Annotated in this window: 61 protein-coding genes, 3 pseudogenes and 4 riboswitches (1 of these 68 only partly in view); of the genes and pseudogenes, 40 read left to right on the top strand and 24 right to left on the bottom strand. The window is 40.5% G+C overall.

Going from position 1 to position 56,625, the window contains the following annotated elements:
- Positions 1–411: the 5' portion of a CAP domain-containing protein gene (locus tag IQ19_RS23195; protein ID WP_242021104.1), read on the bottom strand. It extends 732 nt beyond the left edge of the window; the window shows 411 of its 1,143 coding nt (coding positions 1–411); it begins with the start codon at positions 409–411; its stop codon lies off the left edge, out of view.
- Positions 412–654: 243 nt separating this feature from the next.
- Between IQ19_RS23195 and speD the strand changes: the two genes are divergently transcribed.
- The 4 genes and pseudogenes from speD to IQ19_RS29340 all read left to right on the top strand — a co-directional run bounded on the left by speD (position 655) and on the right by IQ19_RS29340 (position 2,594).
- A complete protein-coding gene (gene speD, locus IQ19_RS23190) occupies positions 655–1,479 on the top strand; it encodes an adenosylmethionine decarboxylase (RefSeq protein WP_144545530.1) in 825 nt (274 codons plus the stop codon).
- Between the two features lie 104 nt (positions 1,480–1,583).
- Entirely contained in the window at positions 1,584–1,898 is a 315-nt protein-coding gene (locus IQ19_RS29170) for a DUF3231 family protein (RefSeq protein WP_338422701.1), read from the top strand.
- Between the two features lie 143 nt (positions 1,899–2,041).
- Positions 2,042–2,209, top strand: a complete 168-nt coding sequence (locus tag IQ19_RS29165; protein ID WP_338422700.1) for a hypothetical protein — start codon at positions 2,042–2,044, stop codon at positions 2,207–2,209.
- Positions 2,188–2,594, top strand: a pseudogene (locus IQ19_RS29340) (DUF3231 family protein). Before IQ19_RS29165 ends, IQ19_RS29340 begins: the two are co-directional and overlap by 22 nt.
- A gap of 370 nt (positions 2,595–2,964) precedes the next feature.
- On the opposite strand, the gene IQ19_RS23180 reads toward IQ19_RS29340, so the two are convergent.
- Entirely contained in the window at positions 2,965–3,900 is a 936-nt protein-coding gene (locus IQ19_RS23180; protein WP_144545528.1) for a MerR family transcriptional regulator, read from the bottom strand.
- A gap of 308 nt (positions 3,901–4,208) precedes the next feature.
- On the opposite strand from IQ19_RS23180, the gene IQ19_RS23175 reads away from it, so the two are divergent.
- Positions 4,209–4,958, top strand: coding sequence for a C39 family peptidase (locus tag IQ19_RS23175; protein WP_144545526.1), 750 nt, complete (start codon positions 4,209–4,211; stop codon positions 4,956–4,958).
- 70 nt (positions 4,959–5,028) lie between these two features.
- Here IQ19_RS23175 and IQ19_RS23170 read toward each other — a convergent pair whose 3' ends face one another.
- Positions 5,029–6,096: an AbrB family transcriptional regulator gene (locus tag IQ19_RS23170; RefSeq protein ID WP_144545524.1), complete on the bottom strand. Its 1,068-nt coding sequence runs from the start codon at positions 6,094–6,096 to the stop codon at positions 5,029–5,031.
- A 153-nt stretch (positions 6,097–6,249) separates the two neighbouring features.
- Here IQ19_RS23170 and IQ19_RS23165 point away from each other — a divergent pair, with 153 nt between their 5' ends.
- Positions 6,250–6,540, top strand: a complete 291-nt coding sequence (locus tag IQ19_RS23165) for a hypothetical protein (RefSeq protein ID WP_144545522.1) — start codon at positions 6,250–6,252, stop codon at positions 6,538–6,540.
- 38 nt (positions 6,541–6,578) lie between these two features.
- Here IQ19_RS23165 and IQ19_RS23160 read toward each other — a convergent pair whose 3' ends face one another.
- Together IQ19_RS23160 and IQ19_RS23155 are read right to left on the bottom strand one after the other, a co-directional pair.
- Positions 6,579–6,959 (bottom strand): hypothetical protein, encoded by a 381-nt coding sequence (locus IQ19_RS23160; protein WP_144545520.1) that lies wholly within the window; start codon positions 6,957–6,959, stop codon positions 6,579–6,581.
- Positions 6,943–7,329 (bottom strand): hypothetical protein, encoded by a 387-nt coding sequence (locus IQ19_RS23155; RefSeq protein WP_144545518.1) that lies wholly within the window; start codon positions 7,327–7,329, stop codon positions 6,943–6,945. The genes IQ19_RS23160 and IQ19_RS23155 overlap by 17 nt, the downstream gene beginning before the upstream one ends.
- Before the next feature lie 218 nt (positions 7,330–7,547).
- Here IQ19_RS23155 and IQ19_RS23150 point away from each other — a divergent pair, with 218 nt between their 5' ends.
- Positions 7,548–8,297 (top strand): Cof-type HAD-IIB family hydrolase, encoded by a 750-nt coding sequence (locus IQ19_RS23150; RefSeq protein WP_144545516.1) that lies wholly within the window; start codon positions 7,548–7,550, stop codon positions 8,295–8,297.
- A 105-nt stretch (positions 8,298–8,402) separates the two neighbouring features.
- Here IQ19_RS23150 and IQ19_RS23145 read toward each other — a convergent pair whose 3' ends face one another.
- A complete protein-coding gene (locus IQ19_RS23145; RefSeq protein ID WP_144545514.1) occupies positions 8,403–8,855 on the bottom strand; it encodes an OsmC family protein in 453 nt (150 codons plus the stop codon).
- A gap of 107 nt (positions 8,856–8,962) precedes the next feature.
- Positions 8,963–9,073, top strand: a riboswitch (TPP riboswitch).
- Between the two features lie 103 nt (positions 9,074–9,176).
- Here IQ19_RS23145 and IQ19_RS23140 point away from each other — a divergent pair.
- The 11 genes and pseudogenes from IQ19_RS23140 to IQ19_RS23085 form a co-directional block, all read left to right on the top strand.
- Positions 9,177–9,374: pseudogene (locus tag IQ19_RS23140) on the top strand (SDR family oxidoreductase); the annotation flags it as partial.
- 18 nt (positions 9,375–9,392) lie between these two features.
- A complete protein-coding gene (gene thiM, locus IQ19_RS23135) occupies positions 9,393–10,205 on the top strand; it encodes a hydroxyethylthiazole kinase (RefSeq protein ID WP_144545593.1) in 813 nt (270 codons plus the stop codon).
- A 13-nt stretch (positions 10,206–10,218) separates the two neighbouring features.
- The gene (gene thiD, locus IQ19_RS23130) at positions 10,219–11,043 is read left to right on the top strand and encodes a bifunctional hydroxymethylpyrimidine kinase/phosphomethylpyrimidine kinase (RefSeq protein WP_144545512.1); all 825 of its coding nucleotides are present in this window, start codon (positions 10,219–10,221) and stop codon (positions 11,041–11,043) included.
- Positions 11,033–11,710 carry a thiamine phosphate synthase gene (gene thiE, locus IQ19_RS23125; protein ID WP_144545510.1) on the top strand — a complete coding sequence of 226 codons (678 nt, stop codon included), beginning with the start codon at positions 11,033–11,035 and terminating at the stop codon, positions 11,708–11,710. The genes thiD and thiE overlap by 11 nt, the downstream gene beginning before the upstream one ends.
- Before the next feature lie 143 nt (positions 11,711–11,853).
- Positions 11,854–12,168 (top strand): hypothetical protein, encoded by a 315-nt coding sequence (locus IQ19_RS23120; RefSeq protein WP_144545508.1) that lies wholly within the window; start codon positions 11,854–11,856, stop codon positions 12,166–12,168.
- 469 nt (positions 12,169–12,637) lie between these two features.
- A complete protein-coding gene (locus IQ19_RS23115; RefSeq protein WP_144545506.1) occupies positions 12,638–13,393 on the top strand; it encodes an exodeoxyribonuclease III in 756 nt (251 codons plus the stop codon).
- 453 nt (positions 13,394–13,846) lie between these two features.
- Positions 13,847–14,146: a DUF3817 domain-containing protein gene (locus tag IQ19_RS23105; RefSeq protein WP_144545590.1), complete on the top strand. Its 300-nt coding sequence runs from the start codon at positions 13,847–13,849 to the stop codon at positions 14,144–14,146.
- Between the two features lie 113 nt (positions 14,147–14,259).
- Complete coding sequence (locus IQ19_RS23100; RefSeq protein WP_144545502.1) at positions 14,260–14,898, top strand: hypothetical protein; 639 nt, start codon at positions 14,260–14,262, stop codon at positions 14,896–14,898.
- A 143-nt stretch (positions 14,899–15,041) separates the two neighbouring features.
- On the top strand, positions 15,042–16,274 hold the full coding sequence (locus tag IQ19_RS23095) for a dicarboxylate/amino acid:cation symporter (RefSeq protein ID WP_144545500.1): 1,233 nt from the start codon (positions 15,042–15,044) through the stop codon (positions 16,272–16,274).
- 48 nt (positions 16,275–16,322) lie between these two features.
- Positions 16,323–16,421, top strand: a riboswitch (guanidine-I (ykkC/yxkD leader).
- Positions 16,422–16,488: 67 nt separating this feature from the next.
- Entirely contained in the window at positions 16,489–16,827 is a 339-nt protein-coding gene (locus tag IQ19_RS23090; RefSeq protein ID WP_144545498.1) for a DMT family transporter, read from the top strand.
- Entirely contained in the window at positions 16,824–17,138 is a 315-nt protein-coding gene (locus IQ19_RS23085; RefSeq protein WP_144545496.1) for a DMT family transporter, read from the top strand. Before IQ19_RS23090 ends, IQ19_RS23085 begins: the two co-directional genes overlap by 4 nt.
- A 17-nt stretch (positions 17,139–17,155) precedes the next feature.
- Here the strand turns inward: IQ19_RS23085 and IQ19_RS23080 are convergent, their stop codons facing one another.
- Positions 17,156–17,542: a hypothetical protein gene (locus IQ19_RS23080; RefSeq protein ID WP_144545494.1), complete on the bottom strand. Its 387-nt coding sequence runs from the start codon at positions 17,540–17,542 to the stop codon at positions 17,156–17,158.
- Positions 17,543–17,651: 109 nt separating this feature from the next.
- Here IQ19_RS23080 and IQ19_RS23075 point away from each other — a divergent pair, with 109 nt between their 5' ends.
- The 4 genes from IQ19_RS23075 to IQ19_RS23060 all read left to right on the top strand — a co-directional run bounded on the left by IQ19_RS23075 (position 17,652) and on the right by IQ19_RS23060 (position 20,863).
- Positions 17,652–18,716: an undecaprenyldiphospho-muramoylpentapeptide beta-N-acetylglucosaminyltransferase gene (locus IQ19_RS23075; protein WP_144545492.1), complete on the top strand. Its 1,065-nt coding sequence runs from the start codon at positions 17,652–17,654 to the stop codon at positions 18,714–18,716.
- Between the two features lie 286 nt (positions 18,717–19,002).
- On the top strand, positions 19,003–19,389 hold the full coding sequence (locus IQ19_RS23070; RefSeq protein ID WP_144545490.1) for a DUF302 domain-containing protein: 387 nt from the start codon (positions 19,003–19,005) through the stop codon (positions 19,387–19,389).
- 217 nt (positions 19,390–19,606) lie between these two features.
- Positions 19,607–20,455, top strand: a complete 849-nt coding sequence (locus tag IQ19_RS23065; RefSeq protein ID WP_144545488.1) for a P-loop NTPase family protein — start codon at positions 19,607–19,609, stop codon at positions 20,453–20,455.
- On the top strand, positions 20,456–20,863 hold the full coding sequence (locus IQ19_RS23060) for an HIT family protein (protein WP_144545486.1): 408 nt from the start codon (positions 20,456–20,458) through the stop codon (positions 20,861–20,863).
- Positions 20,864–20,912: 49 nt separating this feature from the next.
- Here IQ19_RS23060 and IQ19_RS23055 read toward each other — a convergent pair whose 3' ends face one another.
- Positions 20,913–21,938 (bottom strand): AI-2E family transporter, encoded by a 1,026-nt coding sequence (locus IQ19_RS23055; RefSeq protein WP_144545484.1) that lies wholly within the window; start codon positions 21,936–21,938, stop codon positions 20,913–20,915.
- A gap of 28 nt (positions 21,939–21,966) precedes the next feature.
- Positions 21,967–22,302 (bottom strand): hypothetical protein, encoded by a 336-nt coding sequence (locus IQ19_RS23050; RefSeq protein ID WP_144545482.1) that lies wholly within the window; start codon positions 22,300–22,302, stop codon positions 21,967–21,969.
- Between the two features lie 120 nt (positions 22,303–22,422).
- Here IQ19_RS23050 and IQ19_RS23045 point away from each other — a divergent pair, with 120 nt between their 5' ends.
- Entirely contained in the window at positions 22,423–23,268 is an 846-nt protein-coding gene (locus IQ19_RS23045; protein ID WP_144545480.1) for an SDR family oxidoreductase, read from the top strand.
- A gap of 228 nt (positions 23,269–23,496) precedes the next feature.
- Positions 23,497–24,639 (top strand): metallophosphoesterase, encoded by a 1,143-nt coding sequence (locus IQ19_RS23040; RefSeq protein WP_144545478.1) that lies wholly within the window; start codon positions 23,497–23,499, stop codon positions 24,637–24,639.
- Positions 24,640–24,920: 281 nt separating this feature from the next.
- Here the strand turns inward: IQ19_RS23040 and IQ19_RS23035 are convergent, their stop codons facing one another.
- The 6 genes from IQ19_RS23035 to pxpB all read right to left on the bottom strand — a co-directional run bounded on the left by IQ19_RS23035 (position 24,921) and on the right by pxpB (position 31,516).
- Positions 24,921–26,243: a M14 family zinc carboxypeptidase gene (locus tag IQ19_RS23035; RefSeq protein ID WP_144545476.1), complete on the bottom strand. Its 1,323-nt coding sequence runs from the start codon at positions 26,241–26,243 to the stop codon at positions 24,921–24,923.
- 532 nt (positions 26,244–26,775) lie between these two features.
- Positions 26,776–27,567, bottom strand: a complete 792-nt coding sequence (locus IQ19_RS23030; RefSeq protein WP_144545474.1) for a putative hydro-lyase — start codon at positions 27,565–27,567, stop codon at positions 26,776–26,778.
- Positions 27,568–27,587: 20 nt separating this feature from the next.
- Entirely contained in the window at positions 27,588–28,778 is a 1,191-nt protein-coding gene (locus tag IQ19_RS23025; protein WP_144545472.1) for an NRAMP family divalent metal transporter, read from the bottom strand.
- Between the two features lie 246 nt (positions 28,779–29,024).
- Positions 29,025–29,795: a LamB/YcsF family protein gene (locus IQ19_RS23020; protein WP_144545470.1), complete on the bottom strand. Its 771-nt coding sequence runs from the start codon at positions 29,793–29,795 to the stop codon at positions 29,025–29,027.
- Between the two features lie 12 nt (positions 29,796–29,807).
- Positions 29,808–30,809, bottom strand: a complete 1,002-nt coding sequence (locus tag IQ19_RS23015; protein ID WP_144545468.1) for a 5-oxoprolinase subunit C family protein — start codon at positions 30,807–30,809, stop codon at positions 29,808–29,810.
- Entirely contained in the window at positions 30,809–31,516 is a 708-nt protein-coding gene (gene pxpB / locus IQ19_RS23010; RefSeq protein WP_144545466.1) for a 5-oxoprolinase subunit PxpB, read from the bottom strand. Before pxpB ends, IQ19_RS23015 begins: the two co-directional genes overlap by 1 nt.
- A gap of 448 nt (positions 31,517–31,964) precedes the next feature.
- Here pxpB and IQ19_RS23005 point away from each other — a divergent pair, with 448 nt between their 5' ends.
- Positions 31,965–32,687, top strand: coding sequence for a CBS domain-containing protein (locus tag IQ19_RS23005; RefSeq protein WP_242021103.1), 723 nt, complete (start codon positions 31,965–31,967; stop codon positions 32,685–32,687).
- Between the two features lie 70 nt (positions 32,688–32,757).
- Here IQ19_RS23005 and IQ19_RS29060 read toward each other — a convergent pair whose 3' ends face one another.
- Entirely contained in the window at positions 32,758–32,886 is a 129-nt protein-coding gene (locus tag IQ19_RS29060) for a hypothetical protein (RefSeq protein WP_277875358.1), read from the bottom strand.
- A 153-nt stretch (positions 32,887–33,039) separates the two neighbouring features.
- Positions 33,040–33,082, top strand: a riboswitch (PreQ1 riboswitch).
- A gap of 50 nt (positions 33,083–33,132) precedes the next feature.
- Between IQ19_RS29060 and queC the strand changes: the two genes are divergently transcribed.
- The 4 genes from queC (at position 33,133) to IQ19_RS22985 (ending at position 36,015) form a co-directional block, all read left to right on the top strand.
- Complete coding sequence (queC, locus tag IQ19_RS23000) at positions 33,133–33,792, top strand: 7-cyano-7-deazaguanine synthase QueC (protein WP_144545464.1); 660 nt, start codon at positions 33,133–33,135, stop codon at positions 33,790–33,792.
- Between the two features lie 3 nt (positions 33,793–33,795).
- Positions 33,796–34,272 carry a 6-carboxytetrahydropterin synthase QueD gene (gene queD / locus IQ19_RS22995; RefSeq protein WP_144545462.1) on the top strand — a complete coding sequence of 159 codons (477 nt, stop codon included), beginning with the start codon at positions 33,796–33,798 and terminating at the stop codon, positions 34,270–34,272.
- The gene (gene queE, locus IQ19_RS22990; RefSeq protein WP_144545460.1) at positions 34,265–34,996 is read left to right on the top strand and encodes a 7-carboxy-7-deazaguanine synthase QueE; all 732 of its coding nucleotides are present in this window, start codon (positions 34,265–34,267) and stop codon (positions 34,994–34,996) included. The genes queD and queE overlap by 8 nt, the downstream gene beginning before the upstream one ends.
- A 245-nt stretch (positions 34,997–35,241) precedes the next feature.
- A complete protein-coding gene (locus tag IQ19_RS22985) occupies positions 35,242–36,015 on the top strand; it encodes a divergent polysaccharide deacetylase family protein (protein WP_144545458.1) in 774 nt (257 codons plus the stop codon).
- Positions 36,016–36,248: 233 nt separating this feature from the next.
- Here IQ19_RS22985 and IQ19_RS22980 read toward each other — a convergent pair whose 3' ends face one another.
- The gene (locus IQ19_RS22980; RefSeq protein WP_144545456.1) at positions 36,249–39,311 is read right to left on the bottom strand and encodes an efflux RND transporter permease subunit; all 3,063 of its coding nucleotides are present in this window, start codon (positions 39,309–39,311) and stop codon (positions 36,249–36,251) included.
- A 128-nt stretch (positions 39,312–39,439) separates the two neighbouring features.
- Between IQ19_RS22980 and IQ19_RS22975 the strand changes: the two genes are divergently transcribed.
- Both IQ19_RS22975 and IQ19_RS22970 read left to right on the top strand, forming a co-directional pair.
- Entirely contained in the window at positions 39,440–40,369 is a 930-nt protein-coding gene (locus tag IQ19_RS22975; protein ID WP_242021102.1) for a TetR/AcrR family transcriptional regulator, read from the top strand.
- A gap of 157 nt (positions 40,370–40,526) precedes the next feature.
- Positions 40,527–40,679: a lmo0937 family membrane protein gene (locus IQ19_RS22970; RefSeq protein WP_110062821.1), complete on the top strand. Its 153-nt coding sequence runs from the start codon at positions 40,527–40,529 to the stop codon at positions 40,677–40,679.
- A gap of 215 nt (positions 40,680–40,894) precedes the next feature.
- Here the strand turns inward: IQ19_RS22970 and IQ19_RS22965 are convergent, their stop codons facing one another.
- Both IQ19_RS22965 and IQ19_RS22960 read right to left on the bottom strand, forming a co-directional pair.
- Positions 40,895–42,208, bottom strand: a complete 1,314-nt coding sequence (locus IQ19_RS22965; protein ID WP_422386971.1) for an ATP-binding protein — start codon at positions 42,206–42,208, stop codon at positions 40,895–40,897.
- Between the two features lie 851 nt (positions 42,209–43,059).
- The gene (locus IQ19_RS22960; protein WP_144545451.1) at positions 43,060–44,790 is read right to left on the bottom strand and encodes an AAA family ATPase; all 1,731 of its coding nucleotides are present in this window, start codon (positions 44,788–44,790) and stop codon (positions 43,060–43,062) included.
- A 598-nt stretch (positions 44,791–45,388) separates the two neighbouring features.
- On the opposite strand from IQ19_RS22960, the gene IQ19_RS22955 reads away from it, so the two are divergent.
- The 4 genes from IQ19_RS22955 to IQ19_RS22940 all read left to right on the top strand — a co-directional run bounded on the left by IQ19_RS22955 (position 45,389) and on the right by IQ19_RS22940 (position 48,286).
- Positions 45,389–46,729 (top strand): MATE family efflux transporter, encoded by a 1,341-nt coding sequence (locus IQ19_RS22955; protein ID WP_144545449.1) that lies wholly within the window; start codon positions 45,389–45,391, stop codon positions 46,727–46,729.
- Positions 46,730–46,782: 53 nt separating this feature from the next.
- Positions 46,783–46,885: riboswitch (TPP riboswitch) on the top strand.
- Positions 46,886–46,950: 65 nt separating this feature from the next.
- A complete protein-coding gene (thiT, locus tag IQ19_RS22950; RefSeq protein ID WP_144545447.1) occupies positions 46,951–47,556 on the top strand; it encodes an energy-coupled thiamine transporter ThiT in 606 nt (201 codons plus the stop codon).
- 101 nt (positions 47,557–47,657) lie between these two features.
- Positions 47,658–47,927, top strand: a complete 270-nt coding sequence (locus IQ19_RS22945) for a hypothetical protein (RefSeq protein ID WP_144545445.1) — start codon at positions 47,658–47,660, stop codon at positions 47,925–47,927.
- Positions 47,928–48,055: 128 nt separating this feature from the next.
- Positions 48,056–48,286, top strand: a complete 231-nt coding sequence (locus IQ19_RS22940; protein ID WP_144545443.1) for a hypothetical protein — start codon at positions 48,056–48,058, stop codon at positions 48,284–48,286.
- A 92-nt stretch (positions 48,287–48,378) separates the two neighbouring features.
- Here the strand turns inward: IQ19_RS22940 and qoxD are convergent, their stop codons facing one another.
- The 4 genes from qoxD to qoxA are packed head-to-tail and all read right to left on the bottom strand — an operon-like array spanning position 48,379 to position 52,229.
- On the bottom strand, positions 48,379–48,678 hold the full coding sequence (gene qoxD, locus IQ19_RS22935; protein WP_144545441.1) for a cytochrome aa3 quinol oxidase subunit IV: 300 nt from the start codon (positions 48,676–48,678) through the stop codon (positions 48,379–48,381).
- Positions 48,679–49,284 (bottom strand): cytochrome aa3 quinol oxidase subunit III, encoded by a 606-nt coding sequence (gene qoxC, locus IQ19_RS22930; protein WP_144545438.1) that lies wholly within the window; start codon positions 49,282–49,284, stop codon positions 48,679–48,681.
- The gene (gene qoxB, locus IQ19_RS22925; protein ID WP_144545584.1) at positions 49,274–51,250 is read right to left on the bottom strand and encodes a cytochrome aa3 quinol oxidase subunit I; all 1,977 of its coding nucleotides are present in this window, start codon (positions 51,248–51,250) and stop codon (positions 49,274–49,276) included. The genes qoxC and qoxB overlap by 11 nt, the downstream gene beginning before the upstream one ends.
- Positions 51,240–52,229, bottom strand: a complete 990-nt coding sequence (qoxA, locus tag IQ19_RS22920) for a cytochrome aa3 quinol oxidase subunit II (RefSeq protein ID WP_144545436.1) — start codon at positions 52,227–52,229, stop codon at positions 51,240–51,242. The genes qoxB and qoxA overlap by 11 nt, the downstream gene beginning before the upstream one ends.
- A 401-nt stretch (positions 52,230–52,630) precedes the next feature.
- Between qoxA and IQ19_RS22915 the strand changes: the two genes are divergently transcribed.
- The 4 genes and pseudogenes from IQ19_RS22915 to IQ19_RS29335 all read left to right on the top strand — a co-directional run.
- Positions 52,631–53,071, top strand: coding sequence for a ferritin-like domain-containing protein (locus IQ19_RS22915; protein WP_144545434.1), 441 nt, complete (start codon positions 52,631–52,633; stop codon positions 53,069–53,071).
- Positions 53,072–53,405: 334 nt separating this feature from the next.
- Positions 53,406–54,428 (top strand): low-specificity L-threonine aldolase, encoded by a 1,023-nt coding sequence (gene ltaE, locus IQ19_RS22910; RefSeq protein ID WP_144545432.1) that lies wholly within the window; start codon positions 53,406–53,408, stop codon positions 54,426–54,428.
- Positions 54,429–54,503: 75 nt separating this feature from the next.
- Positions 54,504–54,650, top strand: a complete 147-nt coding sequence (locus IQ19_RS27870) for a hypothetical protein (protein ID WP_158638891.1) — start codon at positions 54,504–54,506, stop codon at positions 54,648–54,650.
- 875 nt (positions 54,651–55,525) lie between these two features.
- Positions 55,526–55,894 (top strand): annotated as a pseudogene (locus IQ19_RS29335) (CAP domain-containing protein); the annotation flags it as partial.
- A gap of 15 nt (positions 55,895–55,909) precedes the next feature.
- Here IQ19_RS29335 and IQ19_RS28205 read toward each other — a convergent pair.
- Positions 55,910–56,056, bottom strand: coding sequence for a YwzD family small protein (locus IQ19_RS28205; RefSeq protein WP_199749535.1), 147 nt, complete (start codon positions 56,054–56,056; stop codon positions 55,910–55,912).
- 321 nt (positions 56,057–56,377) lie between these two features.
- On the opposite strand from IQ19_RS28205, the gene IQ19_RS29055 reads away from it, so the two are divergent.
- The gene (locus IQ19_RS29055) at positions 56,378–56,506 is read left to right on the top strand and encodes a hypothetical protein (RefSeq protein ID WP_258309119.1); all 129 of its coding nucleotides are present in this window, start codon (positions 56,378–56,380) and stop codon (positions 56,504–56,506) included.
- The last annotated feature ends 119 nt before the right edge of the window (positions 56,507–56,625 follow it).

Raw genomic sequence — 56,625 nt, 5'->3', positions numbered from 1 at the left:
ATGGTAAGCGTGCCATTCAGTTCCATATTCATTTAGTGAAGAACGTTTGGGTGATCCAAGCTGACTTTCAACTTCCGTTTTGTCATCTCCCATTTCAATATTATGAATGGAGAAAATCTGTTTATCAGGGGTTTTTAAAACTGGCTTTTCAGCTTCTGCCTCCGGAGTTTTACTTGATTCACCTGTAAATTGCTCTATTTTTTGAGTAAGCTCATTTGCCCAAATCGTTACTTCATTAATAAATTCATTTAACGCCGCAGAGACTTCAGGGTCATCCTTAAAGATCTGAATCTCTGTCTTTAGGTTATTAATGACATGATTGGTTTTTGAATCATCAGCCATTTTCTCTTCAGGCTGTGAAAAAGCGAACCCTAGAAATAACAGGATAAAAATAAAAAAGAATTTCCTCAATTCGTCACCATCCTTCCAGGTGTACCATGTATCTTATCTATCAAAAGGTATACCCAATCATTATAAGTTTTAAAATTCCCCCTAAGCAAAAGATGTGTACTTTCCTTTTTTTACTACCCTAATAATAAAGAGTATTAACCGAATTTAATACCTAGAATTCGACAAATCCCGTTTTTAAAAGAAAAGATTGGGTAACATAATATAAAAACGAAGAGACTGAGAAGAAACAAAGGGGGAAGACAATTGAAACTAACACCGGAACAAAGAATTGAGCTTCATGGCTTTAATAATTTGACCAAATCATTAAGCTTTAATATGTATGATATTTGTTATACAAAAACGAGGGAAGAGCGTGAAGCATACATCGAATACATCGATGAAGAATATAGTGCGGAAAGATTGACGAAAATATTAAGCAACGTTTCAGATATAATAGGTGCACATGTATTAAATGTAGCGCAGCAGGACTATGTCCCCCAGGGTGCAAGTGTAACGGTGCTCGTGTCAGAAGGGCCTGTAGTCGAGGTGCCGGATGAATCCTACGATGAATCACCGGGTCCTCTGCCGGACAACGTTGTCATGCAGCTTGATAAAAGCCATATTACTGTGCATACATATCCGGAGTACCACCCGGATGAAGGAATCAGCACTTTCAGGGCAGATATCGATGTGTCAACATGCGGAGAAATTTCCCCGCTGAAGGCTCTTAATTATCTAATCCACTCATTTGACACAGACATAATGACCATCGATTATCGCGTTCGAGGATTTACAAGAGATAAAGATGGAAAAAAGCTTTACATTGACCATGATATTAATTCCATACAAAACTATATACCTGATGATGCCAAAGAAGAATTCGATATGATTGATGTGAATATTTATCAGGCACACACCTTCCATACGAAATGTAAAATCCGTGACTTTGATTTAGATAATTATTTATTTGGCTACACCAAAGATAAACTTGCCCCGGAAGAAGCCGAGGAAATTACAGAACGGCTTACCACAGAAATGGACGAAATATTCTATGGGAAGAATATTAAACCAGGTTCACTTGCAGATTAAGTAGGCAGCTCCTTGCCGGGGCTGCTTTTATTATGAAAGCAAATTACATAATATTTCCCTAAAATGGAAATCATAATAAATAATTATTTTTAGGGGGAACTTTAATGCCAGAAAACCATGTGAAAATGACATCAGGTGAGATAGGAGTTCTTTGGACGGGGTATCAAAACGACAGTATGTCTTTGCAATTGCTTAGTTACTTTCTAGCCACTTCAGAGGACTCTGAAATTAGACCGATTATTGAGTTCGCACGCCATTTATCTGAAGAGCATCTCAAGTTTCTCATGGACTTATTTCAAAAAGAGGATTTCCCTGTACCGGTTGGTTTCACCAGTAAGGATGCTAATTTGAAAGCACCTAAACTCTATACGGACGCTTTTATGCTGGAGTTTATTCTGCAAATGGCAAAATCAGGATAGTAGCTTATGGGGGTACACTTTCCATGTGTGCGCGCTAAGATATAAGAGGATATTTTATTAAATGCATCAATCAAACAATAGAATTATTTGAGAAAGCAACAGATATTTCTCTTGAAAAAGGGCTCTATTTGAGATGGCCTTTTATGGAGCCTCCGACAGAAACAGATATGATTGATAATAAAAGCTATTTAAGCGGTTTGATTCCTTTAAAAAAGCCTCGGCCTTTAAATGCCATTGAAATAGCGCATCTATCGTTTAATGTTGAAACCAATATGGTGGGAACGCTGTTATCTCTAAGCTTTGGACAGTAGCTAGATCAAAGGAAATCATTAATTATATGGAACGCGGGAAGGAAATTTCCAAAAAGCATGTGAAGATACTGAGTGCAACTTTACAGGATAACGATATTCAAGCCCCAAATGCGCCCGATATGCCGTTAGCTCCAGCACCGAATCACCTTTTTCTGAGCGATTGATGATGCAGATAATGGCTTTTCTCAGTACACTCGGAACGGGGAATTACGCCACTGCAGCATCAGCAAGCCAAAGAAGCGACCTGATTATGAACTATGAAAGACTGTCGCTCGAAATTACCCAATTTGCCAAAGACGGGGCAGACATCATGATCAAAAACAAATGGCTGGAGCAGCCGCCCGGATCACCAAACAGAGACGACCTTGCGGACAAGCAAAATTAAAAACACGTAAAAACCAGGACAATCTCTCCTGGTTTTATAGATTTAGTGAAAGAGGGAAGGGGAGACGGAGAGGCTTAAGTTCTATGGCGACAATTCCCTCTGAGCTTATATCAATTTCATCTTCATAGGAGCTCCATGGTGACCTTATTCACGGCGCTTGCCTCAATATCGTCTTCGTAAGAGCTCCATGGCTACCTTATTTGCTGCGCTTGCCCCCATAACGCCTTCATAACAGCTTCATGGCGACCTTATTCCCTGGAACACAGATACTTTTTTAGCTGAAAACTCTTTTCAAAAACCCAATGAAGTACTGCTCCTAAATTTCCTCACACCTTAATCTCTTCATTTCTCATTTACAATACCGCTTTCCTTACTTCCAAAACTCCCACCATTTTTTCGTCTGTTCCTGTGCCGCAGCAGCGTTTCGGAAGGAGACGATCATATCCTGGAAGACTTCTTCTCTTTGTTTGACTTCATGCCAGTATTGTTCGCGTTCTTTGTTGATGGTTTCGATGTAGATTTCCCTGTCTGTGTTCAAGGTTTCGATCAGCGAGCTGATTTCGGTGCTGGTTACCTCGGCAGAAGAGGAGATGTAATGGATCATGGTTTTGAATTCTTCGGAAGAAGCCTCCGAGGATTCAGCCAGCTTGTTTGTTAATTGATGGATTTGGTCGGAAGTGCGTTTTGAACTCTTCGCAACCCTCTTGGAAAGGGTTCCGACCACTTCGGAAGTATCTTCCGAAGCCTGCTGGACCCGGGTGGAAAGGTCTTCAATTTCTGCCTTTGTTTTTTCTCCCGACTTATAAATAGAGTCTGAAAGGCTTTTAACGGTATGCAATGATCCTTTGGAAATCTCTTTTTTCACTTCTTCTAAAACTTCCTTTCGGATGCCGTTGCGGATTTCATTTCTAAAATCGGTGATCAAACTATCTTTAAAGTTTTCCATCAAAGCCATGAACTGCTCTGCATCCATGGCTGAATGCTTATCAGTATGTAATCCGGTTTCCTGCTGTACTGGCGCCAAAAAGGTTTCGGATGTTTCAGAACCAGCTTCCGAAGTTAGGTCCATATGTTTCTGCATTAAATCGCGAATCATTTCCTTGCTCAAATTTTTATCACGCATTTGCTTCACTTTTTCAAGCAAGGCTATTTCATGCTCTGTATAAAACCTGGCACCTTGTTTTGACCTTGGTATTAAAAGAATGCCATTTAAATCCTTTTCCCATTGTCTTAAAGTCCCAGGCGGAACATTCAGCAATTTCGAAACCTCTTTAATTGTGTATGCTTTCATGTATTGCGTATCCATTTAACTCAGCCCTTTCATCTATTAGTTTTATTCTGAATGCTTCGGAAGGTTGTTCCGAAAAGTAGCTTGTAAACGTATTCAGCACGGGATCCCCTTTTTTCCTGCCACATGACAAAAGCTCTCAAAAGAAGACGTTATTCATCAGATAAAAGCAAAATAGCGCATTTCTGACAAAAATAATGAAGATTTTGAAAAAGAGTCAGCTAAATTGTCATAATTTCCAGAGTATGGCACAATGTTTCTTGTAGTTTAGTAAACTAGTAAAGCACTAAAATCAAACAGCATTGTTGGAAAAGGGAGTAAGTAAATTGGGTAATAGGATTATTGCTGTATCTGTCGCTGCAGGGATTGGTTTGTCGTTGACTTTAGGAAGTGTTCAGCTGGGGAAGGGCGAAGAATCAAGAGAAAATGAGATATACTATACAGCAGTTCCTCATGCTGAAGCAAAACATCTGCCCCACAGAAAAGAAGAATGGAAACAATCTGTTCTTCTTGATGTACCCTTGTTCAAACAAATGGATAGTCCGCGTTTATATAATGGGTGTGAAGTGACAAGTCTCGCCATGGTTATGAAATATGAGGGTATTGATGTTACAAAAAATGATTTGGCAAATGAAATTAACCGGGTACCGCTTCGGTACAATAACGGAAGGTATGGCGACCCTAATCAGGGCTTTGTCGGAAACATGGAGGATGGACCAGGATTAGGTGTGTATCAAGGGCCAATATTTGAACTCGCCAAGAAATATTTCCCTGACCGTGCGGAAAACCTGACTGGCAAGCCATTTAACGTGCTTCTACAGAAGGTGGCAGACGGATCTCCTGTTTGGATCATTACAACCGCGAGCCTATCGCCAGCGGCTTCATTTGAGACCTGGAGCACGCCAAACGGACCGGTTGATATCACGTTTCAGATGCATAGTGTTGCGATCACTGGCTATGATGAAAATTATATTTATGTAAATGATCCGTATGGTACAAAAAACAAAAAGGTTCCTAAAGAGGCTTTTATTAAGGCTTGGGAGCTAATGGGTTCACAGGCAGTTGTGATAAACTAGTATACTAGCAAAACTGAAAATTTTTTCTTAATGCGAAAGGGACTGCCATTTATATAGGCAGTCCCTCTTTTTAAACAGTAGTTTTCTGCTTCTTATTCCTAAACTTGTAAAATATCCATTTTAAAAAGGGCGGAACCGCAAAAAAGATAAAAAACAATCGAAAAAGCTGGTAACCGGTTACGATTGCTAAATCGGCATGAATTTCATGGGCGATAATCGCCATTTGGTCCATTCCGCCTGGTGCGAGACTTAAAAAACTGGTGGCAGGGGAGAAGCGGAAAATCCCCATAATCAGCATACTGAACAAAAGGGAACCGCCTATGAGAAGGAGGCCGCTTAAAGCTGACAGCGAAATGGTTCTTGCTTTGTGCGGAAGTTTTTCAAGCTTCATCATCAGGCCGATATGGGCACCTATTAGCAATTGTGAAAGGTCCAGTAACTCAGGCGGCAGTTCCGGCCCCTTTATACCTGAGATAACAAGAGCCGCTGTTCCCATAATGGGTCCCAATAAGTAAGGGGTAGGCAGGCGCAGGCGCTTACTCAATATTATGCCAATAATAGAAACAAAGACAAACAGCAAAATATTCGGAAATAAATCAGTCCACAAAGGATCAGCTGCCTGCATAACCGTACCAGGCGATGCATGAAACCATGGCCCAAATATCAGGAAAGGCACGATAAAAATAATCATCGTCAACCTCGCAACCTGCATAAACGTTACAACCGTTATATCAATTTCTTTTATCTCTTCAGCCAGCAAAATCATCTGCGAAAGCCCTCCGGGAATGCTTCCGATCAAAACAGTTGGATAATTGATGCCCGATAATTTAGCGATCAAGAGAGCAGATAACGCACTGAAGAGAACCATGGAAACGGTAATGAGCAGGATAAATGGAAGCTTTTGCAGGATTAATAGCACAGCTTCTTTTGTGAAAGCAAGGCCAATACTATACCCAACAATTATGATGCCCGCATCACGCAGCTTTACAGGCCAATAAAAGGGAATGCTGCTTATGCGGCTGCCGATCATGACGGAAATCATTGCTCCAAGCAGAAAAGCGACGGGAATATGCAGCAGGGAAAATATGAATGCTCCAATAAAAGCTGTTAAAAAGGTGATAATCAAATTTTTCTTCACTAAAAAACCTTCTTTTATTTCGGTAATAGCTAAACATAGTTTTACCATATATAAACATTCAAAGAATTACAAGTTTTATACTGAAAGATTTATTCATACATATTATCAAGAGGGATTCTTTTAAAGTCAGATTAAAAGAAAGGGGGACTAATTATGCCGGAAAAATTAAGCCATCTTTTATTTATCCTTTCTTTTATTTGTTTGGGATTATTTTTACTGCTCGGATTTTCGCCTTTATATGATATTTACTTAGATAAAATAGGACAGCGTCCTTTTTCAGTACTCCTCGTTCTGACAGTAAGCGTCTTTTTCCTCAGTGTATTCGTTCTTAAAAAAGTTCAAAATTGGCAGTCAGGCTTCCATGTTCTTTTTTCGATTGTCATCACTTTATTTCTTTCAGCAGTATTGGCTATTATAATATTCTTTGGGAGGCTGTTTAGCTGATAGAAAAAGCTTGCACCAATTAAGGTACAAGCTCCTGATTATTGAGTTGGCATCCAGTTTACTTTCCATATTCCATCACTATTTTTGCTTAGACCAAATCCAAGGCCTTCTTCTTTTAAGATCGAAATATAAGCAGATGAGTCATTGATTATGACCTCTTCCAATGATGCGTTTTTCACTTTATATAATAAGGTCTGTTCTTCCGCTAAAGAAGGGGATTCGTTGATCGCATGCAGATAATCGTTCAGGGTTTTGAAGGTTTTTTCAACCTCAGGGTCATGATTAAATAGGGCATACTGGGTAAAATAGTCTTCTACTTCCTCTGCAAATAAATAAAGCTGAAATACTTCCGCCGGCGATAAACCTCTTAAAATTTCATCTTCTTTCCTTATAGAAAACTCTTTATATACGTGATTCAATGGCCCTGTAAGAACAAGTTCCTTGCCATCTTGCAAGAACAGGTGAAAAGGGAGTGGACGTTCTTTCTGGCTCTTTTGGTATTACTGCCTCTAAAATCTTTGCCTGATCATCTAAAGTATTGTATGCTCTATATTCATTAATAATAAGCGAAACTTCTTCCACTTCAACAGCAGAAGCAATGCCGAAAACCTTTTTTAGCATCTGCTGGTCTTTCTCACTAAAAGAAATTCTTGGATCCTTCCCTTCCATAAGCGGCAATTGCTCCAAAGAAGCTTGATCTGGCAGCAGAAAGACATTATCTTTTTGAAAATCAAGGGTACCTGCCACTTCAGCTTTCCCTGCAAAAACAGCAATAGAATTGCCATTCATACCCATTGATCCACTCAGCGGTAATGCCCCAGAATGCCCAAAGTGTATGGTTATAATAAAGCATGTTGCAGGTAAGATTAATAACAATAAATACAACACCGTTGGGTACTGCTTCTTCCATTGTGACCAATCTTTAAAGTCAACTTTAAAGGCTTTCCTTTGAATGGAATCATATTTCTTTATATAATGTCTTTATTGTTTAGGAAAGGGAGTTAATAATGCCAGAAAAAATGAATGCTCCGGAGATAAAATTAATCGCTCTTGATATGGATGGAACTTTGTTGAATTCGAATGACGAAATTCCAGAGGAAAACCGCGAGGCAATTCGCGAAGCAAAGGAAAAAGGAATTGAGGTTATTCTAAGTACCGGCCGTTCCAGGCTTACAGCCCGTGACCATGCGGACTCGCTTGAATTAAACTCCTATTTAATTACGGTCAATGGAAGTGAAATTTTTGGTCCGGAAGGGAATTTGATTTCGAGAACTCCAGTTAATTCTAAGGTAATGGAATGGATGTGGAATTTATCCCAAACACATAAAACCCATTTCTGGGCTACCAGCTGCGACCAGGTCTGGACCAATGAAATGCCTGAAAATATCCACGACCATGAATGGCTGAAATTTGGATTTGATATCACTGATGATGAAGTAAGGGAAATCATCCATAAAGAACTCCAATCAAAGGGTGATCTTGAAATTACCAATTCAAGCTTAACCAATATTGAAGTCAATGCACTTGGCATCAATAAAGCAAAAGGGATCCAACAGGTTACCGAAATTCTTGGCATTACCATGGGAAATGTCATGGCAATGGGTGACAGCTTAAATGATATTGCAATGATTAAGGAGTCAGGCTGGGGCGTGGCGATGGGCAATGCTCAAGAAATTGTCAAAGAAACAGCAAATGCTGTGACTGCTTCAAATGATGAAGCTGGCGTTGCCAAAGCGATTCGGAAATGGGCTTTATAAGTTTTGCAGCCGGCGTCATGCAGAAATTAGGATACATGCCTATCGCGAAATTCCTGAAGCCAGCAGCGAAAAAATAGATGATAAAGTAAACCCGCTTAAATAAATTTAAGCGGGTTTACTCATAATTTTTGCTTCCAATTCAACCTCAACATTTCCTTTAATTGCTCTGGAGATCATGCACGACGCTTCAGCTTTATGTGCCAGTTTATGTGCAAGGGAGCGGTCTTTATCGGACGCGTCTGATTTTAGAATGATCAGGGGACGATGGATGATTTTTTTGTATGTAATAATTCCATTAGTTACATCAACAATTCCGATGGATTCCATGGTAAGGTCTTCTTTTTCGAGTTTGCTTCGTTCCATCATAGCTGCAAGAGTAATAATATAACAGGTCGCAGCAGCCCCTAAAAGCATTTCATCCGGATTTGTGCCGATTCCCGGACCATCCATCTCAGGCGGAATCGATACCTTCGTTTTTAGTTGACCGGCTTCTATGCCTCCAACATCATTGCGCAATCCTGGCCAGTGTGCTTTTAAGTAAAATTGATGTTCTGCCATAAAGATACCTCCAACTTGATTAATATTACTATATAGAGGCAGCGTTTGAATTGCAATACTTTACAGAATTCATTTTTAGAGCTAAGATAAAATAGCCAACTTAATAGTTTTACTGCTAGGGGTGCCCGATGCGCGGGCTGAGAAAGAAACCAATCTGTTTTTTACCCTTCGGACCTGATCTGGATTATGCCAGCGTAGGAAAGTAGTGATAGCGGGAACGATTGTTCTTACTCTTATATTATTCAACCAGGTCCATTAAAGGATCTGGTTTTTATTTTGCCTGAAAAAAGCAGATAACTAGGTTGAACACATCATTGTTTAGGGGGATTATTAAAAACCACAGACGCTAGCGCAGCAACTTAAAAAGAAGTCTTCGAAATGATCGAAAACTCGACGCCATTGAAAAAGATTACCGATCCGGCAGAGGTAGCTGATGCAATTGTATTTTTCGCATCGCCATGGGCAAGGGCGGTTACAGGCCAGAACCTTGTCGTTGACGTCGGACTTGTCATGAACTAAATGTAAGGGGGAATAATGATGAATAATTACGAAATTAGCAGTCTTTTAGAAAAAGTAAGAGCAATTAATCCGCTGGTACATAATATTACAAATGTTGTGGTGACTAATTTTACCGCAAATGGACTCTTGGCAATCGGTGCTTCACCTGTTATGGCTTATGCACATGAAGAGGTAGCGGATATGGCGAAAATAGCGGGAGCATTGGTTCTGAACATGGGCACCCTTACCCAAAAAGAGGTGAAAAGTATGCTTATCGCAGGAAGCTCAGCGAACGAGCATGGGGTTCCTGTTATCTTTGACCCAGTGGGTGTTGGGGCAACTCCTTACCGGACAGAAACCGCAAAAAGAATATTAGGAGAATTAAATATTTCGATAATAAGAGGGAATGCTGCTGAAATAGCCAATGCCGCCGGCCATCAATGGGAAATAAAAGGGGTAGACGCTGGGGAAGCCCAAGGGAACACGATTGAACTTGCAGGAACGGTGGCAAAAGAGCTAGGATCCGTTGCCGTCATAACTGGGAAACAGGATGTTGTTTCAGATGGAACTTTAACATACACCATAAACAACGGCCATCCCTATCTTACGAAGGTAACTGGTGCGGGGTGCCTGTTGACCTCAGTAATAGGTGCATTTTCTGCTGTAGATAAGGACCCAGTTAAAGCGTCCGTTGCTGCATTGGTTGTATACGGTGCTGCAGCTGAGATGGCAGCAGAAGCTGCGAATGATAAAGGCCCCGGTACTTTCCAAATTGAGTTTTTAAATAGCTTATATAACATTACAGCTTCAGATATTGAAGCTCGCGGTTCTTTTGAAAAAATCAGCAAGTAGGGAGGCAGTTAAAATGAAGGTGAACAAAGCATTGACAATTGCTGGATCGGATAGCGGAGGCGGTGCCGGAATTCAGGCTGACTTAAAAACATTCCAGGAACTTGGGGTTTTTGGCATGTCAGCATTGACAGCAGTTACTGCACAAAATACGAAAGGCGTTCAAGATGTTTATCCGATGTCTGCGGAAGCGGTCGTTGCTCAAATCACTTCCATCGGAGAAGATCTTGCACCAGACGCAGTCAAAACGGGAATGCTTTTTAACGCAGAAATCATAGAGGGAGTATCCCGTGAGATTGCCCGGTATAAATGGAGAAATGTTGTCATTGATCCAGTGATGATAGCAAAAGGCGGAGCAAGCCTGCTGCAGAAAGAGGCCATATCTTCCATGAAGGAATACCTGATCCCTCTTTCGATGGTCATCACGCCAAATATCCCGGAGGCAGAGGTACTAACGGGGCTTACGATTAAAACAGATCAGGATAAAAAAGATGCAGCAAGGAAGCTGCATGATATCGGCGCTAGAAATGTTATGATAAAAGGCGGCCATGATGAGTCCGGAAACGATGCAACGGACCTTTTATTTAATGGGCAGAACTTTTATGAGTTTAGGAGTAAGAGGATACAAACGGTTAATACACATGGAACCGGCTGCACTTTTTCGGCAGCTATAACTGCAGGACTTGCGGAAGGATTGACTGTTTTAAATGCTGTGGAGTGCGCCAAGAAGTTTATCCAAGCTGCTATTGAAGATGACCTGCAGCTGGGCAGCGGGCATGGACCTACGAATCATTGGGCCTATAACCGGCGGAAAAAGGAGACTCTTGTTCATGGCAGTTAAATCGGCAAAAATGAGAGAATTACTAAGACTCTATTTTATTATGGGCAGTGCAAACTGCTCCGATAATCCGGAAGAAGTTCTGCGATCTGCAATTAAGGGGGGTATTACTCTCTTTCAATTCCGCGAAAAAGGAAAAGGGTGTTTTCAAGGTGAAGAAAAGCTTCACCTGGCAAAAAGGCTACAATCGATCTGCCGGGAAAACCATATTCCTTTTATTGTAAACGATGATATTGAGCTTGCACTTGAAATCGATGCAGATGGCGTCCATATCGGCCAGGAAGACGAACCGGCTAGTGTGGTTCGTAAAAAAATAGGCAATAAAATTCTTGGTGTGTCTGCCCATAATTTGGGTGAAGCAAAGAAAGCAATCGATGAAGGAGCAGACTATCTTGGAATCGGCCCGATCTATCCGACTTCCACAAAGGAAGACGCGAAAGCCGTTCAGGGCCTGAGTTTTATTAGAGAATTGAAAAACGCGAATATTAATATTCCGATTGTTGGAATAGGCGGCATTACAGCAGAGAATGCAGCTCCGATTATCGGTACGAGGGCAGACGGTGTTTCGGTGATCACGGCAATTAGCCAAGCCGATTCTCCGGAAGCATCTGCACGAATGCTATATAAAGCGGTTCATATTGAAGGAAATAAGCAAAAAAATGCCCATTGAGTTGGGCATTTTTGTATTTTTGCAAATTTACTCAAGAGCTCAAAATCCTCCATTATTTTCGATTAAAAACGTTTGAGGCCATCCCGTTTAACCCATTCTAATGAGGGTAGCTTTTTAACAAACAAGAAATAGAGGGATGGATTTTGACAAAATGGATGCTAGTCGGTCTCTATATCCAAGGATCAATTTTAATGCTTATTGTGTACTATGGTTTTTTCACCGGTCTGGTTGCTGCGGAAACCAAAATTACAGAAATTGAAGGGAAAGTGGAAGAAAAATATCTCCAAGCTTCAATCGATAATTACTTGAGCAATTATGATGTGCACCAGGAATACTGGATTCGTCTGGAAAGTGGAGATTCCGTTAAGCTAACGGCCTCTTTGTACCAAGGAATTCAGCCGGGAGAAAACATCAAATTGGTGCAGCTGAATGCCGGAACCATGATTTTTAAGAAATAGGTACTGCTTCATAGCAGGCCTATTTTTTATGCCATGCTTACCTTATCTGAATATTTTTTATATTTCACAATAGTATTATTGCTGTTTGGTCAACCAGGGGCGGGGGTGAGTTATTGAACGTTTTAAAATGGGTCTTTACGAACAAACAGACACTTTCCGAATTTCTAGCGGTGAGTGTGCTTTATTTTTTTGTATTGCTATTTCTGGATTCTTTAAAATGAAATCTCCTGTTTGCACTTGTTTTCATCATTTCAGTCCTGTTTCTAGCTAGATTGCTTGAATCGGGAATTTCGTGGGCGATTGGCGATCGTAACCAGGAGGTCCCCAAAAAATATTATATCGCTATGTTTTGAATTGTACCGGTATTGTCGATCATGGTGCGGGCAATAATGCTTTAAGTGTGCAGTGGAGCTTTATCCATGGTAATCTGATAGTCTGGTAGATTTTCAACGTAAGGAGATTTAATGTAATGAAACTTGTTTCCTGGAATGTGAATGGAATTAGAGCCTGCGTGAAAAAAGGCTTTATAGATTACTTTAATGATGTGGATGCAGATATTTTTTGCATCCAGGAATCCAAATTGCAGGAGGGTCAGATTGACCTCATTCTCGAAGGTTACCATCAGTATTGGAATTATGCGATTAAGAAGGGATACTCGGGTACTGCCGTCTTCACAAAAAAAGAACCGCTTTCGGTCCGGTATGGCTTAGGCGACAGTGAAACAGAGCCGGAAGGCAGAATACTAACTCTTGAGTATGAAGAGTTTTATCTTGTGAATGTGTATACACCTAACTCTCAGCGGGATTTGGCCCGGCTTCCTTACCGTCTTGAGTGGGAAGAACGGATCCGTGAATATCTGCTTGAGCTTGATCAGGTAAGGCCTGTCATTCTCTGTGGAGATTTAAATGTTGCCCATCAGGATATTGATTTAAAAAATGCAAAGTCTAATCGCGGCAATTCAGGTTTTACAGATGAAGAACGAGGAAAAATGACAGGTTTGCTGCATTCAGGTTTTGTTGATTCATTCCGTTACAAGTATCCGGAGGCAGAGGGCGCTTATACCTGGTGGTCATACATGGCGAAGGTGCGCGAACGGAATATCGGATGGCGGATCGATTATTTCATTGTTTCCGAGAGACTCCAAGAGATGATTAATGATGCTCAAATTCACTGTGATATAATGGGCAGCGACCATTGCCCGATTGCGCTTGAACTAGATCTTTAAGATGCAACCCCCCCGCATAAAAGCAGGGGGTTTTTATTTTTGAAAATCAGGCAATACTTTTATTACTATTTCAAAAAGGGCTGGTAAGATGAACAAAACAGAAATGCTGAAGCTTTTTGTTCTTATAGAAAGGGTATATCCGGGCTTTCGGATTAAAAATGATATCGTCCACTATTATTTTGGACTATGCCAGGACATGGACTTCAAACTAGCAATGGATTGCATTAAAGAACATATTAGAAGAAGTCCATATCCACCGTCAATCCACTATATAGCGGCTAATAGCTTGGGGAATAAATATACGCCAATAAGTTTTGAAGCTTGCACTTGGCACGAAGAGTACATCCTGACTAATGATATTTCTTAAAATAATCCTGCTCTGGTATCCGCCTAAAATACAATGCTATAATACACGGGTATGGATAAAAAGAAATGAAGGTTGAGGTCGCTTTTATGCTGAAAACACCGATCGGAAAATTCAGATTCATGGGCTTTCTTGAAGGAGGATCTTTGCTGCTCCTCTTATTTATAGCCATGCCGCTTAAATATGCTGCAGGTATTCCGGAGGCTGTCAGAGTTGTCGGCTCTCTGCACGGGTTCCTGTTCATCACTTATCTTTTGGTCATTGCCTACACGACTTTTAAAACAAGGTGGTCGCTAAAATGGGCTGCCAGTGCAGTAGCAGTGGCATTTATACCATTTGGCAATTTTATTTTGGACATCTTTTTGAAAAAATCATCGTTAACAGATTAATAGAAATAGAGGCGGCCTGCGAAATGCAGGCTTTTTCAATTTCCAAATTATTTACAAACTATTCCAAATGATATGTTAAGGTAAAAGGAAGAAAACTGACAAGGAGTTATTGGATGGAAGATGAATTGCTATTCTATTATTTATTTATGATTTCAGGTATTTTTATATTTTTAGGGGCTGTGTACGATGGATTTAGAATTCAGCGCCAAAGGGGAATTATGTCAGAATCATGGGTGCTTCCGCTTATTCTCTTTATGGTTGGGCTCGCCCAGCCTTTTTTAGGGATTAAAATTTTTTCATTAAATCCTTCGATATTTTTTCTTATAATTGTGCTTTCCGCTATCATATACCTTTTCATCCAAATATCCATGAAAGGCCAGGTTTTTGTCATCCATGAGACGGACAGGGAGACCTTGGTGAAAAGAATCCGTCGTGAATTAGACCTCTTTTCGATTCATTATGAAGAAGAAGAAAAGCTGAATAATAAAGAGTATGTTTTTACGCTTACTGAGGAAGATGCAGCCCTAAAAGTTAGCTGGCGTGGTGAAGAAAAGCAAAAGCATATTTATAAATTAAGCTTTAAAAAATGGTGGCGTATTTATCATTACATAGAAATTAGAGAGAATATAATTGAATTTTATAAGGAGGAAAGAGACGGACAGATATTCTGGAAGCAAATACTGGGGAATGCAGGCAACGGGGCACTTATTTTAGGGATAATGATCTTTATGTTTTTCACAATTAAACCGTGATAATAATAAACCCTTGCAGACAAATGCTGCGGGGGTTTTAGTTTCCAAGCTTGCCAGCTTAATAAACTGCATAATCTAGTCAAGTCTTGAATAACCATTTTAATGTAAGCGCTTTCTAATACTTTTGTAAAGGGAGGTTGATTATGTCTTTGACCAGGAAGATTCTTATCGGTATGGGCTTGGGTATTGTAGTTGGCTTGATTTTGAACTTGGCATTGCCTGGGTGGTATGACGCCGCTTCCACGTATGTACTGGTACCTTTAGGGAAAATATTCGTCAACCTGATTAAAATGCTTGTCGTTCCGATTGTCATTGTATCTTTAATTTTGGGAACTGCCGGAATTAGCGATCCGAAAAAGCTTAGCCAGATTGGCGGAAAAACGATCTTATTCTTTCTTATTACAACGGCAATTGCCCTCATTTTGGCTTTGGGAGCCGGAATGTTGTTCCAGCCAGGAGCTGGCGATTTCCAGCTTGATGGAGCGAATTTCGAGGAAAAGGAAGCTCCAGCTGTTATTGAAACGCTCGTTAATATTATTCCTGCAAATCCGTTTGGTGCCATGGTACAGGAATCCATGCTTCAAATTATTGCTTTCTCTATTTTTATCGGGTACGGACTATCCAGACTGGGAGACAAAGTATCAGGTGTACTCCGTCTTATTGAACAAGCGAATGAGGTATTAATGTATCTTGTCCAGGCTATTATGAAATTTGCCCCGTATGGCGCTTTTGGCTTGATTGCTGTTGCCATTGGCGGACAGGGCATGGATGCGATTATGGCAATGGGCAAATATATGTTTGCCGTCCTTTTTGTGCTATTGCTTCATTTAGTTATCACATATGGTTCTGCGATATCCTTCCTTGGAAAAATGAATCCTATCCATTTCATAAAAGAATTCTCTCCGGCAATGGTTGTAGCTTTTAGTACTTCGAGCAGCTCAGCCACACTGCCCATTTCCATGAAAACAGCCCAAAATAATCTCGGCGTTTCAAAAACCGTCAGCAGCTTTGTTCAGCCTCTCGGTGCAACGATTAATATGGACGGAACCGCGATCATGCAAGGAGTCGCAACCATTTTCATTGCCCAGGTATACGGCGTAGAATTAGGGTTAGGGCAATTGCTCACCGTCATTTTAACAGCTACGCTGGCAAGTATTGGAACTGCGGGTGTGCCTGGCGTCGGGTTAATCATGCTTTCAATGGTCCTTACATCTGTTGGACTTCCTGTTGAAGCGATTGCTCTTGTATTAGGAGTCGACCGTCTTCTTGATATGTGCAGAACAGCTGTTAACATTACTGGAGATGCAGCATGTGCTGTCATCATTGAGAGAGGAGAAGAGTCAGGAGCATCAGATTCAAATGAAGTAACCGCATAGTTTCTTGAGAAGACATCTGATTTTTGTTATAATACTAACAAATTTAATAAAAAGGTTTTCTAGGGTTCCGCAGCAACTGCTGGCCTGGTCCGAGAGAAAACTCACAGCTGTGAAGCTGTGCCACGGAAGGATAAAAGCCTGGGAGATACTGTTTAACAGATATCTTCCGGGCTTTTTGTTTTGAGAGATAATAGGTTGGAAGGGAGTTACTAAAATGCATTGGTTAAAAGTCTTTATCGCCGCATTCTTTGAAGTGTTTTGGGTCATCGGTTTAAAGCATGCGGATGATCCTTTAACATGGACAGGTACGATATTTAGTATTGCGGTAAGTTTTTATTTAATGATTATGGCAGGCAAGGTGCTGCCGGTTGGCACGGTTTATGCTGTTTTTGTGGGATTAGGTACAGCAGGTACTGTTCTATCCGAAATTATTTTTTTCGAAGAGCCTTTGAAATTATCCAAAATGATTCTTGTACTGATTTTATTGATTGGTGTACTTGGATTAAAGCTGGTGACAGGTGATGAAGAATCGGAAGGAGCTGAAACATCATGAGCTGGGTTTATCTTATCCTTGCAGGTTTATTTGAAATGACTGGAGTAGCTATGATCAACAGCTTGCATAAGAACCGGAATTGGCAGTCTCTTATCCTTCTTTTTGGCGGTTTCGGCGCCAGCTTTCTTTTCCTCGCTCTTGCTATGAAAGAACTGCCAATGGGAACTGCCTATGCTGTTTGGACAGGCATTGGTGCTTCCGGTGGGGCCATCCTTGGCATGATTTTTTACGGAGAGCCAAAGGATGCCAAAAGAATATTCTTTATTGCATTAGTGCTTGGTTCTGCTATCGGATTGAAGTTAATTTCCTAAAAAAGTGGCCGGTATAATCATCGGCCTCTTTCATTTGGCAAACTGAATAGAACATATTTGCCAGTCCACATTTGGCTGTTTACAATAAGCGTCTCTCCGCCTTTTTCAAAAAAGAAACCTGCTCCGTTTTGCTCAATAAAGCTCCAGCCGCTTTCCGCCATCTTTTCTTTCATTAGGTCATACCCTTTTCCTTGTTCCATTTGTGCCACATACCAAACTGTGTTGTTTTCCTCTGCAAGCTTCGTAACTTTGCGGACGCTTTTTTCTCCTTTCGCTGCTGCTTCACGCTTCGTAATCGATTCGATCGGAAGGTCGGGGTAATAAATTTTTGAGTAAAATAAGGATCCTGCTAAGGCTGCAAACAAAACGATGAACGAGATAATCCATTTCTTTAAAAGTCTCACTCCTTCAAAACAATAACCTTTTAATTCAACAGGAACCCAGTTTTTACCTTCTCTTGCAACTCAGCATAAATTATAATAGTGATATTAAATCTTTATAGGCAGGTATAAAATGAACAAACAATCAATCGTTTTTACAGGCGGCGGTTCTGCAGGTCATGTGACCCCAAATATCGCCATAATAAATGAACTATCAAAAAATGAATGGAAGGTCCATTATATAGGCTCGAAAAAAGGCATAGAAAAAGAGTTGATTACAAAAATGGGGCTTCCTTATTACGGGATAAGCAGCGGAAAACTTCGAAGATATATGGATGCAGAAAATGTGAAGGATGTTTTTCGTGTTTTAAAAGGGATTATGGAAGCAAGAAGCTTACTGAAAAAAATAAACCCAAAGCTTGTTTTTTCAAAGGGCGGCTTTGTTTCTGTTCCCGTTATCATTGCCGCCAGCTCTTTAAAAATCCCTATTTATATTCATGAAAGCGATTTGACTCCAGGGTTGGCCAATAAAATTTCCCAGCGTTTTTCCACAAAAATCTTCACCTCTTTTGAAGAGGCAGCAAAGCATTTTCCAGCTAATAAAACGGTCGTAATCGGATCTCCTATCAGGAAAGAGATTTTTTCTGGTGATAAGGAAAGAGGAAAAAAGTATCTTGGTTTTACAAAAGAACGGCCAATTTTGACGGTAATGGGGGGAAGCTTGGGAGCTAAAAAAATAAATGAAACAGTAAGGGATTCACTTCAGGAGCTCACCGCCAAATACCAAATCGTCCACCTATGCGGAAAAGGGCAAAAAGATGACAGTTTAGATAACACCACAAGCTATCGGCAATTCGAGTATGTAAACGAAGAGCTGTCTGATATCCTGGCAGCTACCGACACAATCGTTACAAGGGGAGGGTCAAATGCCATTTTTGAATTTCTGGCTTTGAAAATCCCCATGCTTATAATACCTCTGACAAAAAAACAAAGCAGAGGCGACCAGATTTTAAATGCGGAAGCTTTTACAAAAAAAGGCTACTCATTGACATTGGACGAAGAGAAATTAACTAAAAACAGTCTTATTGAATCATTGGAAAACCTCGAAAAAAACCGGGAAAAAATCATTAGCATGCAAACCTCCCCAATGGGAGATGCACTATCTGTCCTAATTAAAGAAATACAAAGTAATCGTTAAACTTGATATATATTTCAACAAGAATACAGTCGTCATAGACGGCCAAGGCGACGACACCAAAAAGACTTCCACAAGAACAGTCTCCTAAACCAAAATAACCGTACATTAAAGCAGCTTTCGAAACCCGTGATTTTTCCCCTGCGTCCCTTAGCTAAATAACATCGTCCTATATCTTCCTTCGTAAAAATGGACACCGGTGTTTATATTAAAAACGATGGGGTAGAGGGTAATACCCTATTTAGTATGTGGGTTAATTAAAACAAATATGTTAATAAAGGTGGTTGCTATGAACTTTGCTTATACGGTAGAAACAAACAAATCCATTGAGGAAGCAATTTCGGAACTGGAAAAGCAGCTGAAGGAAGAAAAGTTTGGCGTATTATGGATGTTTGATATTAAAGAAAAGCTTGGAGAAAAGGGCTTCGAGCTGGATGAGGAGTATAAGGTACTTGAGGTCTGCAATCCCAAGGAAGCTGAGCGCGTTCTGAAAGAAGAAAAAATGGCTGGCTATTTCCTTCCTTGTAAAATCGTTGTTTACAAAGAAGGCGGCCAAACGAAAATTGGCTTGCCAAAGCCGACTGCGCTTATCAGCATGATTGATAATCAAAATTTAAAAGAGATGGCAGCTGACATCGAGAACCGCCTGATTGGCTGCCTGGATAAATCAATCTAAGTACTGGTCAATCTGGGAGTTTCTTCCCTGTATTCTTTATTACGTTTTTAAAAATAGTTAAAAATAGGTGTCCATTCCATTGAAGAGCTTGTTAGTACGGTATGCGGTAAGATAAAAAAACATATTATACAACAGACAAACAGCCTTTAAGTGCTGTTTGTTTTTTTATTTATGTATTACAATATAGGAAGAATTTAGAACATTTTGAAGGTGATTTATGAATACAAAATTAATTTTAATTGAAGGGCTTCCCGGTTCTGGTAAATCGACAACCGCCTTAATGGCAGCTGAAATTTTGAAACAAAAAGGGATTGAAACAAATCTATTTTTAGAGGGAAATCTCGACCACCCTGCCGATTTTGATGGGGTCGCTTATTTTTCAAAAAGAGAGTGGCATAGCCTGTTAGCAGATTTTCCATCCATAAAAGTCCTTCTTAATGAAAAAGGATTTCAAAAGGATGATGGATATTTCTTGCCATATCAAAAGTTGGGAAGCAGCACTCCGGATGGTTTTTTTGAAAGAGTCTTTAAACATGACATCTATGAACTTCCACTGGATTTGAACATTAAGCTTATTACGGAAAATTGGAAACGGTTTGGAGAGCTTGCCACGAAGGAAAACAAGGTTTATATTTTTGAGTGCTGTTTTATCCAAAATCCGGTTACGGTTGGGATGGTTAAATACGGTGCGTCAAATAAAATGGTCAAAGATTATGTTTTGAAACTCCAAAAATCAATAAGAGAACTTAATCCAGTTTTAATTTATATCAATCAAATGGACCTAGGTTATTCCTTCAAAAAAGCCATCAAAGAACGGCCGCAAAGCTGGTCGGAAGATTTTATCAACTATTATATAAATCAAGGCCATGGCAAGTTGAACCATTTAGCAGGAGTGGAAGGCACTATAAAAGTACTGGAAGCGAGAAGAGAACTAGAATCGGAAATACTTAATGAGTTATCTATAAGAAAATCAATAGTTGATAACTCTTCTTTCGATAAGATCCTACATAAAAGCAAAATTGAAGCTTTGTTGACCAACCATCTTAATCGGAAAGGAAATGATTAGATGACCAATCAGGAGAATTGCCCATTTTGCTCCCCTCATAGAGATCCAGATCAGCATATTATTTTTGAAAACAATACATGTTATTTCCTTCAGCATAATAAGGAGCAGGATGTATTAGAGGGAAGCGGAGTCATTGTGCCTAAAGCCCACCATAAAGATGCCTTTCACTTAACTGCTGAAGAGTGGAACGATACAAATGAATTATTGCAAAAAGCAAAGGAATACGTTGATAAAAAATTCTCACCGGATGGCTACACTCTTGGCTGGAATGTTGGTCAGGCATCTAACCAAACCATCTTGCACAGTCATCTTCACGTTATCCCAAGATATAATGATGAGCCGCATGCGGGTAAAGGGTTAAGGCATTGGCTTAAGAAACCGGATAATAAAAGAGCAGCAGTGAAATAAGATCTAAAAAAAACACACAGCTTCTTTTAACTGTGTGTTTTTTACTAGATCAGGCTGCTTTTACAGGTGTTTTCGGTGGGTTGTTTTTAACACCAAGCACATCAAGAAGAAAGACGAATACTGGAATGCCAACAATCAGTCCCCAAACGCCGAAGAAATGCTCCGAAAAAATCAGGACGATAAAAGTATAAAATACAGGCAAATCCGTTTTTGACGACATTAGCTTAGGATTTAGGATATACGCTTCAATCGCATGTATGACCATTATGACAATAAGTATATAAAATACTTGGATGAAACCACCAAGTGAATAGGCGATTGTACTAAGCGGAATAAGAGAAATGATCACACCGGCTACAGGAATAAGACCTAGCAGAAATATGAGAATCGATAGCCCCATAAGGTGAGGGAAACCCATAATCCATAGTGCAAGTGTCGTTAATGTGCAATTGACAAGCGCAATGACAAACTGCGCCTCTATAACCTTTCCAAACGTTTGCACGAATTTTTTGCCAAAGTATTCGATTTCATTATAAAAGTCTGAAATTTTGCTATACTTAAATTTTATTGTAAACTCAACGAGCTTTGGTTTTTCAAGCAGGAAAAACAAACTCAGGATCAAGGAGAGCATAACCTGGACAGCAATATGGCTAACATCTGAAAAGTATTGCAGCAAAAACGCAAACCCTTGCTCCAAATATTTCGAAATCTCATTTGTTTCGAGCATTTGAACCATATAAGTGATAACAATATTGTCATGCTTCTGCGTGTAAAAGCTTTCAACCTGCGTGAAAAGCTGTGATATTTCCGATACAATAAGGGGCAGGTATTTTGTAATCCCTATTGACAACATGCCAATAATCGCTAGGTATAGACTTACTACCGTCAGCTTCCTATTTAGTTTAAATCTTGATAAAACCAGCTTCACAAGCCTGTCCATCAGGAATGAAAAAATAAAGGTAATCAGGATCAAGTTGATCATGCTTCTTAGCAAATAAAGCACCAGAACAATAATCCCAAAGATGATAAAACGTTTTAAACCATTATGGTTAATAAATGATTTCAAGCTTTCCATTGTCAATCCTCCACACTTCTCTTCTTTTTCATATAGAAATCCCTCTGCCTATGTGGAGGTAGTTGCTCTGAAACTTATGGGGAGTCATGTAATTATGGCTTTTAGGAACAAGAACAAAACCAGCTAATTCAAGCTTGTTTCGTTTCATATCATTAAGAGTAAAAACTTTCGCGGCAAGTTTCATAAAAGCAGCCACGGAAGCATTTTTCGACGCAGCATTTTTTAGAACAGCTGCATCATTTACGATGGAATCTCCAATGATTTGTTCATCGGAATCAATCCATTTGCACAATTCCGACGTTTGCTGCAAAGATGAAGACAAACCAGATACTAGGAACAATATGCTAAATAATATGTGTGCCAACTTGTTCATCCTCTTAAAATTTCATTTTATTTATTATTTTATAATACTTTCTATTTTAATTATATAACTAATTGCAGCATTAAAATAAAAACTTCAGCACATGGACAAAGGATGATGGGTTTGAATAAGAAATATGCAGTTATAACCGGCTGTTCCAGTGGTTTTGGAATCTTAATGGCCATTGAATTAGCTAAAAATAACTTTCATGTCATTGCGACAATGAGGAACATGGAAAAAAGAAATTTATTAATGGAAAAAGCAAATATGGAAAGAGTACAGGGGCAAATCTCCATCCACAAATTGGATGTTACCTCAGCAGAGTCGATAGAGGATCTAAAAGCTTTACTAAACAATCTCCCATCAGTGGATGTCCTTATTAATAACGCAGGCTATGCCGGTGCAGGCTTTGTAGAGGAGATTCCGCTTGACGAATATAGAAGCCAATTTGAAACAAATGTTTTTGGAACAATAGCTGTTACACAAGCGGTTCTTCCGTTTATGCGTAAACAAAGAAAGGGGACGATCATCAATATAAGTTCCATTAGCGGAAGAGTAGGATTTCCCGGTTTATCTCCATATGCCGCCTCAAAGTATGCGATCGAAGGCTGGGGCGAATCTTTAAGGCTTGAAATGAAGCCTTTTGGCGTAAATATCGTTCTAATTGAACCAGGCTCTTTTAGAACAGGCATTTGGACAACAGGAAAAAAAGTAACGGAGCAATCAATGAAAAAAGACTCGCCATATTATGCTTATATGAGAAAAATTCAAGATTATCTTGATAAAAGCGAGCCTTTCTATGAAGATCCAATCATAGTAGCAAAAAAGGCGGCCAGTATTGTTTTGGAAGAAAATCCAGCTTTAAGATACCCAGTTGGAAAAGGTGTTCGAACAAGAATTAATTTAAAAAATATGCTCAGCTGGAAGAGTTGGGAAAAAGTAATGATGAAAACTTTATACAAAAATTAACTAATGAACAAATACTCCTTAATCAGCAAACCAATAACAAAAAAGGCAAACATGCCGGCAAGAAGAGTATGATATGAATAATGAAATTTAACCTTTTCGCTTGGCAATGAAAAAGCTTAAAAAATTTCCTTTTTTATTCTTTTTTCTGAAGTTCCCAATCCCTGATTAATTTTCTAATATCAAGAGAAAATAAAAAAACTAGTCCATTAATCATCTGGGGGGGATGGAATGAAAAAGGGAATGAAAAAAACTTTAATTATAGTACTGTCATTCATGACCCTGCTGATGGTCTGGAATCAAACACTAGCGCAAGTATCCGGGCCTCCAACCATTCAATTGCGCCTTATGGAAACGACTGATCTGCATGGGAACATGATAGGATATAATTACGAAAATAGAAAAAAGACGGTAGAGTTTGGGCTATCCAGAACGGCGAACTTGATCAAACAAGCCAGGAAGGAAGTGCCAAACTCCCTTCTTTTTGATAATGGAGACATATTGGAAGGCAACGCACTTGATGAATATGCCTATAGGAGCCATCCGTTGGACCTGGCAAATGTCCATCCGGTTTTTAAAGCCATGAACACATTGTTATACGATGCTGCTACAGTGGGGAACCATGAATTTAACTATGGAATTGATTTTATGGAAGAAAGTTTAAGGGGAGCAAATTTTCCTTATATAAATGCCAATATATATGTAGAAGACCGAAACCATTTTGAAAATGATGATCTTAATTATTTCAATCCCTATACCATTCTTGAAAAAGAGGTGACAGATACAGCAGGGGAGAAGCATAAGCTTAACATTGGCGTAATTGGCTTTATCACTCCAATTGTCGCTGAATGGAATAAAGAATATTTTCGAGGCAATCTGAAGGTGAAAAATATTAAGGAAACGGCCGAACATTTTATCCCGATCATGAAAAGCAAGGGGGCAGATATCATTGTGGCTCTTGCCCACACTGGACTGCAATCAGATAAAGGATTGGATGAGAAAAAAGGCAACTCTGTCTATGCTCTAAGCAAGGTAAAAGGCATTGATGCCATTCTATTTGGCCATAGCCATTCTGTCTTCCCTGTAAGGGATGAACTGCAAAAGCTGCCAGGGATTGATTTGAAATCGGGGACCATAAATGGGATTGCTGCCGTCCAGGCAGGGTATTGGGGCAACCACCTGGGACTCATTGATTTAAAAATTGTCCAACAGGAAGGCAGCTGGAAAGTTAAAAGCAGCTTATCCTCGATTAGGCCCGTTTATCGTACAATCAATAAGAAAAGCATGCCTGCTGTCCCGACAGATCCGCTAATTGAACAAATTATGAGAAAAGACCATAAAGAGACTTTGGATTTTTTGAAAGATAAAAAATAAGGCTCTGTTAAATTTGCCTGTTGATTTCAGCACGAGGCACTCAGCGAACAGCGGGCGGTCCGACGCTCTTCGTCGCTTTGCTCCTGCGGGGTCTCCCTTTGAACCGCACTCCCGCAGGACGTTGAATAAGCATCATCGAATAAACACCGCACGAAGAAAATGCGTATGCATTTTCGAGGAGTTCGCACCTTCCGCTCCAATCAACAGGGTGCTAAAAAACAACAAGCTTTAACAGAGTCAAAAATAAAACCCCACCCACTTGAAGGGAGGGGTTCTTAGATTTAAAAATCCTTCTCGGTATCTCTAGTAGATGGGTCTGTAATTCTGTTTGTTGATTCCGGTATAGCATCATAAACCGCTGGATCTACATCATTGATTGATTCATCTGCAAGTGCATTGAATAAATCGTATAGCGGTGCCTTAACAGTTTCTTTCAGCATGCCAGCTTGTTTCTGTCCTAAAGTCTGGCTTTGCCCTTTAATTTCCATCAGCATAATCGCTGCATCGTTCAAGGCAAAGGCACCAAGCGCAGTACCCGGAAGGTTTACATCAGGGTATTTCTGTATTGCACCAAAGTGGGAGAAGCCTCTCTGCAGTGTTTGAGCAGCAAGGGCATTCACCTGCTTGCCTAATTTAAGAACGTCTTCATCCACCTCGTATTGCTGTCCTGTAAATGGATCGGTATATGGGTCTGCCACAACAGCTGCAAGCTGAATCGGAACAGAGCGGTTATCTTCGTCAGAAACGGTATTGAAACCGCGGTGATGAACATCTACATAGACATCCGGCTGTAACTCCTGGAAAACACTTGTAACCGTTCTGGCTTCTGCTGTTACGTAGAATCCGCCGAAGTTACTGTTATTGGTAGCTCTGTCATTTAGGAAAGCTTCCACTACATCTTTATCCTGGTCTTCCACTCTGAAATCCAGGTTCGGGTTATAGTCACGATTCTGATCGTATCCAGGAATTCCATATACTACTCGTCCATTATTATTCTGAGCTCTTTCACTACCGTCACTGTTATAATACCATGGAGCTGTTGTACCTTCAGGAAGGTCAATGTTCTCAGGCAGCCACGTTTGGTGAGTATACCTTGTCGGATACCATTTACCTTCGTACTGGTTGTCTGCACCTTCAGGATTAATGCGCGGCATAATCCAGATAGAAACCTTGTCCAGCATTTCATTTACTTCTTTGGAATTTGAAGATAATTTTTGGATGATATCAACAGCCGCTTCTGTGCCGATTTGTTCATTTCCATGGATTTGTGTTGTGATCAGCACACTTTTTTTATTAGGATCTGCTTCCCCGAATTTTACAACGTAAAGAGGCTCGCCTTTATCTTCTTCAGTTTGGTATCCATCAGGAGACTGGTTTGAATAACCGGCAATTTCAAGCTTCATTTTTCCATTAGAAGAAGCTTCCAGCTTTTGAAGTGTCTGATATAGCTCTTCATTTGACATATAGCTGGATAAAGAAATATTCTGTTCATTCTCAATGTACGGCCCATTTGGTTTTGACTGTGGATCTGCAAGAGCTGTTGACGAAGCAATCATTGACAGTGCTAGAGCTGCAGGAACTACAGCTTTAGTGATTTTTTTCATTCTTTTATCCTCCTAAGTGAATAATTAGTATGTAGTGCGAAACTTTCGTGTTGCTTAATAAAGAGTTTAATAGATAAAAGAGTTAAAGTTAATTGAAAATACTGTATTTTATAAAAACGATTCAAAAGGCATAAGGGCAGATTGTTTATTTTAAGAAAATGGAACCAGGCGAAATAGGTGATTATTACCATTTTGTAAAAAACCTAGGCTCTTTTCTCATAGATCGTTGTTTTCGTTTATAGAATTCTGCCCGTTGATTTCCGCTACGGGCACTCAGCGAACCCGCGGGGAGGGCTGCGAGCCTCCTCGGCTTCGCCTGTGGGGTCTCGCACTTCCCTCTCTTCCCGCAGGACATTGTCTAAACATCCCTGAATTAACACCTCGTCGTAAGAAAATGCGGATGCATTTTCGAGGAGTCAAGTGCCCTCCGCTACAATCAACTCAGTTGGTTAAAATACGTTTGCCTTCAAGACAAACTATACGAAAACAGCCAAAACATAAAAAAGCGCCCAGTCATCTGGACGCCTTCTTCTTATAAAACAGCTAAATCTTCATTTTTCAAATCTGTGATAAACATATGGCCAGGTGCATGTGTAATCATGATTTCTGGCTTTACATGCATGGCAATTGCCTGAGGGGTGACACCGCAAGCCCAAAAGACCGGAACTTCACCATCTTTAATCGTGACAGAGTCTCCAAAATCTGGCTGATTGATAGTTTTTATGCCAATGGCTTCCGGATTCCCAATATGGACTGGAGCGCCATGGACAGAAGGGAAGCGGCTTGTTACTTGCACCGCTCTGATTGCATCTTTTTCCTTCATTGGCCGCATGCTGACAACCATTGGACCTTCAAACCGGCCTGCTTTTACACAGCCAATATTCGTTTTATACATCGGCACATTTCGGTTTTCCTGGATGTGCCTAACAGGGATATTGTTTTTAATCAGTGCCTCTTCAAACGTAAAGCTGCAGCCCAGCAAAAATCCTACCATATCTTCATTCCAATAAGAGCTTATATCTGTCAGTTCTTTAGCCAGCTCGCCGTTCCGGTAAATCCTGTATTTAGGAATATCTGTTCTAATGTCAGCATCAGGAGCAGAGAGCTGCGGAACAGGAGAACCAGGTTCGGTGACGTCAATGATTGGACAAGATTTCGGGTTTCTTTGGCAAAAGAGCAAAAACTCGAATGCCATTTCCTTTGGCAGGATGGCCAAATTCGCCTGAATATAGCCATTTGCCATTCCGGATGTGGGCTTGTCCCAGCCCTGGCTGCGGATCAATTTACGCGCTTCAGCAGGACTCCAAAGAGAAGGGTTAGTCATGAAAAATTCTCCTTTCAACCTTATTTAAATAACTGTGGAATGCCATTTATTAATGAATAAATACCCATGTAGGACATGGCCGCAACAATTATCACGCCAAAAATCGTCATCCAAAGCGGATGCTTATAGTCACCGACAATTTTGGTTTTATAGGCAGCAACCAGCATGACACCTAAAGCAATCGGCAAAATTAAACCATTTAATGAACCAACTAAAAGTAAAATCTTAACAGGTTTTCCGATAATGACAAAAACAAGTGTGGAAATGGCAATAAAACTTACAATCAGCCATTTATGATATTTTTCCAGGATCGGGCTGAAGGTACGGATAAAGGAAACAGACGTATAAGCTGCGCCGACTACAGACGTTACAGCGGCAGCCCACATAACAACCCCGAAAATTTTATAGCCGAAATTGCCTGCTGCCAATTGGAATACGGAAGCAGGAGGGTTGGATGGATCGAGCGCCAGTCCTTGGGACACAACCCCCAATGCAGCAAGGAACAGGAAAATACGCATGATAGAGGCAATACCAATCGCGCTGATGGAGCTTTTTGTAACTTCAGGAAGAGCTTCTTTTCCTTTAACACCCGCGTCAATTAAGCGATGCCCGCCAGCGAAGGTAATATATCCGCCAACTGTTCCCCCAACTAAAGTTATAATGGCAAGAATATCAATTTTATCCGGGGCGAATGTTTTAACAACAGCTTCACCAACTGGAGGCTGTGCAGTGAACATGACATAAACGGTGAGGCCAATCATCACAAAACCTAAAATCTGTGTAAAGCGGTCCATCAGCCTTCCAGCTTCTTTTACAATAAAGATCCCTATCGCCAGGATTCCGCTTAGCAAAGCACCCATTTCAGGGGAGATGCCAAAAATAACATTGGTACCCAAGCCGGCTCCGGCGATGTTCCCAATATTAAAAGCCAGGCCGCCCATGACAATAAGGGCAGCGAGAAAATAACCAAGACCGGGAAGGAGATCGTTAGCAATATCCTGGGCCCGTTTCTCGGAAACAGCAATAATTCGCCAAATATTCATTTGTGCACCAATATCAATAATAATTGATATTAAAATAACAAAGCCGAAGCTGGCTAAAAGTGTTTCAGTAAATACAGTTGTTTGTGTGAGGAACCCCGGTCCGATGGCCGATGTGGCCATTAGGAACGCGGCACCCAGCAATAAGCTCGCATTCGTTTGCTTTTTCATTCAGTTTCCCCCTGTTTTGTTTCATTTTAAAGTGTTTCGGATAAAAATTTAAGAAATATGGCCCCCTGTCCGCCTTTTGTTCGTGAAAAAGGCGATCCAAGGAAGTGAAATTTATGTTATCGTCAACTTTGCAAATAATATGATCAACTTTGCCAATATATCGTCAATTATTCGTTTTATCATCAGCTTTAGCCATATTTCATCAACTCAAGCCAAAATATTATCAGCTTCCCATAAAGGTCTCTTTCATTTCAAAAAATCACTAATTTTAGCTACCTTAATTCCTGCATCCTTCAGAGCAGTTGGAATATATTTGGCAAATTCAAGTGCGCTTTCACCATCGCCGTGAATGCATATCGTGTTGGCTTCTATAGAAACTTCCGTGCCTTGAATAGAAGTTACTTTACCTTCCTTTACCATCCGGATTACCTGATTAACTGCAGCTGTATGGTCTGTGATGAGGGCATTGCTTTCTCTTCTGGAAGTTAGCGAGCCATCTTCCTGGTAAGTACGGTCTGAGAACACTTCATGGGCAGAGTGCAGGCCGATTTTTTTCCCGGCTTTTACAAGCTCACTGCCAGCAAGACCAAATAGAATTAATTCAGGATCCACTTTATAAACCGCTTCGGCAATCGCCTCTGAAAGAGAAGCGCTTTTGGAAGCCATATTGAATAGGGCGCCATGAGGCTTTACATGCTGAAGCTTGCCGCCTTCGGATTTGACAAAACCATATAAAGCCCCGATTTGGTAGACTACCAGGTCATAGGCTTCCTGGGGTGTAATGCTGATGTCGCGCCGCCCGAATCCGGAAAGATCCTGCAAGCCAGGGTGTACGCCGATTCCGACGTTTTTATCCAATGCCATCTTTACCGTTTTGCGCATAGTGGCAGGGTCGCCTGCATGAAAGCCGCATGCAATATTGGCAGAAGTAATATAGTCCAGGATTTCCTCATCCCGTCCCATTTTATACGCTCCAAAACTTTCACCCATATCACAATTAATATCAACAATATGCATCTCATTTTCCTCCTATCTGGTTTTTAGATAAATTCCTTGTTTCAATTCTTTCAATTTCCATTCCCTCTCGAGATATAAGTGCTGAGCCTTCTCATGAGATATTTCCACAAATCTCAGCTTATCGCCGGGCTTGGCCTGTGCAAGCAGAGGGAGGTCGACAAAAGCCACTTGGCCGATTTTTGGATAGCCTCCGGTTGTTTGCCTGTCTGCAAGCAAAACGATCGGATTCCCATCAGGCGGAACTTGTATGGAACCAAAATTGACTGCCTCGGAAATCAATTCCGCTGGTTCAGATAATGAAAGGGCAGGGCCCTTTAGTCTGTAGCCCATTCGATCTGACTGTGCTGTTACATCAAAGGCAGCCCCGATCAGTTTTTGCTGGCTCTCCTTTGAAAAAAGCTCAAATTGCCGGCCCTTTGTGAAGCGGATGAACGGATTGGATTCAGTATTCGGAATGAGCTCGGGTGTGATGGACCAATCACTTTCTAAAAAGGATTGGTTTTGTAACTGTTGTATTAAATATTCCGTCATTCTATCTGATTGGTCTGATGGCGTCCCCAAAACAAGCTGGTCACCAGCTTTTAAAGCTCTTCCTTCATAACCGCCGATGCCAGCACGCAAATAAGTGGCTTTGCTTTTCATTACTTCGGATACAGAGAAGCCGCCGGCAACAGCCAAATAGGCCCGGCAGCCGCTCTGGGTATAGCCGAATTTAAGTTCGCTGCCTTTTTTCACAAAAATAGATCTCCAGGAGCGAACAGGCACGCTATTTATAGCTGGAGATAGATCCCCGCCGCAAATAGAGATAAGGGCATCTTCTTCAAAAATGATTGTGGGCCCCAGCATGGTTATCTCCAGAGTGGGTTCATTTTCAGCATTACCTGTCAGTAAATTAGCCATTCGGTGTGCAAATGGGTCCATCGCTCCGCTTGCAATCACGCCAAATTTTTGGAAACCGGTTCTACCCAAATCCTGTATGCTTGAAAGGAGACCCGGTTTTTTAATTTTAAGCATTACTCTGTCTCCTTCCAATTCTCGAATTCTTTCAGGCTAATCGGTTTAAATTTGATCTTATCCCCGGCTTTTAACAAGGTAGGGGAATCATCATGCGGGCGGAACAATTTCACGGGAGTTCGCCCAATCAGCTGCCAGCCCCCAGGTGTTTCGATCGGATAGATCCCAGTCTGCATGCCTGCGATGCCAACCGTTCTTTCTGGAATTTTTAAACGGGGAGATTCCCTTCGGGGAGCAGCGATTTTCTCGGACATGCCTCCAATAAAAGGGAAGCCTGGAGCAAACCCAATCATATAAACCAGATAGTCGCCCGAAGAATGAATGTTAATGACCTCCTCTGGTGTCATTCCATTATGCTTTGCAACATACTCCAGATCCGGACCAAATTCACCGCCATAGCAAACCGGTATTTCAACCACCCTTGCATCTGCAGCTTTGCTTGCTTCTAAACCCTCCATAAGCGGTTTAATTAGAGAACAAACGTAGTCGTATGAGAGCTTGTCACTTGAAAGCTGATAAATGAGCAGAGGATCATAAAAAATGCTAACAGTCGTATAAGCAGGGATGTACTCAGTCATCCAATCCGGCGGCTGAGTTTCAAGGACTGCTGTTAAGGCCTGAACCTTTTCGTGGGCCTCCTGGCTAATTTCGTTCCCCAGTTCAATTAGGACAGCATTATCTCCCAAAGGGTGTAAATTGTATTCCATCTTTTCACCTGCTTTCTTTTGAAACTATTATTCTGGTAAAAGTAATTTGGTTTTGCTGCTAAATATCAAATAGGAATCTTACTCTATTCACCAACATCTATGAAAGTTGTTTTCAATAGGTTTTCAAAAAGGTGTATGGTCCAGAGTTTTCCAGCTAAGCAGCAACTTAGTATAACCGAATATATTATACTATAATAGACTGAAAATTCTTTTTGTGCAAATGCTCATTTCAATATTTATTCATAAAAGAGTAAAAGAAAGTTTTGATATTTACTTAATAAACTTTTTTATTTATTGGATTCAAGCAATTTTAATAGTAAAGTTCTTAATTTTCCAAAACTCAATAGGATCATTTTAAGTGAATAAATATTCACCCATTTTCTTTATAGTTTACAAAACCTCCAGAAATGGGAATATAGTGAACACTATGAATTGGGGAGAGATACTTGTGGGTACAAACACAGAAATTAACCTATCAGAAAGATTTGAAGCTGCTTTTAACCGTATTCATAAAGCCTTAAAACAATCTGCCAAAAAGGCCAGGACAGATAAATTTTATAAATTGATTGAAATCCAAAAAAACCATTCACTCATCCGATTATACGAGGATGACTTATATCAGTTTGCCAAACTAAGAAATGCAATTGTGCATGAGAAAATCGAACTCGACTATTACATTGCCGAACCTCATTTGGAGACAGTTGAAAGAATCGAACGGATTGCTGAACATTTTGAAAAGCCGAAGTCGGCACTGTCGATTGCCGCGACTCCTGTTTTTTATTTTTATGAAGATGGAAAGCTGTCAGATGTATTGGCCATTATCAATAAGTTTTCACACTCCCAGTTTCCCATTTATAATAGGAAGGAAGAGTACTCGTGGCTGCTGACTTCAGCAGATATCGTGAAATGGATGGCCGAGCATTTTACAGAAGAAACAATCCAGCTAAAAAAAGTGCAAATAAAAGAGCTTTTTAATAAAAAATCGAAGCATCAAATAACGTTTGTCAGCAAAGATACGTCCATATTTGATTTAGAGGATTTATTTGAAGAGTACCGGTCCAAAAATGAAAAACTGGAAGGCATTATTGTTACTGAAAAGGGTAAGCCGAGTGAAAAGCCAAAAGGGATCATAACTGCCTGGGACCTTCTCGAAGCGGATGCCGAAAATTAATCATGCAAAAAGGTGCAAACCGATTGGTTCGCACCTTTTTGCAGTCCCCATAAGGACGTTTACAGGAATCCTATTGCATCAGGCCAAAGCGGATTAGTGTGGGCCTATCCTGCACTTGCATCCCCGCTGACCTCAGAGCAAAGATTCCTTTCTTTGCAACGCCAAACGAATACCGTGAAGTCGCTGTAAACCTGATCATGGCTTCAGTCCCTCCTTCTGGTTTTTGGCCTTGCATTATTACCTTTTCCACGATTTTGAAAAATAAAACATCTTCCTCAAAACAAAAAGTGCCTGTAAAAAAGCTGAAAATATGATAAGATAAAGTGATAGCTAAATAGAAATCCGTATGTTTACGGTAGAGGTTCTAGCTACCCTCTTTAAAAAACTAAGGAAAACAGGTCTGCTTTCTTAGTAGTCCTGTTTTTCTATTTAAAGGAGAATTTTTATGAAAAAGGATAAAGCGCTCGTTGTTTTCAGCGGCGGCCAGGATAGCACTACATGCTTATTTTGGGCAAAAGAACGATTTGGAGAAGTAGAGGCAGTAACTTTTAATTATAATCAGCGTCATAAGCTTGAAATTGAATGTGCACAAGAAATTGCAAAAGAATTGGGCGTCAAGCATCATATTCTTGATATGTCTTTATTAAATCAGCTCGCTCCAAACGCCCTTACTCGTGATGAGATCGAGGTGAAGGATGGGGAAGAAGGGGAACTGCCATCCACGTTTGTACCCGGGAGGAACCTGCTGTTCCTTTCTTTTGCTGGTGTGCTGGCCAGCCAGATCAGTGCGAAGCATATTATTACTGGTGTTTGCGAAACAGACTTCAGCGGATACCCGGATTGCAGGGATGTTTTTATAAAATCACTAAATGTTACACTTAATCTTTCAATGGACCAGCAGTTTGTCATTCACACGCCATTAATGTGGCTGAATAAGGCGGAAACATGGAAGCTGGCAGATGAACTGAATGCGCTTGACTATGTACGTGAAAAAACGCTCACTTGCTACAACGGAATTCCTTCTGATGGCTGCGGGGAGTGTCCGGCATGTCATTTAAGGCGAAAAGGTCTTGAGGAATACCTCCAAGAGAAAGGGGAGCTTTAAGCCATGTACGGATTCAGGATTGTTGATAAACTTCAGAAGATTGACAAGGATATTAAACGCGATCAGCTAAAATATCATCAAAAACGCGTTCTTGTCAGCAAGGAATTCACCTTTGATTCCGCCCATCATTTGCATTGCTACGAAGGCAAATGCAAAAATTTGCATGGCCACACATATAAAGTTATTTTCGGAATAAGCGGGTTTGTTGATGACAGAGGCCTCATGATAGACTTCGGAGATATTAAGGAAATCTGGAAAAATGAAATTGAGATTTTCCTTGATCATAAATATTTGAATGAAACCCTGCCTCCGATGAATACGACTGCAGAGAACATGGTTGTCTGGATTTATGAAAAAATGGCTGAATCCCTTCAACGCCGGTCTGACGAATATTTCGGTGCTAGGGTAGAATTTGTACGTCTTTACGAAACTCCTACCAGCTATGCAGAAACGAGAAGGGAGTGGATGGAGGTTGAGTAAAATCCCTGTTCTTGAAATTTTCGGGCCGACCATCCAGGGTGAAGGAATGGTTATCGGCCAGAAAACGATGTTTGTCCGCACAGCAGGCTGTGATTATTCCTGCAGCTGGTGCGATTCTGCATTCACCTGGGATGGAAGCTCCAAAGACAGCATCCGTCAAATGGAACCCGATGAGATTTGGAAGGAGTTAAAAGAACTCGGGGGCGAAGGTTTTTCCTTTGTTACCATCTCCGGTGGTAATCCGGCTCTTTTGAAAAACCTCGATGGCTTCATTTCTTTACTGAAAGCAGAAAGGATCAAAATCTGCCTTGAAACTCAGGGCAGCCGCTGGCAGGACTGGTTTTATGAAATTGATGAACTGACCATTTCACCGAAGCCGCCAAGCTCAGGAATGAAAACGGATTTTGAAATGCTTGATTTGATCCTCGAAAAACTGCAAAAAAGAGGCGATAGAGATAAACAGGTCTCCTTAAAGATTGTTATCTTTAATGATGATGACTATGAGTATGCAAAAATGGTCTATCAGCGCTACCCGGGTATTCCATTTTATCTGCAGGTGGGGAATGATGATACGGCTACTGCAGATGATCAGGATCTGATGCAAAGACTGCTTGGGAAATATAATTGGCTCATCGAGAAAACGATGGTTGACCATGATTTGAAAGATGTAAAAGTCCTGCCGCAGCTCCACACATATATTTGGGGCAATAAGCGGGGAGTATAGCTTCATTCACAAACCCGTTACATACATTATGAACGGGTTTCTTCTATTTGAAAGCTCTTATAACTACAAGGAAATAAATGTCAGCCTAAAAAATTCAGGTTAAACTATTTAAATCATGTGCTTTTTCTTGAATTTACAATGCATGAAAATAATTATTTAGCCTGCCAGGCCTTGTGTCCGGCTGTTTACTTAGTTAGAAAGATTTTTTTAAACCCAGGGAATGCTATCAAAAAGGAGTGTGGAAAATGAAAATATTCATAAGCTTTCTGTTACTGATTTTTTCATTAAGCAGTACGGCAGGTGACACCGCTGCAGCTTCGCCAAAACCCGAACTGGCCATTGTCATTGATGACCTGGGGAACAATATGAAGGGTACAGCTGAAATGATGGAACTTCCGGTTACATTGACGGTAGCCATCATGCCTTTCATGCCAACGACAAAGGAAGATGCCGAAATGGCTAATAAGAACGGCCATGAAGTCATAGTTCATCTCCCAATGGAACCAAAAAGAGGCAAGAGAAGCTGGCTCGGTCCAGGAGCAATCACGACTGATTTAAGCAATGAAGAAATCCGCAAAAGGGTAGAAGATGCGATAAAGGAGGTCCCACACGCTGTCGGCATGAACCATCATATGGGATCACGAGCGACTGAAAATGAGCGTGTCATGAGAATTGTTATGGAAGTTTGTAAGAAACATGGTCTTTTTTACTTGGACAGCAAAACAACCGGCAAAAGCGCGGTAGGCAAGCTAGCAAATGAAATTGGCGTTCCTTATGTAGAGAACAATATTTTTTTCGACGATATTTACACCACTGCACACATTACCAAACAAGCTGATAGGCTGGCAGAAAAACTCGTAAAAAGCGAACGAATTATCGCAATAGGGCATGTTGGCATCACAGGCCCCAAAATGGTATCTGTTTTAAAGGAATATATCCCTGTCTATCTACAAAAAGCCAATATAGTCCCGCTATCAGAACTAATCCCCGGCTACGAACTAATTGACGAAGGACCTTAAAAAATAAAGCTGCAAACCCGAAGAGGTTTGCAGCCTTTATGGTGTGTAATGAAACTGATCTAGTGGTGGTATAGGTACCTGGTACTGAAAGGGGGGCCGCCCACATTCCGGTCTGGTTAGTCCCGCAACGAAGCGAAGTTAGAAGAGGTGGGCGGCCGTGAATATAGTATATGCAATCAACGGAAAAGGATGCAAAAAACCTTCCACCATATTGGCAGGAAGGTTTTTGCAGCTTACTGGTCTAGTGTGGTATAGGTACCTGGTACCTTTTTGAATGCCAGATACATCATCGGCACGATGATCAGGGTTAGGATAACCGAGAACAGGATGCCTGAGATGATCGTGATGGCGAGAGGCGTAAATAAGGCATCGCCGCTTACTGCTACAGGGATTAATGCTACAATGGAAGTGAGTGCTGTTAGCAGGATGGGGCGGATTCTAGTACGGCCTGCTTCTACCACTGCTTCTTTTAAAGGCATTCCATTTCTTAGTCCTTGTTCCATAAATTCAATCAGCACGACAGAGTTTCTAACTACAATTCCGGTCAATGATACCATACCCATAACGGCAAGGAAGCTGATTGGCGTTTGTGTGACAAATAGTCCAAGGATTGCACCTGCAATCGCCAAATAAACAGCAACCAGGACCAGGAATGGAAGTCCCAATGAGTTAAACTGGAAGGCAATCAGCAAGTATACCAAAAAGATGACAATGATAAATAAAACGGTAATCTCAGCAAAGAAATCATTTTGCGCCTGATTTTCTCCGCCTATTGAAATGCTATAATCATTATCATTCAGCTTTTCTCGTTCATCTTCAACGACATTCTGGACATTTTCCTTGAAATTCTCCTCATCCTTTGGGAAAGCTCTGATCGTAATAGCACGATCCCCATTAAGGTGAGGGATCCGCTGAATTTCTTCAGTTCTTTCTTCATCTACAAGAGTGTCGATGGACACAAGGGTTGGAGGACCTCCCTGGGCACTGCCAACCGCAATTTCAAGGTCGGAAAGATCAAGAGCTTCATCTTTTTCGCCTAGAAGGATACTCATATCCATTTTGGTAACTCCATTGTCAAAAGGTTTAAGAGGAATCCCTTCAGTTGCAAGACGAATTTGCTCACTAATCTGGTTAACAGTGATTCCATAATTCTCTATAAGCTCCCGGTTCGGTACATACTTTAAGGTAGGCTCAGGGTTACCGATATTATCGACAACAAAATCTGCTCCTGCTTTTTTCATATCTTCTGTCAGGCTATCCCGCAGCTCCAAAAGCTTCCCGATTTCCGGTCCTTTAATCGTTACCGTTACAGGTGCGCCCGCAGGAGGCCCCTGCTGGATGGTTTCCATAAAAATTTCAGCATCAGGATATTTATCCCGAAGCACGGAAGACCAGTCATCAATCAACCCCTGTGCTGTCTGGCTTTCCCGATCTACCCGAGCCACGATTTGTCCTGTATGAGGACCAGTTACCTTGAGTGAACTATTAAACAGATTAGGCAGCCCGGTTCCGGCAAATATGCTCGTTTCCGTTACACCCTCATCACTTAATATCATTTCTTCAATATTTTCTAGCTCATTTGATGTTTCCTCAAGAGTCGTTCCGATCGGCAGGGAAACATCAATCGTTACTTCTTCGCGGTCAGCAGCCGGGAAAAATTCAAACGGTGTTAATACAACCAATCCCAAAATTGCTGATGTAAAAATCAATCCAAGAATAGAAACAAGTTTTGGTTTTTTTGAAAAAGGCTTTAAAATTTTATCAGCATAGAAATCAGCTGTTTTATTCAATGGTTTGCCCAATAAACCAGGTGCATCTGAAACCTTTTTGCTAGTTTTTCGATAAAGCATAAAACGCATCATCGGCACAAAAATCAGCGCAACGAGTGTTGATGCCAAAATAGTCGTAATCAGGACTGTCGGCAATGCACGGATAAATGCTCCATTACCCCCGGATAAAAAGACGAGCGGAAGAAATGTAAAAACGATCGCCAGTGAAGAGGTGACAATGGAGACCCATATTTCTTTTGTCCCGTATACAGCCCCGGCAAGGGCATTATCACCCAGCTTGTAGCGTCTTTGTATATTATCATTAACAACAATCGAGTCATCAACCAGAATGCCTAATGCGATGATTGCACCAATGACTGATATTTGATTTAAATCTACATCCGCAAACGGCAGGGGAATCAGCCCCATTAAGACAGAGATTGGAATGGCAAGCGCCACGACAAAAGCGCCAGATGCCGTTAAACCAAGCGCAGTTGTTAAAATAACCGCAATGACTGAAATGGCGAGAGAAAGGAATAATCCGTCAAAAATATCTGTCACCAAATTAGCCTGAGAGTAGTAATTCTCAAGTGTTACATTTTCAGGCAACCCTGTACTGAGCTCCTTCATTTTTTCACTTACTCTTACATCAACAGACGGGATATCCTGGCCTTCTTCCACAAATGCGGTAAACGAAATCGAGGGCTTTCCATCTAGTGTAACGATATCTTCTTTTTCCTGTTGAACCATTTCAGCCTTTCCCACATCTCCCAACAGGACTGATTCCCCTTGAGGAGACTTTCCTACAAATAAATCCTCAATTTGCTCTTCAGAAGTAAAATGATCAACAGTCAATTGCACAACTTCTTGATTTATTTCCTGCTTCCCAATGGGAGTTGGGTAATATTCCTCGTTAATTGCCTCGATCACATCAGGAAGGATAATGCCTTTTTCTTTTAATAGCTCAGGATCCAGCTGGATCGCTATTTCTTCTTCAGGGAGACCTTTAATTGTTACTCCCGATACACCTCTTAAGGATTCAACTTCCTCTTTCCAGCGAGTTAATTCTTTTTTTAATGGAAGAAGATTCTCCATATCATTACTTGTGAGATGATAAGAGACGATTGGCATTTTAATCGTTGACTCATTAATTTCAGGTTCAAATGCTTCTTCAGGAAATCCGGCAGCTGTATCCGATACTGCCTGGCGGACATTGCTGAATACTTCTTTTTTGTCTTCTCCATCTGTTACGGTTACGATTATAGCTGAGAAGCCAGCGGCTGAAGAAGAACTGATTTCTTCAATTCCATCAATAGACAGCAATTTTGATTCCAAGGGGTTTGTTATATTTCGTTCCACCCTATCAACAGTAGCACCGGGATAGACAGTATTTACTGTGCCGATATTGACAGTGGTTTCAGGAATTTCCCTTTGCGGAAGCTGCATGAACGTAAACACGCCAATAATAACAAATAATAAAAATAGGATAATAAAAATTTTGGATCGCTTCAGTATCCATCCAAGCATACATGTTCCTCCTCAGGGTATTGACTCACGGGTCAAATGATGAATAAAATAGTTTTAAACCTCTATATAACAAGGAAATATAATTGACTCAATAGTCATTTTGCATGTTTTTGCAGATGGAGTCAAGAATGAATGTGCTGGGTTTAGATATAAAACCAATTAATGTCCGAGGTGCTGATATGAATAAAAGAGAAGTCATTTTAGAAACGGCAGTTGAGCTTTTTGCCGAAAAAGGATACAGCCATACATCCATGCAGGAGATTGCCGAGGGAGTGGGAATATCCAAGGGGTCATTGTATTCTTTTTTTACATCAAAAGAAGATCTGATCATTTCGATCTATGAACATTATCAACAGCTTGTGTTCGAGCGTGTTTTCATCATTGGTCTTGACGGGGATCTGCCGCCGAGGGAAAAGCTTGAAAAACAATTTGAGGTACAGTTTGAGGGAATTCTCCATTATAAAGCTTATATGAAAATGCATTTGCGTGGCGAAACCGGGACGAATAACAAAAAAATATCTGCCATGGAACACAGGATGAGAGGCCGCTTATTTTCTTGGCTGCAGAATAGCTTGCTAGAACTTTACGGAGAAGAAATAACTGCCTATAAATGGGATCTGATGTTCATGACGCAATCCATCTATCGTACCTATATGATGCTCTTGGTGACAGGGCAGGCAGAAGCAAAACCTGCTGCTATTGGCAAACACATTGTAAGGCAGCTGGAGGTTATGGCAAATGATTTTCTAAATGGGAATAGCCAACCCATTCTTAATGATGAAATGATGCAGGACTTTATCGTCGATATGGATAGGGAGGGGGCATTCGTTTCTTTTGAAAAAAGGGAGCAGGCCTGGAAAACACTTTACAACAAACTAAACAAACTAGATCTTCCTCAATCATCCAGCTTAAAAGAAATTGCCAACCGCATTTCCGAAGAAACAAAAAAATCCCGTCCTGAGAAAGTGGTGCTAAAAGGGCTTTTCGCTTTGCTAAAAGAAAACGACGAAATTGCAAACGAATCAAAAGCCCTGGAAGACGAGATTCTCTCTGTATAAATAAGATCTTCACATATGAAAAATAACATTGTCATCAATTTTTTTCGAATTGGAGCAATGTTTTTTTTCCCTATTTTTAAAAAGTGAGGCGGAAGTTTGTCCGGCTTTTTTGCAGGGTATGTAAGCAATATAAACAAAAATGGAAGGAGAGGTTAGGATGCTTTGGACGATTGCAGGTATTTTGCTTGTATTATGGATTCTCGGATTAATATTTGAAGTAGCAGGTGGCATCATCCATCTACTGCTAGTGATTGCAGCCATCATTATTGTCGTAAACTTTATCAAAGGCCGTGCATCAGGCAGGGGATAGAAAAAGTTTAAACAAAAAAAGCCTTCACTGAAGGCTTTTTTCTATGCCCTTTTCCTTTTTATAGCGCCATCGGAGAACAACTGCGATGCCGGTACAATATATCTATTAGTTCCCTTCATATAAAAACAATTACTCAAATATTTCATTTCTTGGTAAAGCGCAATTTTTGACACCAGAGCAGAAATTTCAGTTGTTTTTTGCTCATAGAGTGATGCCTAAGTCGGTTGCTGTCGGCCGGCAGAGTTTGCTTTATCGAGTGAAGCCTTTACCTGTTCATCAGATAATTTAAACAATGGCAATTTGATTGTAAAGGTCGTCCCATTATTCTCTTCGCTATCAATATAATACTCGCCCTTCATGCGCTTAATAATATCAAAAGAGATCATCAGGCCGAGTCCGGTACCTTTTGTTTTCGTCGAATAGTATGGCTGGCCAAGCATTGATAATTGCTTTTCCGAAAGGCCAATTCCCTCATCTGTTATGTGAATATATGCAGTGCTTCCTTTTTTAAATGCGCATACCTCTAAAATTCCACCATCAGGCATCGCTTCAATACTATTTTTTATTAGATTAATAAGAAGCTGCTTGAGTTCATTCATATTGCCGTTTATAAAAATGCCATCAGAAATCTTTGTTCTAATTTCGACCTTAGCCATTAGAGCGTACGACCTCATAAAATCCGCCACTTCAAAGAGCGTAGCCGAAAGAAGGACCTTCCCGGAAACAGAGCTATCCGGACGAGCAAGTGAAAGGAAATCATTGATAATGTGGTTGGTCCGGTCAAGCTCTTCCAATGACACTGAAATGAAGGTACTCTGTTCTGAGGTGAGATTCTGGTCATTCTTTAGCATTTGCAGAAATCCTCTTACCGTGGTCATTGGATTTCTGATTTCGTGGGCAACAGATGCTGCCAGCTGGCTAATGGCATTTAATTTATCCGCACTCTTCAACTTTTCCATCATGGCTGTCCGTACTCGATCTATTTCAATTAAATAAATAATCATGGAAATGGTCACAATCGAAACGATCGAGAACAAGATAAGGAATATAGCTTCGCCGTAAAGCCCCTCCTGAATAAAAATTAGATAACGAGTAATGGTAATCGGTACATAAAATACCGCTGCAAGACTAAGCTTTTGCCTGAAAGAGCATTTCTGATAATATTTCGACGCAAAGTAAAAGAGAACAGCGATAACTGAATAATTTATGGTCATGATCAAGAGGGAGCCTGCTGAAAAAAGGGCTTTAAAACCGATTAATGCAATAATAGTAATAATCCCCGCAGCAGGATGGATATAGAAATAAGCCACAAATACGGGTATAAATTTCAAATCGAAAGACTGATCCCCAGCAATTGTAACAGGAAAAGCCATAGTTAAGAAAAGGGAGAAAATAAGCACAACCATAAGAAATGATGGTGACTTCATACCTGCTCTTTGATGAGAGAGGAGGTTATTTGTAAAAGGTATTATCATCATGATAAAAAAATGTAAAATCAAGTCAGCTGCAAAATCATTCAAAAGAACCATGCCTCCATACCTTTTTGTCTATAAATTAATTAAACAAATAGGGGAGAGACTCCTTTATAAATAGGCAATCTTTTGATTATTATTTACAATTTAACTACTTTAGTTTACATAATATATTTATAAAAAACTCACCTCGTAAAATTATTTTTTCATGTGCTTCGATCGAAAAAAATTACAACCCGGTTGAAAAAAAAAAAAAAAAAAAACAACTTCAATTCTGCTAAAATAGCAATCAAATAAATGAAAAAGCCCCAAACCACGGGTTTACCGGCCAATTGCAGGAAAGAAGCTGAGGACAAGGATACTGGTTCGAATAACTAATTGTTAAAAGATGATGATTAACTACCATCCTATAGGGGAAGATGAGGTCATCGTCGTTAAGTTACTGATTTAGTACAATATCACAAGAAAAGAGAGAACATCGTTGTTAATCTAAAGAATTAACAACCAAATGTCCGGGGGAGAAGACATTATTGTCGTTAATATCACTGATTAACTCCCATATCCAAGGGAGAGCAGGCAATTTCGTCGTTAATATCACTGATTAACTCCCATATCCAAGGGAGAGCAGGCAATTTCGTCGTTAATTCCACTGATTAACTCCCATATCCAAGGGAGAGCAGGCAATTTCGTCGTTAATTCCACTGTTTAACTTCCATATCCAAGGGAGAGCAGGCAATTTCGTCGTTAATCTCCCTAATGGATACCATCCATCAAAGAAATAGCTAACATTGTGTGAAAAAGCACCCGATTTATGAACTTTAAATGAAACAAAGCAATTATCGCCATCAACGAAACATATATCCCTTAACAATAACAAAGCCGGCCCCCATTCAGGGCCGGCTTCACTTTTAGGCTACAACCATATCAACATTCAATTCTCCCACAATCTCCTGAACCTCTGTACCTTCCAAAGTCTCTTTTTCAAGAAGAGCTTCTACAAGATTTTCAAACTGTTGCTGATGGTTTGCAATTAGCAGTTCGCATCTTTCCAACGCTTTTTGGAAAAGATCCTGCATCTTGGCTTCTTTTTGTCCTTTATTAAAAGTAAGCTCGAAGCCGTTATCCAGCAGGCCTGTATCGACCATTTGCTCGATAATATGCTTAGCTTGCTTAACATCACCGCTGACTCCGATACTGTGCTCACCGAGAATCAATCTTTCGGCTACACCGCCTGCAAGAATCATGGCTACTTGATCGAGCAGCTCGCTCGTTGTGGAAAGATGAAGTTCCTTTTGAATAGGAGCTACATATCCAAGAGCTTCACCACGTGGGATAATTGTTGCTTTACGAACAGAACCCGGCTTGGTCAAAGCTGCAACCAATGCGTGGCCCGCTTCATGGATCGCCACACGCTGCTTAGTTCCTGCATCCTGCAGGGCACGGGTAGTGGTACCAAGAATTGTGCGGTCAAGAGCATAATCCAAATCTTCTTTTGAGATAATTTCCTGGCCATTTCGTACGGCTCTTCGGCTTGCAGTTTCAAAAAGAGAATGTAGATCTGCTCCGGAGAAGCCTGAAGTGCTTTCAGCTAAATCACCAAGAGTCGTCATGACATCTTCAGCCAGCAATCTATTTTTCGTATGGATATTGATAATCTCTCTTCGGCCCTTTGTATCAGGAAGCGGGACATTAAAAGAGAAGTCAATACGTCCAGGGCGAAGGAATGCTTCGTCCAGCATATCTTTTCGGTTTGTTGCTGCAATGAACAAAATCCCGTCATTGGAATGTCCGCCATCAAGCTGGACAAGAAGTTCTGTCAATGTTTTTTCGCTTTCTTCTCCGCCATGCTGCTTTCTGCGGCCAGCAAGTGCATCTACTTCATCGATAAAGACAACAGCAGGTGCATACTTTCTGGCATTTTGAAAAAGGTTCCTTACACGGGAAGCTCCAACACCGACAAATAATTCATTAAAGCCGGATCCGCTGGTTGAGAAGAACGTTGCGCCAAGTTCCTTGGCAATTGCCTGTGCCAGCAAAGTTTTCCCTGTTCCCGGAGGTCCGTATAATAGAATGCCCTTCGGTGGTTTAATCCCCATTTTCAGCGAACGTTCAGGCTCTTTTAAAATAGAAAGAGTCTGCATGATTTCCTCTTTCATTTCTTCCTGGATGCCGCCCACATCTTCAAGCGAAATGGAAGGAAGGGGCTTTGGCTTTGAAACACTTTGCTTCATAGTATTTGTAGCGCCCATTCCGCCTTTTCCTGATTTAAATAGGTAAATTCCGATGGCTATGAATAATAAGACCACTCCGCCAAGAATCCAAGGCGTATACGGGCCTGTTGTTGCGAAAGTATATTGTATATTATAGGTTTCTACTAATTTATCAACCATTTCGCTGTTAGGAGGTACATGTGAAATATACTCTCCATCAGGGGCAGTAATTAGTAGCTTGCCGTTTTTATATTCCTGTATTGCAACAGTCTTTCCATCCTGGGAGGCAATAAGCTTTTCCACAGAAGAAAACGGGACTGTCACATCCTTATTTCCTGCTTGTACGGTCCAAATAACCGCTGCCAAAATCACCGTGACCACCAATAAAAGCAAAACAATCGTTGAAGGTTTCTGTAAACGTGATTTCAACTAATTCCCTCCTTATTGAACATATTCTCATTATAAGGAAAAAGAAAAGTTATTTATAGGCTTTTACACTTTTTAAACGTTGTAAATTATGGAAAAATAATATTTTGCCGCTAAAGTGTGCTATAACAGGCTTGCAAGGACGCTTATTTATGAAAGATATGTGACAAAAGGGGATGCACACAATAGATTAGCTACATTCCAAGTATGTATCCGAGTCAAACTATATTTTTTTATGATCAGTCCTTATGCTGAATTTAAGATTCCCAACACAAATTTACCTCCACGAAATTCGGAAATGCATCCAAACCCCTTTTTGCTTCTTCCCAACATCTATTCGAATCCTGCAGACGCGGAATTACGCCAATCTCAAACATAATTGCTCTAACTGGGTGGGAATTGCGTCTGCAACCCCTTTTCGCTTTTCCAAACATCTAACCGCTTCTTCCTGATGCCGAATTGCATCATCCTCTAACAGAATTATGTCATTTTGAATGGGAATCGCCCCAAGCTCCAAACGCTAGGTTCATATGATTGGAAGTTAAAAGGAAAATCATTAATAATAGTACTTATTACTTTATAATAAGAAAAAGGTGTTGGAATGAATCAGCAGGATTTTACGAAAGGGAATATATTTAAACAGCTCCTTATTTTTTCGGCTCCAATCATGCTGACAAATTTGCTGCAGGTGTCCTATCAGTTCATTGATAGCCTGTGGGTTGGAAATTTGCTTGGGGCGAATGCTTTAGGGGCTATTGCGGTTTCGGGGACTGTTATTTTTACTGTTCTTTCATTTATTATCGGGATTAACAATGCGACTTTGACCATTTTGTCTCAGCAAAAGGGAGGAGACAATGAAAAGGGGCTTAAGAGGTATTTAAATGCCTTTGTCGTGATTTTAACAGTCTTATCCATAGGGCTCGGCTTGGCAGGATTTTTATTTTCCGAAAAAATATTGGTTTTCTTGGGGACCCCTACGGGAATGATTTCAGATGCTGCATCTTATCTGCAAATTAATTTTCTCGGCATTCTGTTTTTATTTGGCTATAATTTTATCGGTACTGTGCTTCGTGCTCTGGGAGACAGTAAAACCCCTTTATTTTTTGTGTTGATTGCGGTGATTCTGAATGCAATTTTGGATCCGCTTTTCATTTGGACATTCAATCTTGGAATAGAAGGGGCTGCGTATGCAACCATTGTTTCACAGGGAATTGCTTTCCTGGCTGGCATGGTGCTTATTCTTCGCAAAAATCTGGCTCCATTCACCATGCCTTCATGGCCGCAGAAGGAAGAGGCTGCATTAATTTTCAAACTAGGCATTCCATCTGGTCTGCAAATGACCGTTATTTCAGCCGGAGTGATGGCCATTATGAGTGTCGTTACATCGTTTGGCGGAGATGTGGTTGCTGGCTTTGGTGCAGCACAGAGGATTGACAGTATCATTATGCTCCCTGCTATGGCTTTGGGGACAGCTGTGAACAGTATGGCCGGGCAGAATATTGGCAGTAATGAATGGGATCGCGTTCATAAAATTGCTTTTTACGGTGTGATTTATAATCTTGCATTTATGCTTATCATCGCATTACTGACAGTATTGTTGGCTGAATATGGAGTCAACTTGTTTATCCAGGAAAAAGAAGCGCTGGAATACGGAACCGAATATTTGAAAATGATTGCGTTTTTTTATCCATTGCTTGGTATTAATTTTATCCTGAATGGGATTGTAAGGGCTTCTGGAGCAATGTTTCAGGTGCTGGTACTCAACATCATTTCTTTCTGGGTTCTGCGCTATCCTTTGACCTATCTCTTTTCAAAGTTCATGGGGGAGAAAGGGATCGCTGCCGGCATGGGTGTCAGCTTTGCCATCAGCAGCGTGATTGCTTTTATTTATTATCGATATGGCAAATGGGATGAGCAAAAGCTATTTGAGGAAGGTAAATAAACACTTTTCATAGATTAGAAAACAATATATAATAAAATGGAATAATTTGATAACGTTACCACAAGGGGAGCATTTTGCTGAGAGTGAACATTTTGCTGTTCTGACCCTTTGAACCTGTTAGATAATGCTAGAGCAGGAATGTGGAATAAAAGGCAGAGAGGATCATTCTGCCTGCTTGTTCTCCCTTGGGGTATCTTCATACTTATGAAGGGGGATTTTTTATGAAAAAATTAAGTTTGACAGCAATGATAGAAGCATCATTTTTCGCATCATTTGCGATTATTCTGGATTTCCTGCCATCAATTAAACTTTCGCCATCGATATCTATCTCTGCTGCCATGATTCCTATTTTTATACTGGCATTCAGATGGGGTTTCAAAGTAAGCTTTATTGCAGGCTTATTGTGGGGAATCCTGCAGATTGCAATGGGGGATGCATGGATCGCTACACCGCTGCAAGCGTTTATTGAATACTTTGTTGCCTTTGCTTTTATAGGATGTGCTGGTTTGTTTTACCTTCCAATCCAAAAACAATTGCGCAATGGAAACAAGAAAAAGGCACTCGGCTGGATTGTCTTGGCCATTTTTGCAGGCAGCTTTACCCGCTATTTCTGGCATTTTATTGCGGGTGTACTCTTTTTCGGAAGCTATGCACCAAAGGGAATGTCACCAATTCTGTTTTCCTTCCTGGCGAATGGCGCAACCATGCTTGGAGCAGCCATATTATGTTCCATCGTGGCGGTATTATTAATTTCTTCAGCGCCAAGATTAGTCCTTAGAAAAGCTGATGGTGATATAACAACACAAAAACGGGCTTCTTTACGATAGGACCTCTTTTGATCATCCATCCATCCGAAGAGGTTTTTTATTGTTGGGGGTAAAGAACTCCCGAAAATTGGGTATATTACTCAAAAAGGGGAGTGATTGCCTTGTCTAATACCTTGCAAGGAAGCATTATTTCGGGTGTGTATGACGTGGAAGCAAGTGCCTTTGAAATTCATAAAGTCAAAAACTTCAACACCCAATCTGTCCTTAATAAAGTTCAGTGTGAAAATTTATATCGATATTTATCACTTCATGAAGATGATGAGGATGGGCAAATCATTACGTTGTATGATCAAATGCCGCTTATGCTGACCCGCCAGGAAATTTGCAGTCTTAAAAAAGACCTTGAACAAATCAAAAAACTATATCAATAGAAGAAGGAAGCGTTTTGCAGATAGCAAGACGTTTTTTCTTTGCATAAAACTTTTTGACAATTTTGTGACAAAAAGTTTGACAATTTTGTGAACAAAGATAGAATATTTAGTAAAAGGGGATGTGAATTATGAGGGAAAACCAGCTAAAAGTTATGCTCTTTTTTAAAAATATGGCAGGCTCAGGTTTATTGATTGGGTTTACAGTCCTTATAGCCAGTTTTTTTGTAAGCGGTATCAATGGGGAATACATCTTTTCAATAGGACTAAGCGTTATGGTGTCTTCCATGCTAATCTTCGGCTTTGGCCTATTTATTCATTTAATGGAAGAGATGGCGGAAGGAAGCAAGGGGATTAGATAGCTGCTAAATTTAAGTTCTGAATGACGATATAGAACATAATTAAAAACCGGCTCCCTTATTGAGAACCGGTTTTCCATTTTTAAAATAAGATTTTAGTGAGCATGGCCTGAGCTCAAAACCCAAATCGACCCTGCCACAATAACCACAGCCATGAAAACGCCGTATAAGATATTAAGGACGTTCGTTTTGCCGTCTTCGCCTTCACGCAAATGCATGAACATGAAAAGCTGTATTCCTGCTTGCATGATCGCCAGGGAGCCGATGATCCACATTATCACTTTAAAAGATAAGTCTGTTTTTAAAGCAATTCCTGCTGCACCGAAAGTGAGTATAAGTGAGAAAACAAAACCAATCACATGACTTAAAGGGAAACCTTTCATAATCTTTTCCATTTAGCCCACCAACCCTTTTAAATATACAAATGTGAAAATAAAGATCCATACTACATCTAGAAAGTGCCAATACAGACCAATAATAAAGGTTTTACGTGCGGTAACTGGTGTTAGTCCTCGTTTGGCCAGCTGAATAATAACCATGATGGCCCAGCCGATGCCAAGTGTGACGTGAGCACCATGAGTGCCGAGCAGAACAAAAAGACTTGAAAGAAAAGCACTTGTCTGCATTGTTGCACCTTCATGCACGTAATGGATAAATTCGTTAATCTCCATGAATAGGAAGCCTGCGCCAAGTACGAGTGTAATTATTAGCCAAGTAATCAGCCTTTTCAGATTATGCAGGCGCATTTCAAAGATGGCCAGCCCCATCGTAAAGCTGCTCGTTAAAAGGAGAAGGGTTTGTATCATTACATCCTTGATAACAAAAATATCTTTATGTGTAGGTCCGCCGGCGTAGCGCTCATAAAGGACTCCATACACACCGAACAGAGTGGCGAACAGAATAATCTCTGCACCCAGGAATATCCAAAAGCCAAGGATATTCAAGCGGTTTTGTTCTGTTTGATATTCAAGCGGCAGTGTTGTATCTACATTAGCTGACATCGTTATGCACCTCTCCTTCAACATTTCTCCAAGTGCTTTCTATCTTTTTAATCTCATCTTTCTTGACATGATACCCTTCATCATAATCAAAGGAACGAATAATCAGCCCGGCAATAATGCCAACTGCAGCAACGACGGCTGCAATATGCCATTCAAATACAAGGAAGAATCCGGCAACGCTGAATACGGCACCCATGAAAATAGGTAGTCCGGAATTGCTAGGCATGTGAATTTCTTCAATCTCGCTGTCCTTTAATGTTAAGCCTTCATTCTTTTTCTTCATATGCCAGAATGGATCAAGCGTTGTTACTTCCGGCTGTTTAGCAAAATTATAGAATTGGACTGGAGAAGCAGTTGACCACTCAAGTGTTCTTGCATCCCATGGATCACTTGAAATATTGCGATCCGCATAACGCGCACTCCAGTAAATGTTATAACAGAAGGCAGCAAAACCTAGAGCTAAAACGGCTGATCCAATGGCAGATAATAAGAATAATGGTGCAAATCCTGATTCAACGGAATATGTGTAAGAGCGTCTAACAGCTCCGTCTAAACCAAGGAAAAACATTGGCATAAAGGTTACGTTGAATCCAATTACAAATAGCCAGAAATGCCACTTGCCGATTTTTTCATTTAACATAAAGCCGAACATTTTAGGCCACCAATAGTAGAGAGCCGCAAATACGGCAAACACAACACCGGGAATAATGGTGTAATGAAAGTGGGCAACCAAGAAGAGTGTGTTATGGTATTGGAAATCTGCTGCACCCATTCCTAGCATAACCCCAGTAACACCTCCGATGATAAAACAAGGAATAAAGGCTAAAGCCCATAACATCGGGGTTGTCATCTTGATCCGGCCTTTTCGCATTGTAAACAGCCAGTTAAATATTTTGATTCCGGTTGGTACGGCAATCGCCATCGTTGTAATCGAGAAAATGGAGTTAACCGCGGGGCCTGATCCCATTGTGTAAAAATGGTGAACCCAGACAACCATACTTAAAATAGCAATGGCCACGATCGAGAAAATCATAGATTTGTAGCCAAATAGTGATTTGCGTGAAAAAGTGGCAAAAATCTCTGAGTATATACCAAATGCCGGAAGGATGAGGATATATACTTCAGGATGTCCCCAAAGCCAAAATAAATTGGCCCAAAGCATATCCATACCTCCGCCAGAAACCGTAAAGAAATGTGTTCCGTAAAGTCGGTCAGTTGTCATCAGGGCAAGTGCAACCGTAAGGATCGGAAAAGCAGCAACGATAATTACTGATGCAATAAATGATGTCCATGTGAACATCGGCATTTTCATTAAAGTCATGCCCTTTGTCCGCATTTTTAAAATAGTTACCACAAAGTTAATTCCCGAAATCAGTGTTCCGATACCGGCAATCTGCAGGGCAATGGCATAATAGTTATTTGCTATGCTGGGACTAAACTCTTTCCCTGCAAGGGGGAAGTAGGAAGTCCATCCCGCATCAGGGGATCCTCCAATAACAAATGAAATGTTAAACAGCATTGCGCCGCTAAAGAATAACCAGAAACTTAAGGCATTCAATTGTGGAAAAGCAACATCTCTGGCGCCAATTTGCAGTGGAATAATTACGTTCATTATTCCGATCAAAAGAGGCATTGCCATGAAAAGGATCATGATTACGCCATGCGTGGTAAATACTTCATTATAGTGCTGTGCATTTAGAAATTCCATTTCCGGTCTGGCCGTCTGGGCTTTCATCATCAGCCCGTCAATTCCTCCGCGGAAGAACATCAATACAGCAGCAATAATGTACATTATACCGATTCTTTTATGATCGACAGTCGTAAGCCATTCTGACCAGAGCCATCTCCATTTTTTTAAATAAGTGATCCCGCCAACGATCCCGATCATCGTTAGGAGAATAGCAATCTGTGATCCTAGTATTAAAGGGTCACCCGTAATTAATAATTCATTCCATTTAATGCCCATCATGGCCACCTCCATGGTTTTCTTTATTTTCTATATTTTCATCATGACCATGTTTATCATTCTCGTTGATTTCTTCGGATTTATAATTATCTTCCTCTTCAAAAATCTTACCTTGGTACCCATGGCCTCTATAAAGCTCAGGATTTGTATAAGCTTTAGAATCCGGATCGGCGTGGTTGACCCAAGAGAGGTGAGTATTGGAAAAAGTCATTCTACCAAGATGGGTAGGCTTGAGCAGATCCTCATACTCCTTTTCCGTTAATTTTGGAGCTTTTTCTTTTACATCATCAACCCATTGGTCAAATTCTTCGTGCGTTTGTGCAAGCACTTCAAACTTCATATCCGCATAACCGCGTCCATTAAAGTTCGTATTTTGCCCCTCATAGGATCCAGGGTTATCTGCAACCAGATACAGCTCTGTTTCCATTTTTGGCATAGTGTATTTCTGTCCGCCCAAGGCAGGCACCCAGAAGGATTGCATCGTGCTGGCAGAAGTCATCTTAAATAAAACAGGCGTATCTTCAGGAATATTGACATAGTTAACCGTCTCAATTCCTTCTTCCGGATAGCTGAAAATCCATTTCCAGTCAGCGGATGTAACATGTATCGTAATAGGCTCTTTTTCTTCATAGCCTTTTGGCACTTCTTCAAGAGCATAAAGAGTTGTAACCGTAGGGATAGTTAGGGCGATAACAATTAAGATCGGTATTCCTGTCCAAATAATTTCAAGGAGTGTGCTGCCATGTTCCTCCGGCGGTTCATACTCCATATTTTCAGGCCGTTCACGGTATTTCCAAACAATGTAACCAAATAATCCAAACACGACTACAACCACGAGAAGCATCCAGATCAGGGACCAGTTTATTAAATCAGTAATGCTTCTTGCAACAGGCCCCTGGGGTTCGAACACAACCATATTGCATCCGCTAAGGACCAGCAGGGGCAATAAGGCTGTTAAAGAGAGCAGAAATTTCTTCATCTGATTTTCATCTCCTTTTGTTAAAGAAAGCTATTGTTAAATAATTCACATATAATGTGCGGTTTTTCACAAAGATGTCAAAAAAATATATGGATGAAAAACCAAACAGCTATAAAACCCATTGATAAACCTAATTAACACTGTGTAAATGATAATAACATATAGAAAAATGAAAAGTTGTGACAAAACTAAGAAGGAAATAACTGTAATAGTCAAGCTATCTAAATATTTTTGTCAAAATACATTTATAACAAGGGTTTAACAGGAAAAATATAATTTTGAACAAATTTTGAACATTAAAAAGGGGGTTGAAAAGCGAGAAATTTTAAATATATTCAGGCACCTACTAAAAAAAATCCCATAGCATAAATAGTGAATTCCGCCCAAGGGAGGTTTGATTGATGTATCCTTATTATTACTATCAGGGAAGCATGGCTCGCCAGAATGATAAACTGGCTGCAGATATCGCAAAAGCAATCAATGGTGAGTATAGTGCCGTTCAATGCTATCAAAAGCTTTCCGGTATGGCGTCTAACAAAAAGGAAATAGACCAGATTTTGGAAATCAAACAGGATGAGATGAAGCATTTTCAGCAATTCAGTCAAATTTATATGAACCTGACCGGCCAGCAGCACGAACCCAAAATGACAGAAGAATGTCCGAACACTTATAAGGAAGGTTTGGATTTTTCGTTTAATGACGAGCAATTTACTGTTGATTTTTATTTGGATATAGCTGAGCAAACGTCAGATCCAACCATTATAGAAGTTTTTAAAAGAGCAGCAGCGGATGAACAGAACCATGCTGTTTGGTTTTTATATTTCTTGAATAAGCAAAGATAGGAGGCCTTGCTTAAGGGCTCTTTCTTTTTTTGCCTGTTGATTTCCGCTCAAGAAGCTCTGCGAACCGCGGGCAGTCCGACGCTTCTCAAGCATTAAGCCTGCGGAGTCTCCCTTTGACTCGCTTCTCCCGCTGGAATATGAATAAGCTTCGCACGAAGGAAATGCGAATGCATTTTCGAGGATCTTGCGCTTTCCCCTCCAGTCAACAGGGTGCCAAAATCAATATAATTTTTAACACAGTTTTTTTTAATATAAAGCAGAACACCCTTTTTTATTGAAAAATACAGAATTGTGAAGTAACATGAACTAAAAAAATGATTGGCAGGGTGAGGAAATGATCGACTTACGAAGTGATACAGTAACAAAGCCAACTGAAGAAATGAGGAAAGCGGCTTATGAAGCTGAAGTAGGAGATGATGTATACGGTGAGGATCCTGCAATAAATAAATTGGAGGAAACAGCTGCTGAAATTTTGGGAAAGGAAGCTGCCTTATTTGTAACTAGCGGGACGCAGGGAAATCAGATAGCGATTTTGACGCACTGCCGTCCGGGAAACGAAATTATACTTGAAGCAGAAAGCCATATATTTTACTATGAAACGGGCACTGCATCTGCGTTTGCGGGTGTCCAGACAAGAACAATAAAGGGAACAAGGGGAGCGATGGATCCGGCTGAAGTTCAATATGCCATAAGGGAAGAGGATCAGCATTACCCTGAGTCAGGACTTATCTGCCTTGAAAATACCCATAATAGGGCTGGCGGTGCAGCAGTTCCGGTTGAAAATATGAAGGAAATACATAAAATTGCAAAAGGAAATAACATTCCTGTACATATTGATGGGGCAAGATTGTTTAATGCAGCTGCTGCTTTAAATCTGCCAGCGAGCGAGCTCACTCAATATTGTGATACTGTTCAAGTATGTTTATCCAAAGGATTGGGTGCGCCTGTTGGTTCCATTCTTGCAGGCAGCAGGGAGTTTATTGCTTCTGCCAGAAAGTGGCGCAAAAGGCTGGGAGGGGGACTTCGCCAGTCGGGTATCATAGCAGCTCCCGGGCTTGTAGCATTAACGCAAATGAGAGAACGGTTAGCCGAGGATCACGAAAACGCCCAATATCTTGCTGAACAACTTAACCAAATCAATGGAATACACATCATAAATCAAGTGGATACCAATATTGTTGTAGCTGATGTTAAAGACCTTAATATGAATTCTTCCCAATTTGTTGAAAAAATTAAATCTGAAGGTGTTCTTGCAGGAACATTTGGATCTTCTTCCGTACGCTTTGTAACCCATTATGATGTTTCAAGAAACGATATTGAAAAAGCAATCGCAGCAATCCAAAGGGCCGCAAACTAAAAGAAGGAATTTTACTTTTCATCCTTTCTAAAAAGGGTATAGACTAACAAATCCTTATAGAAAGGAATGAAGAGAATGAAAAGCAACGGTGAATGGTATAGTGAGCAAACTCCAGTTTATAAAACCTGGGAAGACAGGCAAGACAGAGAGGTTCTTGGGAAAAATGCTTTATATTATGGAATCCCATCTTTAATCATGATCGTATTGCTCATTCTGGGATAGATATTATATTAAAAAACGCATGTTATTTTCTGTAACATGCGTTTTTTTATGCAATTAATACCGTCCTTGCCATACAGGTGCAGAATAGTGCTGTTGGTGGGGAGGAAAGTGGCTGGGATGCCAAATGCTGTGAAAAGGGTACCCGTGGTGAACAGGCTGGTACCAAGGCCCAAAAGATAGCGTCGGAAACCCATGATAAGAAGCCCCATTCATTCCTGTTATGATATATTGCCTCAAAATATCACTCCTCTTTTTTTCCTTACCATCAAAATATGCGCGATAAACTTGAAGTTCCACTTGGCAAATAGGATTTTTCTCTATATTTCCAACTATACTTTCTTCATTAATCCGCATTATAAGAAAGTAAAATTAATTTTAAAGGAGATATGCTAAAAATGAAGATGCTCTTTAACAGAAACTTTTTGATTGGTGTATTTTTTGTACTTTTCCTTGCAGCATGCAATAATAATGCAGATCAAGGAATGGATAATGGAAATATGACGGGGAATGAACTGGAGGAAATAAGCAATACAAATAATGTGAATGTGGGAAGAGAAAGACGTGGACAGGCTCCAATTGAAATACAAAGAGTCCATAACGGTTATCTGACCATTGACCCGAATTCTTACAGCACAGCGATGCCAAGCCAGGAATTCCCCCACAGCGAATTAACAGACGATGGCGGCTTGCCATTTTTCCAATTTGGAGAAAACGAGCAGCAAGACCAAGGAATGGCGCCTGGCCAACCCGGGGCCGACCAATTTAACCAGCAGCCATACGGCCAGGGTGGAATTGCCGGACAGCAGCCTGCTGCTCCAGCCCCACGGGAGGAAACTAAAAAGGCACCTGCTGCACAGGGAGACGAAATCAATAATTTTGAATCACAGGTAATCGAATTAACGAATGCAGAACGTACAAAAAATGGACTTTCTGCACTAAAGGCAAGTAATCCATTAAGTAATGTGGCACAGGCAAAATCAAATGATATGCAGCAAAAAAATTACTTTTCACATACAAGTCCTACTTATGGTTCACCATTTGACATGATGAGAGACTTTGGTGTCAACTACAGCAGTGCCGGAGAAAATATAGCAATGGGACAGCAGACACCACAGCAAGTCGTTCAGGCATGGATGAACAGTGAAGGCCACCGGAAAAACATCCTGAATGGTACATTCACTCATATAGGAGTTGGATATACAGAAAACGGGTCTTATTGGACTCAGATGTTTATAAGCAAATAAAAAAGAAATCGGCGTTCAGCCGATTTCTTTTTTATTTATTAATGGCTCTAGCTGGTTTTTAATATCATCAACTAACTCATGAATCGTAATTTGACTTTCTGATTGCCCTTTATCAAGAGCAGACTCCAAAACTTTTGCAAAATCATTAAAATTGGCATCCATTATAAGCACCTTCTAGCAAGAATTATAGTTGGTGAAACTATTCCCTGTAAAAGATTTTTTAAACTTCAGTCCCTATATACTATTTAAACGGGAAAGGGTACGTGACAAATAGTGATTATTCATTCATTTTCACATCATTTACTACATGAAAATTTTTTCGGCATACTGGTTTAGCGAATAATGGATGCGGGAAAAAAATATAAAAAATATTTTTTTGATTACCCCCACACCGGTTGAGTGCTGTTCGAATAGTATAGCAGGAAATAGATAATATACATAAATTGGTTATGTAGAAAGTTGATTAAAATAGGAGGTCTGGTTATGAGATTGGTGCAAATGGATATTGATCAGATTTTGGAATCCACATCGGAAATTGCAGAAGAAGATCTTGGCTATATGATCAGACAAGTTGAAATCGATATTTTACTTGAGAGAACCCAGGATTGGTAATATAGAAAGAAAAAACTCCCCGTATAGACTGACCTAGTCATTTGAGACAGTAATAAAACACCTTCTTAGGCTGCCATATCACCAAACTCTATTGGTGTGTGGTAGCCTAATTTTTCTTG

Origin of the sequence: Cytobacillus oceanisediminis (genome assembly GCF_007830235.1) — a bacterium.
GTDB lineage: Bacteria > Bacillota > Bacilli > Bacillales > Cytobacillaceae > Cytobacillus > Cytobacillus oceanisediminis.
Note: the sequence above shows the minus strand (reverse complement) of the source record. Positions and strands in the feature narration are given on the sequence as shown.

Bases quoted from the DNA above. Each gene is read 5' to 3' on its own strand.
- IQ19_RS29170 (WP_338422701.1), top strand. From the start codon at position 1,584: ATGCCAGAAAACCATGTGAAAATGACATCAGGTGAGATAGGAGTTCTT.
- IQ19_RS29165 (WP_338422700.1), top strand. From the start codon at position 2,042: ATGGAGCCTCCGACAGAAACAGATATGATTGATAATAAAAGCTATTTA.
- IQ19_RS23180 (WP_144545528.1), bottom strand. From the start codon at position 3,900: ATGGATACGCAATACATGAAAGCATACACAATTAAAGAGGTTTCGAAA.
- IQ19_RS23165 (WP_144545522.1), top strand. From the start codon at position 6,250: ATGCCGGAAAAATTAAGCCATCTTTTATTTATCCTTTCTTTTATTTGT.
- IQ19_RS23155 (WP_144545518.1), bottom strand. From the start codon at position 7,329: ATGAATGGCAATTCTATTGCTGTTTTTGCAGGGAAAGCTGAAGTGGCA.
- IQ19_RS23150 (WP_144545516.1), top strand. From the start codon at position 7,548: ATGCCAGAAAAAATGAATGCTCCGGAGATAAAATTAATCGCTCTTGAT.
- IQ19_RS23145 (WP_144545514.1), bottom strand. From the start codon at position 8,855: ATGGCAGAACATCAATTTTACTTAAAAGCACACTGGCCAGGATTGCGC.
- thiM (WP_144545593.1), top strand. From the start codon at position 9,393: ATGAATAATTACGAAATTAGCAGTCTTTTAGAAAAAGTAAGAGCAATT.
- thiD (WP_144545512.1), top strand. From the start codon at position 10,219: ATGAAGGTGAACAAAGCATTGACAATTGCTGGATCGGATAGCGGAGGC.
- thiE (WP_144545510.1), top strand. From the start codon at position 11,033: ATGGCAGTTAAATCGGCAAAAATGAGAGAATTACTAAGACTCTATTTT.
- IQ19_RS23115 (WP_144545506.1), top strand. From the start codon at position 12,638: ATGAAACTTGTTTCCTGGAATGTGAATGGAATTAGAGCCTGCGTGAAA.
- IQ19_RS23105 (WP_144545590.1), top strand. From the start codon at position 13,847: ATGCTGAAAACACCGATCGGAAAATTCAGATTCATGGGCTTTCTTGAA.
- IQ19_RS23100 (WP_144545502.1), top strand. From the start codon at position 14,260: ATGGAAGATGAATTGCTATTCTATTATTTATTTATGATTTCAGGTATT.
- IQ19_RS23095 (WP_144545500.1), top strand. From the start codon at position 15,042: ATGTCTTTGACCAGGAAGATTCTTATCGGTATGGGCTTGGGTATTGTA.
- IQ19_RS23090 (WP_144545498.1), top strand. From the start codon at position 16,489: ATGCATTGGTTAAAAGTCTTTATCGCCGCATTCTTTGAAGTGTTTTGG.
- IQ19_RS23085 (WP_144545496.1), top strand. From the start codon at position 16,824: ATGAGCTGGGTTTATCTTATCCTTGCAGGTTTATTTGAAATGACTGGA.
- IQ19_RS23075 (WP_144545492.1), top strand. From the start codon at position 17,652: ATGAACAAACAATCAATCGTTTTTACAGGCGGCGGTTCTGCAGGTCAT.
- IQ19_RS23070 (WP_144545490.1), top strand. From the start codon at position 19,003: ATGAACTTTGCTTATACGGTAGAAACAAACAAATCCATTGAGGAAGCA.
- IQ19_RS23065 (WP_144545488.1), top strand. From the start codon at position 19,607: ATGAATACAAAATTAATTTTAATTGAAGGGCTTCCCGGTTCTGGTAAA.
- IQ19_RS23060 (WP_144545486.1), top strand. From the start codon at position 20,456: ATGACCAATCAGGAGAATTGCCCATTTTGCTCCCCTCATAGAGATCCA.
- IQ19_RS23055 (WP_144545484.1), bottom strand. From the start codon at position 21,938: ATGGAAAGCTTGAAATCATTTATTAACCATAATGGTTTAAAACGTTTT.
- IQ19_RS23040 (WP_144545478.1), top strand. From the start codon at position 23,497: ATGAAAAAGGGAATGAAAAAAACTTTAATTATAGTACTGTCATTCATG.
- IQ19_RS23035 (WP_144545476.1), bottom strand. From the start codon at position 26,243: ATGAAAAAAATCACTAAAGCTGTAGTTCCTGCAGCTCTAGCACTGTCA.
- IQ19_RS23030 (WP_144545474.1), bottom strand. From the start codon at position 27,567: ATGACTAACCCTTCTCTTTGGAGTCCTGCTGAAGCGCGTAAATTGATC.
- IQ19_RS23025 (WP_144545472.1), bottom strand. From the start codon at position 28,778: ATGAAAAAGCAAACGAATGCGAGCTTATTGCTGGGTGCCGCGTTCCTA.
- IQ19_RS23020 (WP_144545470.1), bottom strand. From the start codon at position 29,795: ATGCATATTGTTGATATTAATTGTGATATGGGTGAAAGTTTTGGAGCG.
- IQ19_RS23015 (WP_144545468.1), bottom strand. From the start codon at position 30,809: ATGCTTAAAATTAAAAAACCGGGTCTCCTTTCAAGCATACAGGATTTG.
- pxpB (WP_144545466.1), bottom strand. From the start codon at position 31,516: ATGGAATACAATTTACACCCTTTGGGAGATAATGCTGTCCTAATTGAA.
- IQ19_RS29060 (WP_277875358.1), bottom strand. From the start codon at position 32,886: ATGATCAGGTTTACAGCGACTTCACGGTATTCGTTTGGCGTTGCAAAG.
- queC (WP_144545464.1), top strand. From the start codon at position 33,133: ATGAAAAAGGATAAAGCGCTCGTTGTTTTCAGCGGCGGCCAGGATAGC.
- queD (WP_144545462.1), top strand. From the start codon at position 33,796: ATGTACGGATTCAGGATTGTTGATAAACTTCAGAAGATTGACAAGGAT.
- IQ19_RS22985 (WP_144545458.1), top strand. From the start codon at position 35,242: ATGAAAATATTCATAAGCTTTCTGTTACTGATTTTTTCATTAAGCAGT.
- IQ19_RS22980 (WP_144545456.1), bottom strand. From the start codon at position 39,311: ATGCTTGGATGGATACTGAAGCGATCCAAAATTTTTATTATCCTATTT.
- IQ19_RS22975 (WP_242021102.1), top strand. From the start codon at position 39,440: ATGAATGTGCTGGGTTTAGATATAAAACCAATTAATGTCCGAGGTGCT.
- IQ19_RS22970 (WP_110062821.1), top strand. From the start codon at position 40,527: ATGCTTTGGACGATTGCAGGTATTTTGCTTGTATTATGGATTCTCGGA.
- IQ19_RS22965 (WP_422386971.1), bottom strand. From the start codon at position 42,208: ATGGTTCTTTTGAATGATTTTGCAGCTGACTTGATTTTACATTTTTTT.
- IQ19_RS22955 (WP_144545449.1), top strand. From the start codon at position 45,389: ATGAATCAGCAGGATTTTACGAAAGGGAATATATTTAAACAGCTCCTT.
- thiT (WP_144545447.1), top strand. From the start codon at position 46,951: ATGAAAAAATTAAGTTTGACAGCAATGATAGAAGCATCATTTTTCGCA.
- IQ19_RS22940 (WP_144545443.1), top strand. From the start codon at position 48,056: ATGAGGGAAAACCAGCTAAAAGTTATGCTCTTTTTTAAAAATATGGCA.
- qoxD (WP_144545441.1), bottom strand. From the start codon at position 48,678: ATGGAAAAGATTATGAAAGGTTTCCCTTTAAGTCATGTGATTGGTTTT.
- qoxC (WP_144545438.1), bottom strand. From the start codon at position 49,284: ATGTCAGCTAATGTAGATACAACACTGCCGCTTGAATATCAAACAGAA.
- qoxB (WP_144545584.1), bottom strand. From the start codon at position 51,250: ATGGGCATTAAATGGAATGAATTATTAATTACGGGTGACCCTTTAATA.
- qoxA (WP_144545436.1), bottom strand. From the start codon at position 52,229: ATGAAGAAATTTCTGCTCTCTTTAACAGCCTTATTGCCCCTGCTGGTC.
- IQ19_RS22915 (WP_144545434.1), top strand. From the start codon at position 52,631: ATGTATCCTTATTATTACTATCAGGGAAGCATGGCTCGCCAGAATGAT.
- ltaE (WP_144545432.1), top strand. From the start codon at position 53,406: ATGATCGACTTACGAAGTGATACAGTAACAAAGCCAACTGAAGAAATG.
- IQ19_RS27870 (WP_158638891.1), top strand. From the start codon at position 54,504: ATGAAAAGCAACGGTGAATGGTATAGTGAGCAAACTCCAGTTTATAAA.
- IQ19_RS28205 (WP_199749535.1), bottom strand. From the start codon at position 56,056: ATGGATGCCAATTTTAATGATTTTGCAAAAGTTTTGGAGTCTGCTCTT.
- IQ19_RS29055 (WP_258309119.1), top strand. From the start codon at position 56,378: ATGAGATTGGTGCAAATGGATATTGATCAGATTTTGGAATCCACATCG.